Genomic DNA, 55,015 nt, shown 5'->3' on the forward strand with positions numbered 1-55,015 from the left:
CTGTTTGTTCTTCGTACAGACCGCGCTGCGCGCGCAAGCCGAGCGTGGGCTCGGCTCTACAAAGAACCCCCACAAACGTGTGGCCATCGCGCTAGCATCGGCCCATGGATTCCCTGACCCAGATCGTGCTCGGTGGCGCCGTCGCCGCTGCCATCGCTCCGCCCGGCCATCGCCGTGCGGCCCTGCTTGCCGGTGCCGCGCTCGGCACCCTGCCGGACCTCGACGCGCTGTGGCTCGGCTTCACCGCCGCCGACCCGGTGGCGAACATGATCGAGCATCGCAGCTTCAGCCACTCGTTGCTGGTGCTGCCCTGGGTGGCTGCACTGATCTGGTGGTTGTTCAAGCGCTTCGGCAATGGCCGCGTCGCGCAGTCACCGGTGCGCTGGTTCTGGGCGATCCAGCTGGCGCTGGTCACCCATCCCGTGCTGGATGCGTTCACCGTCTACGGCACCCAGTTGTGGTGGCCGCTGCGCCCACATCCGACCATGGGTTCCAGTGTCTTCATCATCGATCTTGGCTACACGGTGTGGCTGCTGCTGGCCTGCGTGCTGGCCTGGTTTGGCCGCGCCCGCCCCTGGGCTGGCAAGGTGCTGGGTGTGGCGTTGCTGGTCAGCAGCGCCTACCTGGGCTGGGGCCTGATAGCAAAGGCCCAGGTCGACCGTGCTGCCCAGCAGAGCCTGGCGGCGATGGGCCTGGGCGATGCGCCGCGCTTCTCGGTGCCAATGCCGTTCAACACCCTGCTGTGGCGCGTGGTGGCGATGACGCCGAACGGCTACGTGGTGGGCGACCGCTCGCTGGTGGCTGACCATGGGCCGATGCAGTTCGAAGGCCATCCCTCCAACGTGCAGGCATTGCGCGAGGCGCAGGCGATTCCGGCGGTGCAGCAGTTGACGTGGTTCAACCGTGGCTTCATGCGTGCACAGGTGTTGGACGGGCGGCTGGTCCTGAGCGACCTGCGCATGGGGCTGGAGCCCGACTACACCTTCAACTTCGCCGTGGCCCAGCAGGTCGACGGGCAGTGGCGGCCGATCACGCCCGAGCAGGTGCGGACGGATTACAGCAGTCCCGCCGCGCGCGCTGATGCCGGTCGCCGGTTGGTGGCGATGTGGCAGCGGATCTGGCACGAGCCGGCAGCCGCCGCGCCCGGAGCTGCACACCCGTAGATCCACGCCATGCGTGGATGGCGCAAACAACAGCCACGCATGGCGTGGCTCTACTGCGGCTGGCGGTTGAGCTTGATCGAACGGTTCAGCACCTGGCGCGGCACGTTGGCGATGTCAAAGCCAACGAACGCCAGCAGGAACTGCAGCCCGGAGATCAGCGCGACCATCGCGATCATGATGGTACCCACCGGCGTGGCGACATCGGCCTGGGCCGACCGCACCCAGTGGTACAGCCCGAACAGCCCCCCGAAGGCGAGCAGGCTGCTGCCGGCGATCAGCTCCAGTGACGCGATGCTGAGGTCGCGCAGGAAATAGTTGTAGGCAATGCGCTTGAGCGTGTTGCGCAGGTGCTTGAAGGTGAACTCACCCAGGATGCGACCGATGCGCAGGTTGCTGGTTTCGTCGCCGTAGTGGGCATCCATTGCCACATCCTGCACGACCGCGCGCACGGTGTTCAGTCGGAACAGCATGTCGGTCTCGAAGAAATAACGGTCGCTGACCGCCTCGAGTTTCAGGTGGCTGGCGACCTTGGCATGGATGGCGGTGTAGCCGTTGGTCGGATCGAACACCTGCCAGTACCCGGACGAAGCCTTGGTCATGAAGGACAGCAGCAGGTTGCCCAGGCGCCGCACCGGGGGCATGCGGCGGATGTGGGTCAGGTTCCAGAATCGGTTGCCCTTGGTGTAGTCGGCATGGCCGTCGGCGATGGGTGCGACGAAGTCCATCAGCAGCGCCGGGTCCATCTGCCCATCGCCATCGACCTTGACCAGGATATCCATGCCATCGGCGATGGCCGCGCGGTACCCGGTCTTGATCGCGCCGCCGACGCCGAGGTTGTGCTGATGGAACAGCACGGTGATGCGCGGGTCGTTGGCTTCGGCCTGGATCAGGCGGCCGCTGCCGTCGGGGCACGCATCGTCCACGCAGTAGATTGCCGTTACCGCATCATCGATCGCCGCCAGCACGGACAGCACCTGGCGGGTCACTTTGTAGCAGGGGATGATCACGGCGATCCGTGCCGGCGCGGATGCGGAGGGCGTAGTGGTGGTCATCGGATTCATCGGGCTGGGTGGGCCAGCAGCGGTTTTGCCGGCAGTTCCACCAGATCCCCCTGCAGCACCCGTGGTGCGTCGCCCTCAGGCGCTACGGTGATGTGGTGGTAGCGGTTGAAGGTGAAGTTGAACGCCTCGTCGGACATCGATGGGAAGTACCGGCGGAAGTAATCCATCTGTGGCAGGTACAGCACATGGTTCACGGCGGGAATGCCAACACCCGGCAGGAGGCCCCCGAACCCGCCGGGAGCCACCAGCACGCCTTCGGTCGTGGTGGCTGAGCCGCGGGCCTGCAGGGAGTGCAGGACAGCAGTGCGGTCCATCGCGAAGATCGGGCCGGCCGGCTGCACCGGATTGAACAGGCCGTTGCCCAGCAGGTTGGCCAGTGCGGCCGCGGCGAGCACCAGGCTGGTTGCATGCATCGACAGCTGCGGGCGGCGGGCAGCAACGGCCAGCGCCGCCAGGCACAGATAGGGAATGGCATCGGCAGCGCTGTGCAGGCGGCTGAACTGGCCTTCACCGAACAGGAACTTGGCCAGGCTGCCGACCATCAGCAGCGCCGCCAGAAGCAGCAGGCGCCAGCGCTGCAGGCGCACGCCGCAGTGCACCAGGATCATCGCGCAGGCGATGTTGAGCAACAGGCCGAAGGCCAGCAGCGCGCGCGCGGGGGGCACCATCGACAGGGTGGTCAGCTTGCCAACCACGGCGGGCACAGGCAGGAAGATCCAGCAGGCGATGAACAGCAGGCCGGCGGCCAGGATCAGCAGGGAGCTGCGGTGGCTTTTCGCCCATTCGCGCAGCCGTGTGCCATCGGCCAGCACCAGGGTGAACAGCGGCAGCAGGCTGCCCAGCACCGCGATTTCGCAATCGTTGGACGCCTTGAACAGCGGCAGCGGGGCGAACCGGTAGGTCATCAGGTTCGGAAAGAGGTGCGCGAGCAGGCTGGTCAGGCCGACACCGCCACCGGCGCTCTGGCGCTGGCCGGGGTACACCGTGTTGCGCACGATCGGGATGATGTCGTGGAAGTAGCCGACGAACACCGCCAGTGCAATCGCGCCTGCGATGGCGGCATCGACCAGACGTACAACGGTGATGGCATCGCGCCGGACCGCCAGCACCAGTACCGCCAGGGCCAGCACCGAGGAAATGATGAACGGCGGGTAGGACACTGCGATCAGCCATGCCGCCAGTGCATAGGCGCTGACTGCGATGCGCAGCGCGCGATGGCCGATGCCCAGCCATGCCACCGCAGCCCAGGGCGCCAGCGCGAATGCACCAGCATTGCTGGTCCACCAGACCTGCACGAACGGCGCGAAGAACAGCGTGGCCGAAACCAGTACTGCGGCCGGTGTCGGCATCCGCAGTTGGCGCAGGAGCAGAGCCCATCCGCTCAGGAAGGCCATGGCCATGAACATGAAGAAAAACGAATAGGCGTTCGCTGCAGGCAGCAGGAAGAACGCCCAGTGGTAAGGCTTGAACAGCAGCCCCCAGTCCAGCAGCGGCAGCGCCTGGAAGGTGCGCAGTGACTCGTGGTACGCCGAGTGCGCATTGACCTGCCCGAAGTCGTTGTTGACCGCGATCTGGATGTACGGCGTGAACACCATCCATTCGTCGGTGCGGATGTAGCGGGCGGTGCCGAGCAACGGCTGCTGTGGCGCCAGGCCCAGATACTCGTAGGCCAGCGAGTAGGAAGAAGGCGTCAGCGCGAACGCGACATACAGGATGCACAGCAGCGCCATGATCCCGGCAAGCAGGCGAACCTGGCCAGGTCGAAGCCCGCCCGTCTGGGCCGGGTCCTGGGCAGGGAAAGGCGTTCGGCCGTTGTCGTTCATCATGCTCCCGCAGGTCAGGTCCATCCGCGCGCGACAAGCTCACGCACCGATGCTCTGCTGCCGCACGGGGAGAGGCCCCGGCACGCGCCGTTCCGAGGCCGGGACTGCGGGATTCTAGCCGGTTGCCATCGCAGCCGCTGGCCGCCCTCGGGTGAGACCGGGCCTCAATACACCGTGGCGCGGCCCTGCACGAACGAATAGAAGAACACCGCGTTCGGATCGTTCTGCACCAGGCGGAACTCGCGACGCATGCCTTCCACGGTTTCCTCGTCCACCGAGCCGGCCTGCAGCAGCTGATCAGCGGCCGACAGCAGCAGCTGCTCCCAGAACGCGATCATCGTCTTGCGACGCGCTGGCTCGCGGTTGTCCAGGTGGATGGTCTTGATCTCGGTGTGCACGTCGCGGAAGCCACCGGCCAGCAGCAGGTTGCCCAGCTTGGCGCCGACGAACGGGTCGCCACCATGGTCGTACTGGAAATCGTTGAAGGCCATCCAGTAGCGCCAGATATGCGGCGAATACGGGTCGAGCAGGAACGAGGCGTTCATCACCTCGGTGATGTAGACCGGCGACCCCGGGGCCAGCACGCGGCGCACTTCACTCAGCACGCGTGCCGGTGACGGGACGTGTTCCAGCACCCAGCACAGGAACGCCGAATCGAAGCTGCGCGCCTCGAAGGGCAGTTCGCCGGCGTCAGCCTGTTGCAGGGTATAGCGGTCGCTGCACCAGGGTGTGCGCGACAGGTTCCCGCGCGCGGTTTCCAGCTGGGTCTCGCTCAGGTCCACGCCGGTCACGTGCAGTTCCGGGAAGCGGCGCAGCAGGATCTCGGTCTGCGCACCCACGCCGCTGCCGACTTCCAGCAGGCGCCGCGCGCCGCTGTAGTCGATCTGGCCGAAGATGCTTGATTCCAGCAGCCGCGCCTGGGTCATCAGGCGCTGCTGCTCGGTGCCGGAGAACCCGTGCAGGTAGGTCGGGGAGGAGATCGGCGGGGTCATGACGGCGGGCTCTTGTAGCGTCGAGCTGGCTCGACTGTTCGGAAACGCGGGGCTGACGGCTCAGGCCGCCGAAGACAGCGCCGGTTCCCCGGCGATCAGGCGGTCGAAGTACTCGGTGGTCAGTGCGATCTGACTCTGCGGGTCTTCGGCACGGTTGACCACTGCGCGGAAAGCGGCGTTCTCTGGCCGGTCCTTGGCATACCAGCCCAGGTGCTTGCGCGCGATGCGCACGCCCTGGGGCTCGCCATAGAACGCATGCAGTGCGTGCAGGTGGCCAAGCAGGATGTCGCGTACTTCCGCCAGCGATGGGGGTGGTAGTTCCTCGCCGGTGGCCAGGTAGTGCGCCACTTCGCGGAAGATCCACGGCCGGCCCTGCGCCGAGCGGCCGATCATCACCGCGTCCACGCCGGTTTCCTTCAGGACGTAAGCGGCCTTCTGCGGCGAATCGATATCGCCGTTGGCGATCACCGGAATGCGCAGCGCGGCCTTGATCTCGGCGATGGTGCCGTACTCGGCCTGGCCGGTGTAGTGCTGGTCGCGGGTGCGGCCATGTACCGCCAGCGCCGCGATGCCGCTGTCCTCGGCGATGCGCGCGATAAGCGGGCCATTGCGATGGTCGCAGTCCCAGCCGGTGCGGATCTTCAGCGTGACCGGCACGTCCACCGCGTTGACCACGGCTTCGAGGATGCGTGCCACCAGCTGCTCGTCGCGCATCAGCGCCGAACCCGCCCAGGCGTTGCAGACCTTCTTGGCCGGGCAGCCCATGTTGATGTCGATGATCTGCGCGCCGTGGTCGACGTTGTAGCGCGCGGCCTCGGCCAGCTGCTGCGGTTCGGTGCCGGCGATCTGCACGCTGATCGGTGCCGGCTCGCCGTCATGGTCCATGCGGTGGATCGACTTGCGCGTATTCCAGAAGCGCGGGTCGCTGATGGTCATTTCCGAGGCGGCCAAGCCTGCGCCCAGCCGTTTGCACAGCAGGCGGAAGGGCTTGTCGGTGACGCCGGCCATGGGCGCCAGCACGACGTTGGGGGCAATGGTGTACGGGCCGATCTGCATGCGCCCATTGTAGGGCGCGGGCGGCGGTACGGCCGTGTCGGGGGCGTTCCGGTTCAGGCCGATCCGCACCCAGCTCATGCCGTACCGGCATCAACAGATGCTTGACGGTTGCTTCCGCCGCCCCCAAGGGCGGGCGATCGTAGGCGGCTACCCCAGGCTCTGCCAGGCCTCGCGGGTACCCAGCGCGAAGGCCAGCCCCAGGCTGAGGCAGGCCAGTGAACTGACCACCCAGAAGCGCCGGCCGTTGTAGCCGGGACGGAGCAGGGCCAGCGTGAAGCCCATCGCCGCGCGCAGCAGCAACAGCAGGGCGATGCCCGACAGGACCAGACGGCTGGCCGGCAGCGGCGAATGCCAGCCCGCGGCTGCCAGTGCGTACAGCGTCCAGGCCACCAGTACGGCAGTGATGCCGGCGGTCATCAGCGGTGGCCACCAATGCCCGGCCTGTGCCAGCCGGACCATGCGCTGGCCAGCACCGAAGTACCTGTACCACGCGGCGCCGAAGGCAATGCAGCCGATATGCAGCAAGGCTGCGATGGCACTGCCGGCGGCGGCAACCAGCAACCAGGGGAATCGGTCCATGTCCTGCCCACGCTGAAACGCTGCGCGGATGGTGGGTGAGGGGCAGGATGCGGGCAATGCGACCGGCAGTCGCAGCCGTTCGATGCGACCGCTGCTGAAGGCGCTGCGCTCAGCGCGGCGGATCGATCTGCAACCCGGCACCGAGACGGTCCAGGGCCACGTCCACGCGTGGCAGCCGTTGCCGACCCTGCAGCCACAGCAGGCGCAGCGGCAGGCCGCGGCAGTCCAGCGACGGCAGGATCGAGACCAGGCTGCCGCGCGCGAGCGCGTCATCGACCAGCCAGGTGGCCAGCTGCGCGATGCCGAAGCCGGCCTCGACCGCCGCCATCTGGGCCTCGGCGCTGCCAACCACCAGGCGCGCGCGGGCCTGCAGCGGTGTAGTGCGCTGCCCGCCATCGGCCACCTGCCACGGCCCGATGCTGCCGTCCGCGCGTCCGAACAGCACACTGTCATGTCCGGCCAGCTCGGCGGCCGAGCGGGGCTGGCCATGCCGAAGCAGGTAGGCCGGGGAGGCGCAGAAGCGCAGGCATTCGTAACCGAGCAGGCGGCTGCCCAGAGGGGCGGGCAGCGGCTCGGGACCGCCGATGCGCACGGCGAGGTCGACGCCGTCCTCGGCGAGGTCGCTGAAGCGGTCGCTGAAGGTCACCTGCGGATGCAACTGTGGAAACTCGGCGGCCAGCTGCAGCAGCAACGGCCAGACTTTGAGGCGCCCGAAGGTGGCCGGCGCATCCACCCGCAGGCGGCCCACGGGCGCGTCTGCGTGCGCGACCAGCACCGACTCGGCATCGGCCAGTTCGCCCAGCACCCGCACGCAGGTGCGGTAGAAGCCCTCACCGGCCTCGGTCAGGCGAAGGCGGCGCGTGCTGCGTTCGAACAACCGCGCGCCCAGGCGTGCCTCCAGCCGTGCGATGGTCTTGCCCACCGCCGAACTGGTCAGGTGCAGGCGTTCGGCGGCGGCAGTGAAGCTGCCGGCATCGGCGGTGGCGACGAAGGCCTCGATGCCGCGCAGGCGCTCGGTGGGAAGCATGGGGAATTTCTGTCCGGAATCGATGGAAAACATAGCAGCAATCGGAATCCAGGGAGGAAATAGGCTGACGGCCCCTTTTCTGATGCCCGCTCATGTCCTCCCTCGATTCCGCCGTGGCCGCTGTCCCCGCAAATGCCCGCGCACGCCTTTCGGTCGTCCTGCTGGCGGTGTCCGCCTTCGTCATCGTCACCACCGAGTTCCTGATCGTCGGCCTGCTGCCCGCGCTCGCGCGCGACCTGGGCCTGGGCATCGCCCGTGCCGGGCAGCTGGTTACCTTGTTCGCGTTCACCGTGATGCTGGCCGGGCCACCGTTGACCGCGCTGTTGTCACACGTTGGCCGGCGCCGCCTGTTCGTGGCGATCCTGCTGTTGTTCGCGGGTTCCAACGCGCTGGCCGCGATGTCCACGCAGCCATGGCTGCTGGCGCTGGCGCGGGTGCTGCCGGCGCTGGCGCTGCCGGTGTTCTGGGGCACGGCCAGCGAGACCGCTGCGCAGCTGGCACCTGCGGGGCAGGGGGGGCGTGCGGTGGCACGGGTCTATCTGGGCATCACCGCCGCGATGCTGTTCGGGATTCCGCTGGGCACGTTGGCCGCCGATGCCATCGGTTGGCGTGGCAGCTTCTGGTTGCTGGCAGCGTTGTCACTGCTGATGGCCGCTGCACTGGCGTTGTGGATGCCCGATACCGTTGCCGGACCGCGGCGCGCGCTGGGCGAACAGGCACGAGTGCTGCGCCAGCCGCAGTTGCTGGGCCATGTGCTGCTGTCGGTGCTGGTGTTCACCGCGATGTTCGCTGCCTATACCTACCTGGCCGATGTGCTGGAGCGGCTGATGCAGGTACCGGCGGCACAGGTGGGCTGGTGGCTGATGGGCTTCGGAGCTGTCGGGTTGATCGGCAATGCACTGGGGGGGCGCTGGGTCGATCGTGCGCCGCTGGGCGCGACCCTGGTGTTCTGCGCGGTGCTGGCGCTGGGCATGCTGGCCAGTGTCGGGCTGGCCGGCCACGGCACGTTCGTGCTGATCGCACTGGCCCTGTGGGGTGTGGCGCATACCGCATTGTTCCCGTTGTGCCAGGTGCGGGTGATGCGTGCGGCGCCCCAGGCGCAGGCGCTGGCGGGAACCTTGAATGTGTCCGCGGCCAACGCCGGAATCGGCCTGGGCGCGCTGCTGGGAGGTGGGGCCATCGAACGCTTCGGGCTTGCCTCGCTGGGCGTGGTGGCCGCTGCCGTGGCGCTTCTGGCAATCGTCGCGGGCCTGCTGCTGCGGCGGCTTGCCCGGTCTCGCTCATCCACGCATGGCGTGGATCTGCCTCATTGAAAGGCAAACAAAAAAGCCCGGGTGTCTGCACACCCGGGCTTCTTCATCCACGCATGGCGTGGATCTACTTTGCTTCAGCGTCGGCCGGGGTGAAGCGCGGCATCGCCGCTGCAGCGCCTTCCTTCTCGGTCGAGCGACCGGCGAACTGGTTGGCGAAGCGCACGTGGCGGGCGAACGGGGCATCGGCCACCTGCGCCAGCGACGCGGCCAGCGCACCGTTGAAGGCGTCACCGGCACCGGTGGTGTCGATCGCCTGCACCTGTTCCGCACCCACGCGGTAGTACGGCTGGGTATCGCCGCGCAGGTTCTCGTCGGCATGCGAGACGAACACACCCACCGAACCCAGCGTGACCACTACGGTACCGTTGCCGACCAGCTTGCGGCACAGCGCGTGCAGGCTGGCGCCATCCAGCGCGGCGACGTCGTTGGCATCCACGCGCTCACCGACATGGCGGCCGAGCAGGGCGGCGAACTCGGTCTCGTTCGGGGTGATCACATCGGCCAGCTTGAGCAGGCCGATGGTCGAGGGGGCATCGGCCGGTGCGGTGTTGAGCACGGTGGTGACGCCGGCCTCGCGGGCCGTGGCCAGTGCCGCTTCGATGGTCTGCACCGGCGATTCCAGCTGCACCAGCACCACCTTGGCACGGGTCAGCAGGGCCTGCTGCTGTTGCAGGAAGTCGGTGCTCAGCGCGGCGTTGGCACCCGGGCCGATCACGATGGTGTTGCGGCCACGGGCATCGACGTAGATGCCGGCGGTGCCGGTCGGTTCGCTGCTGGCTTCGGCGATCAGACCGAAGCCGTCCTGTGCGGCCAGCTCACGGGCGGTGGCGCCACCGGCGTCGTCGCCCAGCGCACACACGAAGTGGGTGTCGGCACCGGCGCGGCAGGCTGCCACGGCCTGGTTGAAGCCCTTGCCACCGGGGCCGGTGCTGTAACGGCCGGCAATGGTCGCACCCGGTGCCGGCAGCGACTCGCACCGCCACACGTGATCGACATTGAAGGAACCGACGACAACGACACTGCTGCTCATAGGGAATCTTTTCTCAACCAAGGGTTCAACTGAAGTGCGTCAGCACGCCGGCGATGGTCGCCGTCATGAAGGTGGCAATGGTACCGCCCAGCACCGCGCGCAGGCCGAACTTGGCCAGGTCGTGGCGCCGTTCCGGGGCCAGGCCACCGATGCCGCCAATCTGGATCGCGATCGAGCTGAAGTTGGCGAAGCCGCACAGCGCATAGGTCGCGATCAGGCGACCTTCGCTGGACAGGCTGACGCCAGCCACCTGGCCGTTCACGATCTGCGACAGCTCGGTGTAGGCCACGAACTCGTTGATCACGACCTTCTGGCCGATCAGAGAACCGACGGTGGTGGCATCGGCCCACGGCGTGCCGATCACCCAGGCGATCGGGGCCAGCAGGTAGCCGAAGATGGTCGACAGGTTGGTCGGCTTGCCGATCTGCGCAGCCAGGCCGGTCACTTCACCGATCCAGGTCAGCGGGGCATTCAGCAGGGCGATCAGGGCGATGAAGGCCAGCAGCATGGCGCCGATGTTCAGCGCCAGCTTCAGGCCGTCGCCGGCGCCGGCCGCAGCCGCGTCGATGATGTTGCTGGAGGTCTTCTCGACTTCCATCTTCACCGTGCCGCGGGTGAGCGGGGTGCCGGTTTCCGGAATCAACAGCTTGGCCACGACCAGAGTGGCCGGCGCGGCCATGATGCTCGCCGCCAGCAGATGCTTGGCGTAGAAGGCCTGCTGCGCCGGGTCGCCGCCGCCGAGCATGCCCACGTAGGCCGCCAGCACGCCGCCGGCGATGTGTGCCATGCCGCCGATCATCATGGTCAGCAGCTCGGACTGGGTCATCTTGGCGATGTACGGGCGCACGGTCAGCGGCGCCTCGGTCTGGCCGATGAAGACGCTGGCGCAGACACTGGTGGTTTCCGCACCGGACACACGCATGACCTTGGTGATCGCCCACGCCATCACGCGCACGATCGCCTGCATGATGTTCAGGTGGTACATCACGCCCATCAGCGCCGAGAAGAAGATGATGGTCGGCAGCACCTGGAAGGCGAAGATGAAGCCGTAGTTCTTGGTGTCCATCAACGAGCCGAAGATGAAACCGGAACCCTCGTTGACGAAGCTCAGCACCTTGACGAAGCCGTGGCCCAGCGCGTCGAACACGTCGCGCCCGCCCGGCACCAGGATCACCAGCGCCGCGAAGGCGATCTGCAGGGTGATACCGGTGGCAACCAGCTTCCAGTCAACCGCACGCTTGTTATTGGAAAACAACCAGGTGATGCCGATCAGCACCGCCAACCCGAACAGGCCGAAGCCGATCCTGCCCAAACCTTCGACCATGTGAGTGACTCCCCTGGGGCGTCGCGAAAAACGGGAAGCCTAGTGCAGGGCCGGGGCCGGGGCAAGGAAAAGCAGCGTGCGCGCACCCATCGGTACCGATCAGGCCAGCAACGGCAAGGGCTTGCGGCCGGCGGCGACAGGTAGAATGGGGATCGATCCCGGCCCGGATGCGGGCCCGCAGCAGGAGATTCGCATGCAATACCGTCGCCTGGGCTCCACCGGCCTGCCGGTTTCCGCCCTTTCCTTCGGCGCCTGGGTGACCTTCGGTGACCAGATCCCGCGCGATGAGGCCCGCAACCTGGTGGCCGCCGCCTGGGATCATGGCGTCAACTTCTTCGACAACGCCGAGGGCTACGCCAACGGCCGCGCCGAACAGGTGATGGGCGATGTGATCAGCGACCTGCGTCTGCCGCGCGACGGCTTCTGCGTGTCCAGCAAGGTGTTCTTCGGTAGCGCCAAGGACCCGCGGCCGACACAGCGCGGCTTGTCGCGCAAGCATGTGACCGATGCCTGCCACGCCGCGCTCAAACGCCTGCGGGTGGATTACCTGGACCTTTATTACTGCCACCGCCCGGATCCGGACGCGCCGATCGCCGAGACCGTGCACGCCATGGATACCCTGGTGAGGCAGGGCAAGATCCTCTACTGGGGCACTTCCGAGTGGTCGGCGATACAGATCCAGCAGGCGCTGGATTTCGCCGAACGACACAACCTGCAGGGCCCGTCGATGGAGCAGCCGCAGTACAACCTGCTGCACCGCGAGCGGGTGGAGGTCGAGTACGCACCGCTGTACGCCCGCGCCGGGCTGGGCACCACCATCTTCTCGCCGCTGGCCTCGGGCCTGCTGACCGGCAAGTACGATCAGGGCATTCCCGCCGATGCGCGACTGGGCCGGGAAGGCATGGAATGGCTGCAGGACCTGGTGCTGGGCGCCGACGCCGAGGCCCGCCTCGGCCAGGTGCGCCGCTTCAGCGAAGTCGCGCGGGCGCTGGGCCAGGCCCCGGCCACGCTGGCCATCGCCTGGTGCCTGCGCAACCCGAATGTCTCCAGCGTGATCCTCGGCGCCAGCCGGGTCAGCCAGCTGCTGCAGAACCTGCAGGCGCTGGAGGTGCTGGAGCAGGTCGATGCCGCCGGCTGGGCCGAGGTCGAGGCCGTCTTCGGCTGAACCCCGGGGCCGACCGGGCCTCGGTGGCCTCGGTCGGGCCTGCTCGGGATCGTGATCGATAGAGTCGACTGCTTCGGATAGTCGACTGCTTCGAGCAGCAGCAGTCGCCTCTACACATCTGTGTCGTCAATTTGATTGACGTGATCTATCGAATTTCAGAATTCGATCATTAATCTCATCAATGAAATTGAGAATGGTTGTTGATTGTCAACTGAGAATCATTATCATTTAACTCGTCCCTCGCACGAGTCCAGATGCTCATGAATGCTCAACCTGTACTGCTGCGCCCCGAAACGCTGACCCTCCGCGATCGTCCGGTCCGCGTCGTTCCGCCGGAAGAGGTCATCGACAGCGAAGCCCTGCTCAAGGGCCGTCGTGAAATCCTGATCCAGCACGGCGACCGCTTCTATCGCCTGCGGCACACCAGCAACGACAAGCTGATCCTGACCAAGTAATCGCGGTCTGGTCGCCCGCCTCCCTCCCTCCTGCCGGCAGCGCCGACAGGGTGGGCGACCCGTCCGCTCCCGCTCTCTCCCCCTCGGTCTACCGCGTGCACCTTCCGGGTGTGCCGGTAACCGGGGGTTCCCCTGCCTGACCGAACGATCCCGATGACCCGCCATACCGCCCTTTGCCTTGCTGTCTGGATGGCGCTGCCGCTGTCCGCCCACGCTGCTGCCACTGCTGCCCCCGATGCGCGCGAATTCGATCGGGTGCAGGTCACCGCCACCCGCACCGAGCGGGCCGTGAGCGACGTGGCGGCCACCGTGGACGTCATCGACCGTGAGCAGATGGACCGGCACCTGGTGCAGGACATCAAGGATCTGGTGCGCTACGAGCCGGGCCTGTCGGTCACCCGCAGCGCGACCCGCTTCGGCCTGGATGGTTTCCGCATCCGTGGCCTGGACGGCAACCGCGTGCGCATCCAGACCGACGGCATCGTCATGCCGACCCGGTTCGACATCGGTTCGTTCGCCAGTTCCAACCGCAACTTCACCGACCTCGATACGCTCAAGCGCGTCGAGATCGTGCGTGGACCGGCCAGCTCGCTGTACGGCTCCGACGCACTCGGTGGCGTGGTCGCGTTCGTGACCAAGGACCCGGCCGACTACCTCAAGGACGGCAAGAACAGCTACTTCGGCCTGAAGTTCGGCTACGACGGTGAGTGGAAGGGCCTGCTCGGCGGTGCCACGGCCGCCTTCGGTGGCGACCACTGGAGCGGCCTGGTCAACGTCAACCACCACCAGGGCCAGGAAACGGACAACAAGGGCACGGTTCGCAGCGACAACGACACCCGCACCGCGTCCAATCCGCAGGATCGCGACGGCCGCAGCCTGCTCAGCAAGCTGGTCTATGCACCCAGCGAAGACCAGCGCTTCCGCTTGACCGTGGAAGGCAACGAAGACACCACCGATACCAATGTGCTGTCGGCGATCGCCAGCGTCGCGCCGCGTCCGGGCGCACTTGCTGCCGCCACCGGCATGAAGTCCCACGACACCCAGAAGCGCAACCGCGTGTCCTTCGCCCACGAGATGGATGCGCTGGACCAGCCGTTCGCCGACAGCCTGCATTGGCAGGTGTACGCGCAGAACAGCGAAACCCGGCAACAGACCGACGAGACCCGCACCGACGGCACCAGCCGCCACCGCGTGTTCTCCTTCGACCAGCATGCCTATGGCCTGCAGGCGCAGTTCAACAAGGCGTTCACCACCGGCAGCGTCGAGCACGCATTGACCTACGGTTTCGAAGGCACCCGTACCGAGATCCGCCAGAAGCGCGACGGCTACCAGGTCAGCAAGGCCGGCGTGGTCAGCAACACGGTGGTGCCGGACACCTTCCCGGTGCGTGACTTCCCGATCAGCAAGACCACCGAGCTGGGCCTGTACGCACAGGATGAGATGCGCTTTGCCGATGGCAGGCTGTCGCTGGTGCCGGGCGTGCGCGTGGACCGCTATGAGCTGAAGCCGGAAGTGGACGGTATCTTCGCCGAAGACAACCCGACCACGGCCGTGGCGCAGCTGAAGAAGACCAGCGTGTCGCCGAAGCTGGGCATGGTCTGGCGCTTCACCGACGAATGGTCGCTGTTCGCAGGCTATGCACGTGGCTTCCGTTCGCCGCCGTACAACGACGTCAACATCGGCCTGACCAACGTCGCCTTCCGCTATACCGCCATCGCAAATCCGGACCTGAAGCCGGAAACCAGCGACGGCTACGAACTGGGCCTGCGCTTCATCGCGCCGGCGGTGTATGTCAGCGTCAGCGGCTACTACAACGACTACAAGGATTTCATCCAGTCCAACGTCGATACCGGCCGCAACGCACAGGGTTTGACCGTGTTCCAGTCGCAGAACATCGCCGACGCGCGCATCTATGGCGCGGAAATGAAGGCCGGCATCGAGTTCGGCGAACTCAGCCCGGCGCTGAAGGGCTGGGCGCTGCGCAGTGCGTTGGCATGGTCGCGTGGTGACAACCGGACCGATGACGAGCCGCTGGCCTCGGTCGATCCGTTGCGTGGCACGCTGGGCCTGATGTACGACACCGATACCTGGGGCGTCGAACTGGCCGGTACCTTCGTGCAGCGCAAGAAGCGCCTGCCGCCGCCTGCTGCGCAGACCAATCCGAACGCACCGGCGCCGTTCGTCTACCAGCCGGCCGGCTACGGCGTGCTGGACCTGATGGCGCACTGGAACTTCGCACCGGGTGCCACCTTCAATGTCGGCGTGTTCAACCTGGCCGACAAGCGCTACATCGAATGGTCGTCGATCACCCCGAGCCTGATCACCAATCGCGCACTGAGCGATCGTTTCAGCAGCCCGGGCCGTACCTTCTCCGCCAGCCTTGCCGTTTCCTGGTGACCTCATGAGCCGAGCATTGTCCGCACGCAGGAATGACTCCATCGCCGCGCCACACAGCGCGGCCTGGCCGACCCCGGCACAGCTGGCCACGCTCGGCACCGTGTTGTGCCTGTACCACGCCGACGGCAACGAGTTGGGCGGCTGGCGCCAGGCCGTACGCGTGCACGCCTGCCAGGGCGTGGACAGTGAAGGCCTGCGCGAGAGCCTGTGCTTCCTCGATGGCCGCGGTCGCTGCGTGTGGCGTTTGTACCTGCTGCCCGACAGCGATTTCCTGGCCTGGGACCGTCTGGTCGCGGCGCTGCCGCCGGGACCGGAACACGACAGCGAGGCGAGCGTTGGCGAACGCCTGTGGCGGCGCCTGGCCGGCCATCTCGGCGGCCAGCGCTGGCGCCTGTGCGCGCTGCGCCTGCACGCCGCCGACGACGGCCGCACCCTGGCTGCCAGCCTGTCGACCCTGTCCTCGCTGGGCGCGGCCACCGCGCGCCGCATCGCACGCCTGGAAGGTGCCGAAGGCGAGCTGGCGATCGACGACTGCTGCTGTGCCGACGCTGCGCGGCGCCCGGCGCCGCGGATCCCCGGCGACCTGCCGCTGATCCGTTTGTGACCCTCTCCTGATGGAACGCCCGTTGGCCACGGATGGCCCCTCAATGAATCTGCAACCCCGAAGGAAGACCCCGATGAAGCTCCAGACAGCCAGCGCCATGCTGCTGCTCGCCGCCAGCGGCGTGGCCAGCGCGCAGCCCTCCGATATCGCCCGCGACCACGACAGCATCCTCGCCATGCAGGGTGAGTACACCGTGGACTTCGCCTTCGACGAGACCGTGCTGCTGAAGCCGGGCTACGAGCGCGCGCCGGCGATGCGCAGCGGCGGCAGCGAAGTGGTCATCGTGGTCGAGGACACCCCGAAGCGCATCGTGCTGCAGCACCTGCTGCTGGATGAAAAGAGCGGCCACATCACCAAGCACTGGCGCCAGGACTGGGTGTACGAAGCACCGAACCGTTTCGAGTTCAGTGCCGACCAGACCTGGAACGTACGCAGCATTCCGGCGGCGGTGAACCAGGGCGCCTGGACCCAGTGCGTGTACGAAGTGAGCGACGCACCGCGCTACTGCGGCACCGGCGCCTGGACCTACACCAACAACGTGCCGAGCTGGACCAGCGATCTGAGCTGGCGCCCGCTGCCGCGCCGTGAGTACACCAAGCGCAGCGACTACAACGCGCTGGCCGTGATCAACCGCCATACGCTGACCCCGAACGGCTGGACCCACGAACAGTTCAACACCAAGGTGCAGCGCAACGACGATGGCAGCCAGGTGGAGATCGCACGCGAGTTCGGCTTCAACGACTACGTGAAGACCACCGAGGTCGACTTCACCCCGGCGCGCAACTACTGGAAGGCTACTGCCGGTTACTGGGCCAAGGTGCGCCAGCGCTGGGACGGTTTCCTCGGCCAGGCCCCGGGCGTGCACCTGAAGACCAAGATCGACGGCATGGCGATGATCATTCCGCTGTTCACCCAGGCCGAAGAGATCCAGTCCGGCAAGAAAGTGAAGGACAAGCAGATCGACGAAGTGTTCGCCAAGTACGTGGAAAAGGCCCAGTAGATCCACGCCATGCGTGGATGCACTGCACTCAGGACGTCGGTCCACCCAGCGTGGTCAGGTCCAGCCCTGCATCCTGGAAAGCCTGCAGGGTGACCTGCAGGCTCGCCTCGTCGTCGCGGGTGCGGACGCCCATGACAGCTTCGTGGCAACGCACTTGATCCGTACTGCAGGCACTCCGGTCCGGCAGCAGCAGCGCGGTCTGCGAGACCAGGATCGCCATGTGCGCCACTTCCTTTCTTGGCTTCGGTTGGCCCTGGTAGAACCGGTTGAACTCCGCGCGCAGGTCGGCCATCACCTCGGCATCGGTGCGCGTGCGTGACACGCTGGCCGGAACCAGATAGGTCGGGTGGCCATCGTGGAAGGCGCGCACCTCATCGGCCAGCACCGTTTCCAGTATGAAGGCCTGTACCGGGTCCGGGACAAGGCCCGGTGCAGTGCGGGCAGATACGGCCGGCATCGCCACCAGCAGTGGCACGCCGGCCAGAAGGACGCGCAGGCAGAAGCCGTAGTTCATTCCTATTCCTTGAACATCAGAAACGCCGCCACCACGATCAACCCGAACGCGGCGTAGTGGTTCCACTTCAGCGGCTGGCCCAGGTAGAACGCGGAAAACACCGCAAACACCAACAGCGTGATCACTTCCTGCATGCCCTTCAGCTGCGGCGCCGAATACACCGCGCTGCCCAGCCGGTTGCCCGGCACCTGCAGGCAGTATTCGAAGAAGGCGATGCCCCAGCTGACCAGGATCACCATCATCAACGGCGCGCTCTTGTACTTCAGGTGGCCGTACCAGGCGAAGGTCATGAAGATGTTGCTGCCGAGCAGCAACAACACCGGGTACAGGTAAGCAGCGAACGACGTGCCGGGCATCCGGGCGATCTCATCGGGTGGGGCGCGCAGCATACAGCCGGCCCCACCCGCAGCGTGTCACGAGCGCGTCAGGCTTCGCGCAGGGCGAGTGCCGGCGGCGTATGCAGGATCGCCCGCGTACCCCACCAGCCCGCCAGCAGGCTCAACCCGATGCCGACCACGCCGCCGATCAGCAGGCCCGGCCACGGTGGCAGCAACGGCAGCTCGAACACCTTCTGCGAGACCGCCACGCCGATGGCGGCCGCCGCGCCCACCGCCAGCATCGCCGCCAGCATGCCCAGCGCGCCGAATTCCACCAGCACCGCGCCGCGCAGCTGGCGCCGGGTTGCGCCCAGCGTGCGCAGCACTGCGCTGTCGTAGCGACGCTCGCCCGCCGTGGCCTGCAGCGCGGCCAGCAGCACCAGCACGCCGGCCAGCAGGCTGAACACCATCACCAGCTGCACCGCCTGTGCCACCCGTTCCATCACATCGCGCACCTGCGAGATCACCGCGTCCACGTCCAGCAGCGACAGGTTGGGCTGCGCGCGCACCAGCTCGCCCAGCCCGGCCGCCTTGCCGGCCGGCAGATGGAACGCCGACAGCAGGTTGTGCGGGGTATCGCCCACCGCATTCGGATTCAGCAGCACGAAGAAGTTCGGCCGGAAGGTGTTCCAGTCGGCCTTGCGCACACTGGTGACGGTGAACTCGCGCTCCTGCTCGCCGACTGCAATGGTGATGCGGTCGCCCGGATACACGCCGTAGCGCTTGGCCCAGCCGATTTCAACCGACGCCTCCGCCGCCGTGCTGTCGGGCGTCCAGAAGGTGCCGTTCATCAGCGTGTTGGCCGGCGGGAAGCTGCTGCGCCAGCTGAAGTTCAACGGCCGGTTCTCGTCGTCGTCATCGCGCTGGCCGCCCTGCGCCGGTTGCCCGTCCTGACCGGGCTCGCGGTCCACGCGTAGCGGCGGCTTGCCGTTGATGGCGATCAGGCGCCCGGTGGCCATCGGTTCGATGCTGGCGTCGTTGGCACCCAGCCCGCGCAGCGTTGCCAGCACACTGTCGCGCTGTTCGGGCTGGATGTTGATCAGGAAGTAGTTCGGCGTGTCCGCCGGCAGCCGCTCGCGCCACTGCTGCAGCAGGCCTGGGCCGGTCACCGCCAGCAGCAGCAACGCGCACAGCGACAGCGACAGCCCGACCAGCTGCATCACCGCCAGCAGCCGGCGCCGGGTCAGTGCGGCCAGGCCCAGTCGCCAGTTGCCATGCAGGCGATGCTGCAGGCCGCGCATCAACTGCAGCAGCACGAAGCCGACCACCCCGGCCGCCACCGCCAGCGCGGCCAGGCCGCCCAGCACCCACAGGGCCAGCTTGAGGTCACCGGTGACCTGCACCGCCAGCAACAGGCTTGCCCCCAGCGCGGCCACATAGGCCAGCAGCGAGGCTGGCGGCAGGGCAGCGAAGGAACGGTTGAGTACGCGCATCGGCGGCACCCCGCGCAGACGCAGCAGCGGTGGCAGGCCGAAGCCGAACAGCAGCAACAGGCCGATGCCGGCACCGGTCAGCGCCGGCATCGCTTCCGGCAGCGGCAGGCGCTGCGGCACCAGGCTGCCCAGCACCTGTACCAGCCCTTCCTGCGCAGCCATGCCCAGGCCGATGCCAAGCGCACAGGCCGGTACCGCCAGCATCAGCAGCTGCAGTGCCAGGCCGAGCAGGATGTCGCGCTGGCGCGCACCCAGGCAGCGCAGGATCGCCACCTGGTCGATGCGGCGAAGGGCGAAGCGGTTGGCCGCCAATGCGGTGGCCACGCCTGCCAGCAGCACCGCCAGCAGCGCGCTCAGGCCGAGGAAGCGGCCGGCAAGGTCGAAGGCCTGGCGCACGCCGCGCTGGGTGTCATCCACGTTCAGCAGGCGCAGGCCCTTCACCTGTGGCAGCAGCCACTCGCGCAGGGACGCGACCTGTCCTGCCGGTCCTGCAAACATCAGCCGGTAGTTGATGCGGCTGCCGGGGCCAAGCAGGCCTGTGCCTTCCACATCGGCGCGGTTGACCAGCAGGGTGGGGGAGAGCGTCAGCAGGTCGCCACCGGTATCCGGTTCGGCCTCGATGATGCCGGCGATGCGCAGCGTGCCAGCGCCGAACTCGAGATCATCGCCGGCCTTCAGTCCCAGCCCCTGCAGCAGGCGCGGGTCGGCATAGGCCTGGCCCTTGGGCGGCATGCCGGCGTTGGCGATCAGCGCGCCACCGGGCGTGCTGCGCACCCTCAGCGTGCCACGCAGCGGATAGCCCGCCTGCACCGCCTTGATGCTGGCCATCTGGCTGGCATCACCGTTGAACAGCACACTGCCGAAGCTGGCGATGCGGGTGAAGGCCAGTCCACGGCGCTGCGCCTCGTCGGCGAACGCCTGCGGCGGGTCATCGCGCCCGGCGATGCCGAGGTCGCCACCGAGCATTTCCGCTGCGCTGCCGGTCAGTGCCAGGTTGACCCGGTTCACCAGCGTGCCGACCGCGGTCATCACCGCCACGCCCAGCACCAGTGCGGCGAACACGGTCAGCAGGTCGCCGGCCAGGGCCTCGCGACGCAGCGCGCGCCATGCATGGCGCAGCAGGTTCATGCCTGGGCCCCATGTTCAACCGGCAGCAGCCGGCCGTCGTCGATGCGATGGATGTACTGGCAGCGCTGGGCCAGGCGCAGGTCGTGGGTGACCAGCACCAGGGTGGTGCCGCTGCCTGCGTTCAACTCGAACAGCAGGTCGCTGATGTGCTGGCCGGTGGCATGGTCCAGCGAGCCGGTCGGTTCGTCGGCGAACAGGATGCGCGGGCGGGTAACGAAGGCACGTGCCAGCGCCACGCGCTGCTGCTCGCCGCCGGACAGCTGGCGCGGGTAGTGGCGGGCGCGATGAGCCAGGCCCACCTGGGCCAGCACCTCGTCCACCCGCGCGCGGTCCTCGCGCCCGGCCAGCTCCAGTGGCAGCGCGACATTCTCGGCGGCGGTCAGCGCCGGCAGCAGGTGGAAGCTCTGGAACACGAAGCCGACCTCGTGCGCGCGCAGCTGGGCACGTGCTTCCTCGTCAAGGTGGCCCAGGTCCTGGCCCACCAGCGCGATGTGGCCGCGGCTGGGCAGGTCCAGGCCGGCCAGCAGGCCGAGCAGGGTGGTCTTGCCGGAACCGGAGGCGCCGACGATGGCCACGCTGGTGCCTTCATGGACGGTCAGGGTGATGTTGTCCAGTATGTGGACTTCACCCTCCGGGCCCTGCACGGATTTGCCGACCTGGTCGACGGCGATGGCAACGGGCGCGCTGCGGGGGGACAGGCTGTCGATGAGGAGACTCCAATGCGCAAGACGGGATGGAGCCGGCGAGCCGGCGCGATGATGGTGCTGCTGCTAGGGTTCCTGCTGCTGCCCGGGCTGGCCTGTGCCAAAGGTCCGGCCGGCACCGTGCTGGTGCTCGGCGACAGCCTCAGTGCTGCCCACAATATCCCCGCCGACGCCGGCTGGGTCAGCCTGCTGCAGCAGCGGGTCAGGCAGCAGTCGAAAACCCCGGCGCGCATCGTCAACGCCAGCATGAGCGGCGAGACCACCGCGGGCGCGCTGACCCGCCTGCCGGGCCTGCTGGCGAAGGAAAAACCGACCGTGGTGGTGATTGCCCTGGGCGGCAACGACGCACTGCGCGGGCTGACCCCGGCACAGGTGCAGGGCAACCTGGAAAAAATGGTGCAGGCCAGCCAGAAGGCGGGGGCCAAGGTGCTGTTGCTCGGCATCGACGTACCGCCCAACTATGGCCCGGCCTACCGCCAGCGCCTGGCGGCGGCTTACAAGGCGCTGGCCACGCAGTACAAGGTGCCGCTGCTGCCGTTCCTGTTGGAGGGTGTGGCCCTGCAGCCGGGCATGATGCAGGCCGACGGCCTGCACCCCACCGCGCAGGCGCAGCCGAAGGTGCTGGACAACGTCTGGCCGCTGCTCAGGCCGCTGCTCTGAACCGTTTGATTCCCTCTTGACGGAACTTCACATCACGTCCACCGTCGATGCGGCATGTTTCACAAAGCTGAAGTTAGAGGGAATCACATGCGTCAGACGAAGGAGACCTCCGGCTTGGTGCTGGTGGTCGAAGACAACCGCAACATCTCCGAGATGATCGGGGAATACCTGGAAGGTCGCGGCTTCGAAGTCGACTATGCACAGGACGGCCTGGATGGCTACCGCCTTGCGGCGGAAAACAGCTATGACGTCGTGGTGCTCGACCTGATGTTGCCGCGCCTGGATGGCATCGAAGTGTGCCGTCGCCTGCGCAACGATGCGCGCAAGTCCACCCCGGTGCTGATGCTCACGGCACGCGACACGCTGGACGACAAGCTCACCGGCCTGGGTTTCGGTGCCGATGACTACCTGACCAAGCCGTTCGCGATCCAGGAGCTGGAAGCCCGCCTGCGCGCGCTGATCCGTCGCGAACGTCGCCAGGTTGGTTCGGAAGTGCTGAAGGTGGCCGACCTGGTGCTCGATCCGGTCAGCATGCGCGCGACCCGTGCCGGCACCGAGCTGCAGCTTTCGCCGATCGGCCTGCGGCTGCTGACCATCCTGATGCGCGAATCGCCGCGCGTGGTCACCCGCCAGGAGATCGAACGCGAGATCTGGGGCAACGGCCTGCCGGATTCGGACACCCTGCGCAGCCACCTGTACAACCTGCGCAAGATCATCGACAAGCCGTTCGACCGTCCGCTGCTGCACACCGTGCAGAGTGCCGGCTACCGCATTGCCGACATCGCCCAGCCGATGGCCTGAGCAGGATACTCGCCGGTGCAGTGGCAGGCCCGGCCGGGTTGTGGCCACGTACGAGGGCGGGGCATGACCGGCCGGCGTTGTCGCCGGTCATCGCCCATGCACCCGCACGGCGTGGCGCGCTGCCTATAATCGCAGCGCTCTGACCGGGACCCCGCAATGCCGCACGGCCTGCCGCGCAAGATCCGTATCGCCTTCATCCTGCAGGCAGTGCTGGCCAGCCTGGGCATCCTGCTGGGTGCGTGGCTGGTCTCGCTGGTGATCAAGCACAGCCTGGTCGGTGCCGCCCTGCGCGAGGAGGCGGCGTACTACTGGACGCTGCACGAAGCGTCGCCGGTGCAGCCACCGCCCAATACCCAGAACATCCGCGGCTACCTGCTGGAAAGCGGGCAGTCGGCACTGTCGTTGCCGGCCAACCTGCGCAATCTGGAGCCCGGCTTCCACGAACTGCCCAAGGATGACCAGCTGGTGCTGGTCGACGTGCGCCCGGCCGGTCGCCTGTACCTGGTGTTCCTGCGCTCGCGCGCGGAGATGCTGGCGTTCTGGTTCGGCATCGTGCCGGTGCTGCTGACCCTGCTGGCGGTGTATGGCGCCAGCTGGGTGACCTACCGCGCGTCCAAGCGCCTGGTGTCGCCGGTGAACTGGCTGGCACGGCGCGTGTCGCGCTGGGACCCGGGGCATCCGGAAGCGGCCGACCTGGAGCCCAACAAGCTGCCCGCCGACATGCAGGGCGAGACCCGGCAGCTGGCGGCCGCACTGCATTCGCTGGCCAACCGGGTCAGCGCGCACGTGGCGCGCGAGCGCAATTTCACCCGCGACGCCAGCCATGAACTGCGCACGCCGTTGACCGTCATCCGCGTCGCCAGCGACATGGCGCTTGGCGATGACAGCCTGGAGCCGCGCCTGCGCCGCAGCCTGCAGCGCATCCAGCGTGCCGGCCGTGACATGGAGGCGGTGATCGATGCGTTCCTGATCCTGGCCCGCGAGGCCGACGTCGAGCCCCAGGTCGAGCTGTTCGACGTCAACGACATCGTCCGCTATGAAGTGGACAACGCCAACGAACTGCTGGGGTCTCGCCCGGTGTCGGTGCACCTGCACAGCGATGGCCCGGTGCAGCTGCATGCGCCGCCGCGGGTGCTGCAGGTGGTGGTCAGCAACCTGGTGCGCAACGCCTGCAGCTACACCGATGAGGGGCGCATCGACGTGCATGTGCACAACGACCGGGTGGTGGTGCGCGATACCGGTATCGGCATGTCGGCCGACGCGCTGTCGCGGGCCTTCGAGCCGTTCTACCGCGCCGAGCCGAGCCGCCCGCAGGGCACCGGCCTGGGCCTGTCGATCGTACGCCGGCTGTGCGACCGCTTCGGCTGGAAGGTCAGCCTGGCCAGCGAGCCGGGCCAGGGCACCGAGGCCACGGTGATCTTCCGGTAGAGGGATTTTGCCGGGCTGCGCCCGGCACCCGCCGAGGCAACATCAAAAGCGGGCATTCCGTGGAATGGCGGGGCGGTGTGGGTTTGCAGGACACGCCGTAAACCCGTCCATGGGGGCTCGATGGCGCCATCCATGGCGCCAACGGTCCTGCAAACGCACACCGCCCCGCCTTCGACAGTTTCCCGCGATCCGCAGTAGATCCACGCCATGCGTGGATGGGGTTGCTCAGTTGCAGTTGACCTTCGGCGCCAGCGCCCTGGTCCAGATCGCATACCCGGCCGGGGTCATGTGCAGCATGTCCTCGCGGAACAGCTTCGCATCCGGCTGGCCATCCGCGCCCAGCATCGGCGTGTAGATGTCGGTGAAACCGGTGTTGGGCAGCTTGGCCAGGGCGGCCTTGATCAGCGAGTTGGCCTCGTTGATCGCCGGCAGCAGGTGCGCGCGCGACGGGCTCGGCTTGATCGACAGGTACTCGACCCTGGTCGTCGGCAGGTCGCGGTGCACGCGCTGCACGAAGGCGACCACGTCATCGCGCACCTGGGTCGCGCTGCGGCCGCTGTTGAGGTCGTTGTCACCGGCGTAGAAGAACACCTTGCACGGCGCATACGGCACCACGATCTGGCCGGCATACCAGGTGCTGTCACGCACTTCCGAACCGCCGAAACCGCGGTTGAATACCGGCTGGCCGGGGAAGTCGGTGGCCAGGCTCTCCCAGAAGCGGATGGAGGAGCTGCCGATGAACTCGATGCCGCCCCGTGGCGGCGGGTTGGCCTGGTCGGCGCTGGCGAAGTGGGCCATGTCGTCGGCCCAGGCCACGTTGGAGACCTGCTCGGGCACGCGCGGCGGCTTGGCCGGGCTCAGCGCCTGGGCCAGGGGGGCGGCGGTCAGCAGGCCCAGCATCAGCAGGCAGGTACGGCGATGGGACATCAGGCGCTCCAGCGGGGAAGGGGAAAGCCATCATAGAAGCTGGGGCGGCCCGGGGCTTGCCCCTGGCAGTCCATTCACCGGGCCGGTGCCGGGATGCGGCTGGCGGCCTTGTGGCAAAATGGCAGCCATCTGCCTATCCCTGTGCACCCATGATTCCCTGCCGTGCGTCTGAGCGGTCGCTGCGCCGCGCCCCTGTTGCTGGATGTTCCCCCCGTGGCTGATCAGTTCGGCCATCTGCCCCGCGGCCCGCGCCGCATCTTCCAGGCCGCCCGCTGGTCCTGGCAGGGCCTGCGCGCCGCCTGGCTGCACGAATCGTCGTTCCGGCTGGAGGTCTACCTGCTGATCCTGCTGGCCCCGATCGCGATCTGGCTGGGGCAGACCCCGGTCGAGCGCGCGCTGCTGATCGGCTCGATGCTGCTGGTGCTGGCGATGGAACTGGCCAACTCGGCCATCGAAGCGGTGATCGAACGTTACGGCAGCGAGATCCACGAGCTGGCCGGCCGCGCCAAGGACATGGGCTCGGCGGCGGTCTTCGTGCTGATGATGAACGTGCTTCTGTGCTGGGCGCTGGTCGTGGTCCCGCATGCAATGGCCGGCATTTACGGCTGATCCCCATTCCCCCTTGTTGAAGACTTCCCATGTCCCTTGAGTTTCTTGCCGATCCGAATGTCTGGTTGACCCTGTTCACGCTGAGTGCGCTGGAAATCGTGCTCGGCATCGACAACCTGGTGTTCATCTCCATCGCCGTCAGCAAGCTGCCAGAGCACCGCCGCCCGTTCGCGCGTCGGCTCGGCATCGCAGTGGCCTGTATCACCCGTATCGGCCTGCTGGTATCGCTGGCGTACCTGGCGCACATGCAGGCGAACCTGTTCACCGTAGCCGGCATGGGCATTTCCATCCGCGACCTGGTGCTGATCGTTGGTGGCCTGTTCCTGATCATCAAGGGTTGGATGGAGATCAAGGAAATGATCACCGGTGGCGAGGATGAAGATCCGAGCACGACCAAGACCTCGGCCGTGTTCGGCTACGTGATCGCGCAGATCGCGGTCATCGACATCGTGTTCTCGCTGGACTCGGTGATCACCGCGGTCGGCATCGCTGACCACGTGCCGGTGATGGTCGCCGCGATCCTGCTGTCGGTGGCAGTGATGCTGCTGGCCGCCAACCCGCTGGGCCGCTTCATCGACGCCAACCCGACCGTGAAGATGCTGGCGCTGGCCTTCATCCTGCTGATCGGTGCGGTGCTGATCCTGGATGGCCTGGACGTGCACATTCCCAAGCCTTACATCTACGCCGCCATGGGCTTCTCGGTGCTGGTGGAGTGGCTGAACCTGCTGATGCGCCGCCGCGCACGCGAACACCACGTGCCGGGTGCCGGCGACTGGTAAGCGCGCCGCTGGCGTGTGAGTCCCTCAGAACCCCCGGCCTGGCCGGGGGTTCTGCGTTGTGGGAGCCCGGCTCTGCTACGGGCTGCGGTTTTTGCACCTGTAGCGGGGTTCTGGCCTCCACTTGTGAATCAGGATCAACAGTGTTTTCCCGGGGCGAGGCTTAATCCGCTACAGCAAAGCGCGCAGGCTACGCACTCCCGATTCCCGCCCCCAGGAAACCCTCCCATGAATTCCAGAGCCGCCTTGCTGGCGCTTGCCGTCGGCGCCTTCGCCATCGGAACCACCGAGTTTGCGCCGATGGGACTGTTGCCGGTCATCGCCGACGGCGTGGGCGTGGGCATTCCCACCGCCGGCATGCTGATCACCGCCTACGCCGTGGGCGTGATGCTGGGTGCCCCGGTGATGACCCTGCTGATGGGACGGTTCGGCAAGCGCACCGCGCTGATGCTGCTGATGTCGATCTTCGTGGTGGGCAACCTGCTCTCGGCACTGGCCCCAAACTACGGCCTGCTGTTGCTGTCGCGCCTGGTCACCAGCCTCAATCACGGTGCCTTCTTCGGCATCGGTGCGGTGGTCGCCGCCAGCCTGGTACCAAAGGAAAAGCAGGCCGCCGCCGTGGCGACCATGTTCATGGGCCTGACCATCGCCAACATCGGTGGCGTGCCGCTGGCCACCTGGGTCGGCCAGCAGCTGGGCTGGCGCTTGTCTTTCGCTGGCACGGCAGTGCTGGGCGTGGTGGCGATCACCGCGCTGGGCCTGGCCCTGCCGGCATCGGCACCGGGCCCGCGTCCGGACGTGCGCGGCGAGATGAAGGCCATCCTGCAGCCCCAGGTACTGCTGGCGATGGGCACCACGGTGCTCGGCGCGGGTGCGATGTTCACCCTCTACACCTACGTGGCGCCGGTGCTGACCGAACTGACCGGTGCCTCCAACGCCTTCATCGCGATGTCGCTGGCGCTGATTGGTATCGGCTTCACGTTCGGCAATGGCATCGGTGGGCGCATGGCCGACTGGTCGCTGGACGGTGCCACGCGCATCCTGCTGGCAGTCCTGGCCCTGCTGATGTTCGTGCTGCCGCTGGCCTTCATGAGCCACGCCACCGCGGCGCTCGGTGTGCTGCTGTTCGGCGCGGCGACGTTCGCCATCGTGCCGCCGCTGCAGATCCGGGTGATGGAAGCGGCCAGCGAAGCGCCGGGGCTGGCGTCGTCGATCAACGTGGGTGCGTTCAACCTGGGCAATGCCGTAGGCGCGGCGCTGGGTGGTGCGGTGATCAGCTCGGGGCTGGGCTACGCCGCGATTCCGGTGGCCGGTGGCCTGCTGGCGGCGGCGGGGTTGCTGCTGGCATGGTTGGGGCGTCCTCGCACTGCGGTGGCCGAGGCTTGCTGAGTGATGTGGGGTTCCGGCAGGGCTTGCAGCCCTGCACCCGCTGCAATCAACGTCAACGGCAAAAGCCTGCATTCCGTGAGTTGGCGGGGTGGGTCCGGTTGAGGGGGACGCTGCAAGTACGTCCATGTAAGCTCGGTCGCCGCATCCATGCGGCTCACGCCCCCTCAACCGGACCCACCCCGCCTTCGACAGATTGCCGCGATCGGTCGGAACGGCGCTCTGCTCTGGTAGGTGTCGACCTTGGTCGACACGAATGCCTGAAGAACCGGCTTTTGCTTTTGATTTTTCTTTTGATCTTCCCGCGGTGCGCAGGAAATTGTCTGTGGCCGGGCGGGTGGGCGTGGCGGGGGTATCCGCGCCATGGATGGCGCGGCTAAGCCTCCAGGGACGGATTCACGGCGTCCCCCGCCATGCCCACCCGCCCGGACTACTCAGGCGATCCATGAGCATGGCCACCGCGGAGGGGGCGGCGCCCGATGGCCGGTCTTTCACCCGAACCATGGCATGCTCGGTGCCCAGTCCACCCGGAACCTCCGCCATGCGCCTGTTCACCCGTGTCCTTCCCCTGATGCTGCTGGCCTCCCTGCTCTCCGGCTGCGGCTACAACGCCATCCAGCAGAAGGATGAAGCGGTCAAGGCCAGCTGGTCGGAGGTCATCAACCAGTACAAGCGCCGCGCCGACCTGGTGCCCAACCTGGTGCAGACCGTGAAGGGCTTCGCCAGCCAGGAAGAGCGCGTGCTGACCGAAGTCACCAACGCCCGTTCGCGTGTCGGCCAGATCAACGTCAATGCCGATGACGAAGCCTCGCTCAAGCAGTTCCAGCAGGCCCAGGGCGAACTTGGCAGCGCGCTGTCGCGGCTGCTGGTGGTCACCGAGAACTACCCGGAGCTGAAGTCCAACCAGAACTTCCGCGACCTGCAGGCGCAGCTGGAAGGTACCGAGAACCGGGTCACCGTCGCCCGCGGCCGTTACATCCAGCAGGTGCAGGACTACAACACCTACATCCGCTCGTTCCCGCAGGTGATCACCGCCAAGCTCTTCGGCTACAAGACCAAGCCGAACTTCACGGTGGAGAACGAGGCGCAGATCTCCAACGCGCCGGCGGTCGATTTCGGCAACGCGCCGCAGCAGCAGCCGGCACCGCAGCCGGGCCACTGACCGATGCGCCTGGCCACTGCGCTGCTGGCCCTGCTGCTGTGGCTGCCGCTGGCGTCGCAGGCGCAGCAGCTGGCGCCGATTCCGGCGCTGGATTCGCCCGTGGTGGATACCACCGGCACGCTGGACGCCGCGCAGAAGCAGGCGCTGGTGCAGCAGGCGATCGAGCTGCAGCAACGCAAGGGCAGCCAGCTGCAGGTGCTGGTGGTGCCCACGACCCAGCCGGAAGACATCGCGCAGTACACCACGCGCGTCTTCGACCAGTGGCAGATCGGCCGCAAGGGTGTGGATGATGGCGTGCTGCTGGTGGTGGCCAAGGAAGACAGGCGCGTGCGCATCGAGCCGGGCTACGGCCTGGAAGGCGCAATTCCCGATGCCATCGCCAACCGCGTCATCCAGGAATACCTGGTGCCGCGCTTCCGCAGCGGCGACTACGCCGGTGGCATCACCGACGCCACGGCGGTGCTGGTCAAGCTGATCGACGGCGAAACGCTGCCGGCACCGGTCAGTGGCCATCGCGGGCGTGAGCCCAGCGGTGGCGGCGATACCTGGTTCCTGGCGCTGTTCATCGGCGTGTTCGCCGGCAGCATCCTGCGCGGCGTGTTCTCGCGGGTGCCGCGACCGCTGCGTGGCCTGCTCGGCGGTGCTGGTGCAGCACTGGCGGCGTTCCTGTTCACGTCCACGCTGCTGGCCAGTGGCCTGGCAGGCGTCGTGGGCCTGATCGTTGCCATGCTCTCCGGTCACCCGGGCCGCTTTGCCGGAGGCGGCGGCTGGGGCGGTGGCAGCTGGGGCGGCGGAGGCGGCTTCGGTGGCGGTGGTGGATTCGGCGGCGGCGGTTGGGGCGGTGGTGGTGGCCGCTCCGGCGGTGGCGGTGCTTCGGGGGGCTGGTGATGATCCAACGACTGTGTCGTCATGTGTTTTCACCGTCGGTACGGCGCGCGTTCCCGCCGGCCACGCTGCAGGCGATCACCGAGGCCATCGCGGCCGGTGAGCAGCGCCACGGTGGGCAGGTGATGTTCGCGGTGGAAGCGGACCTGCCGCTGGCGGCGCTGTGGCACAAGGTCACACCGCGCCAGGCTGCCGAACATGCCTTTGCCCGCCTGCGCGCCTGGGATACCACCCACAACAATGGTGTACTGATCTACCTCTTGTTGGCTGACCACGCCATCGAGATCGTTGCCGACCGTGGCCTGCAGGGTCGGGTCAGCCCGGCGCAGTGGCAGCGGGTCTGCACCCACCTGCGCGAGGGCCTGCGCGGGCCCAATCCGGTGGAAGCGCTGCAGGATGCCATCGACGAGGTCTCGAGCCTGATCGAAGGGCACTTTCCGGCCTCGACGCGGTCGAACGATGACGCGTTGCCGAACTCGCCCCAGCTCCTTGGTTGAGCCGGGGCGGCACTGGCCCGAGAATAGGCGTTCAACCGCAAGGCACCTTCCATGATCTATTTCCACGACATCGACCCCATCGCCCTCTCGCTGGGGCCGATCAAGGTGCATTGGTACGGCATCATGTACCTGCTGGGCTTCACCGCGGCCTGGCTGCTGGGCCGCAAGCGCATCGCCGCCGGCCGCCTGCCGGGCGTGGATGCCAATGGTTTCTCCGACCTGCTGTTCTACGCAATGCTCGGCGTGGTGCTGGGCGGGCGCATCGGCTACATGCTGTTCTACGCGCTGGGCGATTTCCTGCACAACCCGCTGCTGCTGTTCAAGGTGTGGGATGGCGGCATGAGTTTCCACGGCGGCCTGCTGGGCGTGATTGCCGCCTGCTGGTGGTGGTCGCGCAAGCACAAGCTGCATTTCTTCGACACCATGGATTTCATGGCGCCGCTGGTGCCGCTGGGCCTGGGCTTCGGACGCATCGGCAACTTCATCGGCGCCGAGCTGTGGGGCAAGTACACCGACGGCAGCTGGGGCGTGGTGTTCCCGTCCGGCCTGCCGGCACCGCTGAACCAGCTCGACCACGCCACCTTGCAGGCGCAGTTCGCCACCGGCGCGCTGAACCAGTTCGCGCGCCATCCGTCGCAGCTGTATGAAGCCTTTCTGGAAGGCCTGGTGATGTTCGTGGTGCTGTGGACGGTGTCGGCCAAGCCGCGCCATCGCTATCTGGTGGGTGGCCTGTTCGCGCTGCTGTACGGCCTGTTCCGTTTCGCGGTGGAGTTCGTGCGCATGCCCGACAATGGCGTCTACGTGGCCTTCGACTGGCTGACCCGTGGCCAGATCCTCAGCCTGCCGTTGATCGCCTTCGGCCTGGTGCTGCTGGTGATGTCGCGCCGCGCGCCGGTACTGCAGCCGCAGCTGCCGGTGGCTGCCGAGGGCAAGGCATGAAGGCTTACCTGGACCTGCTCTCGCACGTGCTGGAACACGGCGCCGAGAAAAGCGACCGCACCGGTACCGGCACCCGCAGCGTGTTCGGCTGGCAGATGCGTTTCAACCTGGCCGACGGCTTCCCGCTGGTCACCACCAAGAAACTGCACCTGCGTTCGATCATCCACGAACTGCTGTGGTTCCTGAAGGGCGACACCAACATCGGCTACCTGAAGGACAACCAGGTACGCATCTGGGACGAGTGGGCCGACGAGAACGGCGATCTCGGCCCGGTGTACGGCAAGCAGTGGCGCAGCTGGGCCACCGCCGATGGTCGCGAGATCGACCAGATGCAGTGGCTGGTGGACGAGATCAAGCGCAACCCCGATTCGCGCCGGCTGGTAGTCAGCGCCTGGAACGTGGGCGAGCTCTCGCAGATGGCGCTGATGCCGTGCCACAACCTGTTCCAGTTCTACGTGGTGGACGGCAAGCTCAGCTGCCAGCTGTACCAGCGCAGCGGCGACATTTTCCTCGGCGTGCCGTTCAACATTGCCAGCTATGCGCTGCTGACCCATATGGTGGCGCAGGCCACCGGCCTGGGTGTGGGCGATTTCGTCCACACGCTGGGCGACGCGCACCTGTATTCGAATCACTTCGAGCAGGCGCGCGAGCAGCTGTCGCGTGAACCGCGCGCGCTGCCGAAGCTGTGGTTGAACCCGGAGGTGACCGACCTGTTCGGCTTCCAGTTCGACGATATCCGCATCGATGGATATGACCCGCACCCGGCGATCAAGGCGCCGGTGGCGGTATGAGTGCGATGAAGCTCTCGATGATCGTGGCGTTGGACCGCAACCGTGGCATCGGCCAGGGCAATGCCATGCCCTGGCACCTGCCGGACGACTTCAAGCACTTCAAGGCGCTCACCCTGGGCAAGCCGATCTTGATGGGGCGCAAGACCGCCGAGTCGATCGGCCGCGTGCTGCCGGGGCGGACCAACCTGGTGCTGACCCGCAGCGGCCAGGTGCCATTCGAGGGCATGCGCGCGGTGGCGTCGCTGGACGAAGCCAAGGCGATTGCCGAAGTCGAGGGTGCCAGCGAGCTGTGCATCATCGGCGGCGGCGAGATCTTCCGTCAGCTGCTCGACCAGGCCAGTGATCTGTACCTGACCTGGGTGGATACCGAAGTCCCGGCCGATACCCACTTCCCCGAGGTGGATGCGCAGGACTGGCAGGAAGTGAGCAGCGAGCCGCACCCGGCCGATGAGCGCCACGCGTATGCGTTCCGCTTCGTGCACTACGTGCGCCGCTGAGGGCGGTTTCCTGTAGAGCCGAGCCATGCTCGGCTGCTGTTGGTGGACACATGGCGTAGCCGAGCATGGCTCGGCTCTACAGAACCGGCCGTTGCAACGTTCAGGGCATCCGGTAATGGCCGATGATCGCGTGCTGGAACAGCAGGTTCTCTTCGCGCGTGCCGCGCGCGATGTTGTGCAGTACCAACGGCGTGCCATTGGCCAGCCGCCGGTCGGAGACGATGCCCACATGCAGCAGGCCGTTGCCGTTGAGCTTCCATGCAACGATGTCGCCGGCTGCGTAGTCGTCGGCGGCGGCGGTGATCGGCTGCTGCCACCCCTGCCGTTCAAACCAGCGCATCAGGTTCGGCACGCGGCGATGATCGATGTTGCGATCCGGCCGTGACAGGCCCCAGATCGCCGGATAGGCACTGAAGTTGCCGCGCATGTCTTCATGCACGCGCGCCTGCAGGTCCAGGCCCTGGCTGCGCAGGGCGCGCACCACTACGTCGGTGCACACGCCGCGATCAACCGGGACGTCTCCGCCGGGATAGGCCAGCACCTGATAGGCAGGGTCGTAGCGGGTGGTGACACCGATCTGCGCGCGCGCTGCAGCCACCAGTGGCGGCGATGGCGCCTGCGGTTGCGTTGGCGTGTGGTCGGCGTTTCCGCCACCGCTGGGGGCAGGGGCCGAAGTGGGCTGGCAGCCGCTGGCCAGGGCCAGCGTCAGCAGCACCATCCATGGTGCCCAGCCGCGCCGCGTCATGCCTGCGGCGGGGGACTGTTGTTGCCGGGGCCCGCAGAGCCACCACCACTACCGCCACCACGGCGGCGGCGACGGCGCGGGCCGCGGTTGCCCGGGTTGGCGGCCGGAGCGTTGCCGCCGCCCTGTTCCTTGCCCTGCGCCGGTGCAGCCGGGCGCTCGTGCGCCGGCCGCGCTGGCGGGCGGGCGTTGGGCACAGGGGCAGGTACATCGCGGCCCGGCACCTGCACCACGCGCAGTTCATCGGTATCGAGCTGGATCGCGGTGAGCTTGCCGCCCCACACCGCGCCAGTGTCGATGGCGTGCACGCCCTGGGTGATGGTCAGGCCCAGCGCCGACCAGTGGCCGCAGACGACCTTGAGGTCACGCTCGACCCGGCCCGGCACCTCGAACCAGGGATACAGCCCCTGTTCCTGCGTGCCCGGCGTGCCCTTGTCCTCGATGCCGATGCGCCCACGCGGGGTGCAGTAGCGCATGCGGGTGAGCACGTTGATGATCGCGCGCGAGCGGTCGTAGCCGGACAGGTTCGGTGCCCAGCTCGGCTTGTCGCCGTACATGTTGCGGAACAACTTGCGGTAGCCGGCGCCGTGCAGCTGTGCCTCGACTTCGGCCGCGTGCTTCTCGGCCATCTGCGTGGTCCACTTCGGCGCCAGGCCGGCGTGCACCATCATCCAGCCCAGCTCGCGGTCCACGTGCACCAGCTTCTGCAGGCGCAGCCAGTCCAGCAGTTCGTCGCGGTCCTCGGCCTGCACGATGCGCAGCAGGTCCGGGTTGACCTTGCGCTGTTCCTCTTCGGTGCGCGCACCGACGGCCAGCAGCGAAAGGTCGTGGTTGCCCAGCACCACCACGCTGTGCTCGCGCAGCGAGTGGACCAACCGCAGTGTTTCCAGTGACTGGCCACCGCGGTTGACCAGGTCGCCGCAGAACCACAGGGTGTCCTGCGCCGGGTCGAAGCGGATCTTCTCCAGCAGTCGCTGGGTGACGTCATAGCAGCCCTGCAGGTCGCCGATCGCCCACACACTCATCGTTCGGCCTCCGTGTCAGTGCAGGGTACGCGGGATGGCCAGCACGAAAGGTGCGACCGGCGCGGCAAATTCGGTGCCGTCGTCGGCGACCATGTCGTAGTGGCCCTGCATGGTCCCGTGATCGGTCCCCAGCATGACACCGGACGTGTAATGGAAGTCTTCACCGGGGCGCAGGCGCGGCTGCTCGCCGATCACCCCGTCGCCATCGACATGCTCGACGCGGCCGTTGGCATCGGTGATGCGCCAGTGGCGTGCGACCAGGCGCGCGGCAACACGTCCCTGGTTGTGGATGCGGATCGTGTAGGCGAACGCATAGCGCCCGTCTTCCGGCGCGGATTGATCGTCGAGGAAGCGCGGTGCGACTTCGACGGAGATGGCATAAACGTCAGCGTCTTCCATACCGGCAGTGTAATCAGGAGGCATTGGCCAAGGCGATGAATTCGGCCACGTCCAGCTGCTCGGCACGGGCATCGGGACGCACGCCGGCGGCAACGAACTGCTCGGCGGAGACCACGTTGTTCAAGGCGTTGCGCAGGGTCTTGCGGCGCTGGCCGAAGGCAGCCTTGACCACGTCGGCGAAGCGCTTGTGATCGAGGATGTTGATCGTTGCCGGGTCGCGCGGCACCAGCCGCACCACGGCCGAATCGACCTTCGGCGGCGGCCGGAATGCGCCCGGCGGCACCACGAACAGCGAGGTCACCTGGCAGTAGGCCTGCAGCATCACGCTGAGCCGGCCGTACACCTTGCTGCCGGGGCCGGCCGCCATGCGGTCGACCACTTCCTTCTGCAGCATGAAATGCATGTCGCGGATCACCGCGGCGTGCTCCAGTGCATGGAACAGGATCGGCGAGGAGATGTTGTAGGGCAGGTTGCCGACCAGGCGGATCGGCTGGCCATCGGCCAGCTCGGTGAAGTCCACCCGCAGCACGTCGCGGTGGACGATGGTCAGTTCGCCCAGCGGTTCGGCGGCGGCGGTCAGCGGCGCGATCAGGTCGCGGTCGAACTCGATCACCGTCAGCTTCGGATGCACGCGCAGCAGCGGCAGGGTGATAGCGCCCTGGCCGGGACCGATCTCGACCAGGCGGTCACCGTCTTTCGGGTTGACCGCCATCACGATCTTGTCGATGTAGTGGCGATCGGCCAGGAAATGCTGGCCAAGCTGCTTCTTGGCCGGGGCGGTGAACACCGGGCCGGAGGGGGAATGCGGGGAATTCATGCGCTCAGTGTACGTTGCCGCGCAAGCTGCGCACACAACGTCGTTGCCGCCTGCAGGCTCGAAGGATCGGCAATGCCGCGGCCGGCCAGGTCCAGCGCGGTGCCATGGTCCACTGCTACGCGTGGGTAGGGCAGGCCCAGGGTCAGGTTCACCGCCTGCTCGAAGCCCGAGTACTTCAGCACCGGCAGGCCCTGGTCGTGGTACATCGCCAGCACACTGTCGAAGCCGGCCAGCTTGGCCGGCAGGAACGCGGTATCGGCCGGCAGCGGCCCGATCAGGTCCATGCCCTCTGTGCGCAGGCGCTGCATCAGGGGAATGATCAGGTCCAGCTCTTCGCGGCCCAGATGGCCGTCTTCGCCGGCGTGCGGGTTCAGGCCGAGCACGGCGATGCGGGGTGCAGGCAGGCCGAACTCGCGCCGCAGCGCGGCATGCAGGGTGCGCAGGGTGTGTTCCAGGCGGGGCGCGGTGATCGCGTCGGCCACTTCGCGCAACGGCAGGTGGGTGGTGGCCAGGGCCACGCGCACGATGGGGTTGGCCAGCATCATCACCACCTTCACGCCGGCCTGGTCGGCCAGCAGTTCGGTGGTGCCGCTGTAGGCGATGCCGCCTTCGTTGATGACCGCCTTGTGCACCGGGCCGGTGACCACGCCGTGTAGTTCGCCGGACAGGCAGGCCTGGCCGGCACCCAGCAGGGCGCCGATGACCGCCCCGGCATTGGCCGGGTTGGCCTGGCCGAAGTGGCTCTGGGCGGCATTGGCCACAACGCGCACACGCAGATCGCCGGGGACGCGTGCTTCGGCGTCCTCGGGCAGCAGTTGCAGGGGCAGGTTCAGCGCGGCCGCAGCCGCGCGCAGGGTATCCGGGTCGGCGAAGGCCAGCAGCCGGCAATCTTCACGCGGCTGCTGGACGAGGCGGACACACAGCTCCGGGCCGATCCCGGCGGGCTCGCCCGGTACCAGAGCGAGCTCGGGGCGCATCGATCAGGACTGCGGCGGCGTGGCGGTGTTTTCCGCACGGTCACCGCTGCGGAAGCTGACGTAGGCTTCGCCACGCAGTTCCTGCAGGAAGCGGTTGTACTCGTCTTCCAGCTTGCGGCGGCCAATGGTCTCGCGGACCTGGGCACGCTGGTTGTCGTTGGTCACGTCGGTCTGGCGAGTGGCCACGCGCTGCAGGATGTGCCAACCGGCATCAGTGCGGAACGGCTGGCTGACGCCGCCGTCCTGGATACCGGCCACCTGCTGGCCAAAGGCCGGACCGAATGCATCGGCCGGGAACCAGCCCAGATCGCCGCCCTGGCCCTTGCTGTTGTTGTCCTCGGAGGACTCCTTGGCCACGGTCTCGAAGTCCGCGCCGCCAGCGATGCGGGCACGCAGGGTATCGATCTTGGCTTTGGCGGCCGCGTCGGTCTGATGATCGTCCACGCGCACCAGGATGTGGCGACCGTGGTACTCGGTGACGGTGCTGGCGCCGGCAGCGGCACTGGCATCGCGCACTTCCACCAGCTTCAGCAGCTGGAAGCCGCTGGGGCCGCGGATGGGGCCGACCACTTCGCCGGGCTTCATCTTTTCCATCATCTGCGCGAACGCCTGCGGGATCTCATCCAGGCTGCGCCAGCCCAGGTCGCCGCCTTCCAGCGCGTTGGGGCTGTCCGAATAGCGCACGGCGGCCGCGTTGAAGTCCAGTTCGCCCTTGTCCAGCAGCGCCTTCACACCGTCGGCCTTCTTCTGGCCGGTGGCGATCTGGTCGGCGTTGGCGCCGTCCGGCAGCGCGACCAGGATGTGTGCCAGGTGATACTGGTTGCCGGCAGTGGCCTGCTGCTTCAGCGCGGCATCGACCTCGCCCTCGCTGACGCTGATGCGGCTCTGCGCGAAGCTCTGGCGCAGGCGCTGCACGGTGATCTCATCACGCACCGAGGCGCGGAAATCGTTGAAATCGATGCCGTCGTGCGCCAGGCGCTGGCGCAGGGCATCCAGGTTCGAACCGTTCTGCTGGGCGATGGAGTTCATCGCCTGGTTCAGCTCCTGGTCGCCGACACGGATGCCGCTGCCCTGGGCGCGGGCCACCTGCAGCTTGACCAGCACCAGGCGCTCGAGCACCTGGCGGCTGAGCACGTCTTCCGGCGGCAGCTGGTTTTCCCGGCCGGCGTACTGCGCCTTGATGTTGGCGATCGCACGCTGGAGTTCGCTCTGCAGGATCACGTCCTCATCGACGACGGCGGCGATGCGGTCGAGCGGCTGCGCCTCCTGGGCAAGCACCTGCAGGGGGGCGGACACGCTGGACACCGCCAGCAGCGAGGCGAGTAGAACGGGGAAGCGCTTGGTCATGGGATCAGATTCGGATCGTAGTCATCGCGGGTCGCTCCGGTGTTGCTGGGCGGCACGAGATAGAGGTCGTCGCGGTTGTAGCCGAGGATAGCACGGCGCAGAGTGCGGTCCGTGTCCTGGCCGATGGAGCTCAGGCCCTTCAGGACGAACTCCACCTGGATGGAGTTGTTCATCTCGCCTTCGCGATTGCGGACATAGCGGCGGCCGACCACACGCACGGCCAGGCAGCAGCTGTCCCACTGGACGCCGCCGATGATTTCCAGCGGCTCCTTGTCCTGCAGCGAGTAGTAATAGCGGCCGACCAGGCTCCAGCGCGCATTCAGCGGGTACAGGAACGACAGGTCGGCCTGCTCCAGCAGGGTGCGGTCATGCTTGTTGGCACCCGGCAGGGCACCGGCATTGATGCGGTAGCGGTAGCTCAGATTGACCACGCCGTCGTTGGGCATCAGGTAGCGGGCACGGACGCTGGCCAGATCCTCGCGCTTGTACTTCGGGTCCCACTGGTAGGTGGCGCCCAGGGTCCAGCGGTCGTTGATCATGTAGTTGCCGTCGGCGATCCAGGCCGACTTGCCCTTTTCCACCGGCTCACCGCCGGGGGTGACGGTCACCCGCGACTCATCGAAGTACTGGATCTGGCCGATCGAGGCCGAGAAGCGCTCCTTGCCGGTGCTCTGGTCGATGAAGCGGGTGCTCAGCGCCAGGGTCAGCTGGTTGGCATCGTTCTGGCGGTCGGCGCCGGTATAGCGCGAATCGCGGAACAGCTGGCCCCAGCTGAAGGTGAAGTCACGCGTATCGAAGATCGGCAGCTCGTCCTGGTTGCGGTACGGCGCGCGCAGGTAGAACAGGCGCGGCTCCAGGGTCTGCAGGAACGACTTGCCGCCGATGCGGGTCTCGCGGTCGAAGAACAGACCGGCGTCAATGCTGCCGATCGGCAGGCTGCGGCTGGGCGAGGTATTGCCGCGCAGCTGCTCGGGCGTGGCCGTGGCCGGGTCGATGCCCTGCGAGCGCAGGATCTGGGCCTGGATGCCGTTGACCCCGTCGACCAGGCCGCGATCCAGCTGGTAGGCGGTGTAGCGGTAGGCCAGGGTCGGGGTCACATACCAGGCTGCGCCGCTGATCGGGAACGACACATACGGCTTCACGTCCAGTCGCGAACCACCGCTGACACCAACGCCGGAGGTGAGCTGTTGGCCCGTCCGCGTGTACTGCAGATCCTCGCCGGTGCCGACGGCGTTCTTGAAGTTGATGTCGTCGTGGGTGAAGCGCACGGCTTCGGCGTAGATGCCGGTTTCCAGCCATGAGCGGACCGGCTTGTCCCAGTTGAAGTACAGGCGCGGCTGGCGGTTGTAGGGCAGGGCGCGCTCGTCGAGGGTGTAGTCGGTCAGCTGCCAGCGGTCGGCCATGATGCCGGCCGTCCAGTTCGTGCCGGTGCCATACAGGCCCACCGTGCTCTGCAGGTTGGAGGCGGTCACCCCCACCAGGCGGTTGGCGAAATCCTCGACATAGCGCTCGTCGCTGACCCAGGCCAGGTTGGCACGGGCCTGCCAGTGGCTGTCCACGTTGTGGTAGCCGCTGAACATCACCCGGCCGCGGTCACGGTCGCGCAGGCGGTCGTTGGGCATGAACGAGGTCAACACCTCGCCGCGGCCGCCGTTGTAGAGGTAGCGGAACTCGTTGTCGAGCAGCAGGCCGCGCCGGCTCATGTAGCGCGGGGTCAGCGTGTCGTCGTAGTTCGGCGCCAGGTTGAAGTAGATCGGCTGGGCGTAGTCGAAGCCGTTGCGCCCGGACATGCCCAGCTGCGGGAACAGCAGGCCGGTCTTGCGGCGGTCATCGATCGGGAACTTGAAGTACGGCGCCCACAGCACCGGCACCTTGCCGATGCGCAGCACGGCGTTGCGCGCGGTGCCGAAGCCCTCGTCGTTGTCCACTTCGATCTGCGGTGCCGACAGCTTCCACACCGGCTGCGAGGGGTCGCAGGTGGTGTAGGTGGAGCGGTGCATCTGGCCGACCGCACCCTGCAGGTCGACCGATTCGGCATCGCCGTTGCCGCGGCGCGACACCAGCTGGTACTGGATGTCGGTGATCTTGTGGGTGTCGCTTTCCTGGTTGCCCTCGGCACGCTTGGCGACCATCCGGATCGACCCGTCCTGGTAGCGCACATTGCCGTCGGCGATGTAGTTGCCGGTCTCGGTATCGAAGCTCAGCTTGTCGGTACCGACGAACTGGTCGCCGCGGCGCAGCGCCACGTTGCCTTCGTACTGCGGCACGGTGGTGGTGCCCAGCAGCTGGTCACCCTCGATGTCGGTCGGCTGCTGCTCGCGCGCGGCGGCGGCGCTGGCCTTGTCCTGGCCGGGGACCGGGGTCGGGGCGTCGGTGAACGCGGGGATGACGTCGGTGGCCGGGCACAGGCCCCAGTTGAGCGGCTTTTCATCGGCCATCACCGGCAGGCTGATGGCGATGCTCAGAGGCAGGGGAAGCAGGCGGAGGGCTCGGCGCACGCGGTTCGGATTCGGGCGAAAACGGACGGTAGCTTGCCCCATCCCTTGCATAGGGGCAATGAAGGGCGCCGGAGGTTGCCGGTTCGGGTTCATCCGGCAGCGTTGCCGCCAGCCGCTGAGATCAGGGCCTGGACATGGGCCACACTGCACTCGGCCAGTGCCTGCAGGTCATAGCCGCCCTCCAGCATCGACACCACCCGGCCGGCCCCGTGGCGCCGTGCCAGCGCGTGCAGTTCACCGGTGATCCAGGCGAAATCCTCGGTCTCCAGCATCAGGTCGGCCTGCGGGTCGCGCAGGTGGGCGTCGAAGCCGGCCGAGATCAGCAACAGCTGCGGGCGGAAGTCGTCGATGGCCGGCAGCATCTCGTCGGCCCAGACGTTGCGGAAGCGGAAGCCCCCGCTGCCGGGGGGCAGCAGGATGTTCATCAGGTTGCCTGCGCCGCGGTCACGGCGCAGGCCGGAATTGGGGAACAGGCCGGCCTGGTGCGTGCTGTAGTACGAGACCCGGGCATCGTGCTGGAAGATGTCCTGGGTGCCGTTGCCGTGGTGCACGTCGAAATCGACCACCGCGATCCGCTCCAGGCCATGACGGTCGCGGGCATAGGCGGCGGCGATGGCGATGTTGTTGAGCAGGCAGAAGCCCATCGCCGTGCTGCTGGTGGCGTGGTGGCCGGGGGGGCGCACCGCGCAGAAGGCCAGCGGGTCGTCGCCCAGCATCACCGCATCGACTGCGGCCACGCCGGCACCGGCGGCGTGCACGGCAGCGCTGGCCGAGCCGGGCGAGGTCCAGGTGTCCATGTCCAGCTGGCGCAGCGGCACGGTCTGCGGCTGCAGCACGAAGTCCAGCAGGGTGCTGTCATGGACCCGGGTCAGCTCGCCGAACTTGGCCGGCGGCGCCTCGCGCCATTCGAGCTGCCCAGGGAAGGCCGCATGCAGCGCATCGAGTACGTGCTGCAGGCGTTGCGGGCACTCCGGGTGGCCGGGGCCGGGGTCGTGCAGCAGGCAGGACGGATGGGTGTAGACCAGCATCGTGCCGACTCAGCGCTGGCGCTGCTGCGGTTGCCACAGCGCCTCGCCCTGGCCGTCGGCACGGGCCAGCACCCGGGCCAGCACGAACAGCAGGTCCGACAGCCGGTTGAGGTATTGCAGCGCCTCGCTGCGCACGGCTTCGTGGCGGGCCAGGGTGACCGTCTCGCGCTCGGCGCGGCGGACAATGGTGCGCGCCAGATGGCAGCGCGCTGCCGCCTCGCCCCCGGCCGGCAGGATGAACTCCTTCAGCATCGGCAGGCCGGCGTTGAAGTGGTCCAACTGCTGTTCCAGTGCCGAGACATCGGCGGAGTGGATCGCGGCGTGGCCGGGGATGCACAGCTCGGCACCCAGGTCGAACAGCTGGTGCTGCAGGTGCACGACCAGTGCGCGTACGTCCTCCGGCAACGGTGCCGCCAGCAGCAGGCCGAGCGCGGCGTTGGCTTCGTCGACGGTGCCGTAGGACGCCACCCGGGCGTCATCCTTGGCCACGCGCTGGCCGTCACCGAGGCCGGTACTGCCGTCGTCGCCGGTGCGGGTGTAGATGCGCGAGAGGCGATGACCCATGGCGTGGCTCAGTGCCGGATGTCGCGGCGGGCCTGCTGGAGCTTCAGCACCTGCTCCACGGCCAGCTGCAGCGCGGCGGCCAGCGCCACGTAGATGGCGGTGGTACGCAGGTAGGGGCCGAACCATTGCGCGTAGTTCTGCGCCCAGCCGGCCAGGGTCGGCTCGGCCACGTTGCGGCTGCTCCAGTAGAAACCGCCCTGCGCCAGCAGGTGGCAGACCGCCACCGACGCGACCAGCAGCAGCGCGCCCTTGGCCAGCACCGGCCAGCGCGCGGTCTGGTAGTTGCGGCCCAGCAGCATGCCGCCGGCCCACAGCGAGAAGTACGCCGGCAGCAGCAGCCAGTAACCCGGCGACACGCAGTAGTGCTGCCAGAAATCCAGGCCGCTGCTGCGGATCACGATCCAGTCGACCAGCACCGCGAACACCATCAGCAGCGGGAACGCCCAGCGCGTCCAGCGCGCCAGGTAGAAGCCACCGATGAAGAACACCGCCCACGACGCATCGGGGATTGCCGCGAAGTGGTTGACCCGGGTCGCTGCCAGCACCAGAACGAGCACGGACAGGACGAAGGCGCGGTTGGCAGTGTCGGACATGGAGGCGGGCCCGGAGCGGATTCAGGTTTCATTCTAGCCCGCCGCGCGGGTTGGCGCAGGTGCCGCCCGTTCGGCGTACAGTCGGGGCGAGCGCGTATCATGAACACATGAGTGAACGACATGACGTGCTGATTGTCGGTGGTGGCCTGGTGGGCGCCAGCCTGGCCATTGCCCTGGACCGCCTCGGCCGCGACGTGGGCCTGCTCGAGGCCAGCCCCGCCGGCGAGCTGCCGGCGGTGTTCGACCAGCGCAACCTCAGTTTCGCCGCAGCCACCGTCAATGCGCTGACCGCGCTGGGGGTGATGCAGAAACTGACGATGGCGCCGGGCCCCATCCGGCGCATCCACGTCAGCCGCGCCGGCGATTTCGGCCGTGTGCAGCTGGAAGCGGCCGATTATGACCGGCCGTGGTTCGGCCAGGTGGTGGTCGCCCGCGACTTCGGCCAAGCGCTGGAAGCGCGCCTGCAGGAGCTGCCGCGGCTGCACCGTTACCGGCCGATGCGGTTCCTGGGCCTGGGCGAGGTGGTCGATGGCTACCGCCAGGTACGGGTCGCCGACGAGGCCGGCGAACGCGTGCTGCTGGCACGGCTGGTGGTGGGTGCCGACGGTACGACCAGTGGCGTGCGCGGTGCACTGGGCATCGAGGTCGACCGCCATGATTTCCAGCAGACCCTGTTCGTGGCCCGCGTGCGCAGCCAGCGCGCGCCGGATGGCACCGCGTGGGAGCGGTTCACCGATACCGGCCCGACCGCGCTGCTGCCGCGTGGCGATCGCCACTTCGGCACCGTGCATGGCGTGGCACGGGACCAGGCCGATGCGGTGATGGCGCTGGACGATACGGCGTGGCTGCAACGCCTGCAGAGCGCGATCGGCTGGCGTGCCGGCCGCCTGCTCGAATCTGGCCCGCGTAGCGCCTACCCGCTCATCCAGGTGCTGGCGCGTGCGCTGGCCGGTGAACGCACGGTGCTGCTCGGCAATGCCGCGCAGACCATCCACCCGCTGGGTGCACAGGGCTTCAACCTGGGCCTGCGCGATGCGCTGACCCTGGCCGAACTGCTGGAAGATTCCATCGATGATGCCGGCAGCGATGCGCTGCTGCAGGCCTATGTCGCGCGCCGTGAGGAGGACCGCCGGCAGACCGTGGCGTTTTCCGGAGGCCTGGCGCGCCTGACCAGCAACCCGGCGCCGCTGATGCGGCCGCTGCGCAGTCTCGGCCTGGTGGCCGCACAACGTGCCTCGGTACAGTCGATGCTGGTCGGTGGCGCGATGGGCTTCCGTGGCGAAGTGCCGCGGCTGTGCCGTGGAGAAGCGGCATGAGCCGGCGTGCGCGCCTGGACGTGGCCATCGTCGGCGGTGGCGTGGTCGGTGCCGCCTGCGCGCTGGCGTTGGCCGATGCCGGTTTGTCGGTTGCGCTGGTGGAAGGTCGTGAGCCCGCGCCGTGGCAGGCCGCTCAGCCCGACCTGCGCGTGTTCGCCTTCGCCGCTGACAACGTACAGCTGTTGAACCGCCTCGGCGTATGGCAGGCGATCGCGCAGGCCCGCGCCTGGCCCTACCGGCGCATGCAGGTGTGGGACGCGGCCGGTGGCGAGGATCTGCTGTTCGACGCCGATCGCTTCGGTCGTCGTGAGCTGGGCTACATCGTCGAGAACGGACTGCTGCAGGACCGCCTGTGGGCGGCGCTGCCCGCGGCGGGCGTGCAGCTGCATTGCCCGGCACGGGTGGAAGCGCTGGAGCAGGACGAGGACGGCGTGCGCCTGCGCCTGGACGACGGTCGTCGCCTCGAAGCGTCGTTGGCGGTGGCCGCCGACGGTGCCGAATCGACCCTGCGCCAGCTGGCCGGGATCGAGGTGGAAACGCATGACTACCACCAGCGTGGCGTGGTGGCCTATGTCGACAGTGAACTGCCGAACCAGGCCACGGCCTGGCAGCGCTTCCTGCCGACCGGACCGTTGGCGTTGCTGCCGGTGGCCGAGCGCCGCAGCTCGATTGTCTGGACCCTGCCCGAGGACGAGGCTGCGCGCGTGTTGGCCTTGGACGAAGATGCGTTCAACCGCGAACTGACCCGCGCCTTTGCGGCGCGGCTGGGTGACCTGCGGCTGGCCTCGCCGCGTGCGGCGTTCCCGCTGCGCCGCCAGCTGGCACGCCACTACGTGGCCGGCCGTGTGCTGGCATTGGGGGATGCAGCGCATGTGGTGCATCCGCTTGCCGGGCAGGGCGTGAACCTGGGCCTGCGCGATGTGGCTGCTCTGCAGCAGTGGCTGGCGCCGTCGGCCGAACGCCGCGGCCAGCCGCGCCTGTCGCCGCAGCGCCTGCAGCGCTGGGCGCGCGAACGCCGCAGCGACAACCAGATCGCCGCCTACAGCTTTGACGCGATCAACCGCCTGTTCTCCAACGACGAAATGCACCTGACCCTGGCCCGCGGCCGCGCGCTGGGCTGCGTCGGCAAATGGCCGCCGCTGGTGCAGGCGTTCTGGAAGCGCGCCGCCGGCGTCTGACGCAAAAAGGGGACGGAGGGGATTAAGTCGTATGTGGACATACGACTTAATCCCCTCCGTCCCCTTTTTCAATCAACCAGCCAACCGGCCAGGTCGGCACGATCCAGCTTGCCGCGACGCTTCACGTCCAACGCATTGAACTCATCGGCCAGCGCCGGATTCGCCTGCGCTTCCTCGCGGCTGATGAAACCATCGCCGTTCACATCCAGCGCAGCGAAGTGGATGCGGTACTGGCCGACCACGCTGCTCGGTTCCAGCGAACGTACGGTCACCTGTGCCTCGCCAGCCGGCTGTGCAATCTCGACGCTGCCGCTGACCCGGCCGGCATCCAGCGGTTGCTGGCGGATCGCGCCGCCGGTCGGGCCCAGCGGCTGGCTCTGTGCAGGGGTGTGCGGCAGCTGCTGGGCCATCGCCGTTGTACTCAGCAGCAGGACGGCCAGCAGTGCAATCGAACGACCTTGCATGGGTTCTTCCTCCTTGGTAGCGCCAGGCCATGCCCGGCGGACACCGCAGCGTCAGCGCAGCGGCGAGGCCAGTACCGTGATCTCCTCACGGTCGTGGTACAGCTGCTTGGCGCGTACCACCAGCGGCTTGCCGGCCTGGTCCTGGAACAGGTCCAGGCACAAGCGGGTTTCGTCCCAGCGCTTTTTCATCGGCAGCTTCAGATTGAAGATCGCATGCCTGCACCAGCCTTCGCGGAACCAGGTGGCCATGCGTTCGGCCACGCGGCGCGGTTGCTCGACCATGTCGCAGACCATCCAGTCCAGCAGCTGCTCCGGGTGCCAGTGGAAGCCATCGGCGCGCAGGTGCTCGACCAGGCCGGTGTCCAGCACGTGCTGGCGCAGCGGGCCGTTGTCGATGCTCAGCACGTGCATGTGCTGGCGGGTCAGCACCCAGGTCCAGCCGCCGGGTGCGGCGCCGAGGTCGGCCGCGCGCATGCCGGGCTTGGCCAGCGCTTCGCGTTCTTCCGGCGTCAGCAGGGTCAGCAGCGCTTCGTCCAGCTTCAGTGCCGAACGCGAGGGCGCTTCGGGCAGCAGCTTCAGGCGCGGGATGCCCAATGCCCACGGCGCGCTGTCGGCCGGGTCGGCCACGCAGACGAAGGCGTGGGTGCCGTCGACGAACACCACGTGCAGGCGCGGCAGGCGATTGTTTGGCTTGTCAGTAAGCTTGCCGGCCTTGCGCAGCGCCGGGCGCAGTGCATTGCCGAAGGCACGGGCCAGCCCGGACAGCGGCTTGCCGGCGTCCGAATCGGGGTGCTCCACCCACAGGTCACCGAAGCGCGGCGCATCGGCCAGCACCTCCAGCATCGGGGTGATCCGGTCAGCCGGGTCCAACTGCGGCAGCTCGGCCAGCACGGCCAGCTTCTGCCGCGCGAAGATCAGCTCGCGCCAGCGCAGGCGCGGAGCCAGTGCCGCAGCTTCGTCGCACATGAAAAGCACATAGCCGTCATTGCGCTGGGTACGCGCATAACCGGCGAAACCGGCTTCGCCGGCACGGAACTGCAGCTCGCCGGCCAGCTCGGGCTCGAAGCCCTGCCGGCACAGGCACAGCAGGCCGATGCCGGTCTCAGTAACGGGCGCCATCGCTTTCCCCATAGGCACGCAGCACGCTGCGCGCGGCGTCGCGGTTCAGGCCCTGCACCACTTCGATGCCGCGCTTGTTGAGTTCACCCACCCAGTCGGCCGGCAGCGGGCCTTCATCGAACGGGGTCAGCTCTTCGACGTCGGCCGAGTTGGCACCGATCAGCAGGCGGTCGATGCCGGCCCACACGGTAGCGCCATAGCACTGGCAGCACGGCTGCGAACTGGTGGCCAGGGTGACCGGCGACAGCACCGCGTTCAGGCGCGGGGTCTGCAGGCGCTGCTGGGCCAGCATGTAGGCCATGTTCTCGGCGTGCGCCAGCGAGGTCGCATGCGGCATCACCCGGTTCACGCCGGCGGCGATGACCTTGTCATCCGGTCCGAACACCACCGCGCCGAACGGGCCGCCACTGGCGTGCTCGACGTTCAGCCGCGACAGCTCGATCGCCAGCGCGACCTTGGCCTCATCGCCCGGATATCGACGATCCAGGTCGATCTGGTCGTGGATCCAGGCGGGAAGGGTCAGGTGGACTTGCGCGTACAGCATCGCGGGGGTGCCTCGTAGTGGAATGGAAGAAAGTGCGGTTGCTTGGGAAACCGGCGCGCAGTGTAGCTGCACCGGCCTGTATCGGGTGTGGCGGCGGGTCAGCCCGGCGAGCCGGTGCGGATCACCACGTACTGCTTGCGGAACTCCAGCCCGGCCTGCGGCCAGCTGGCCGCGTAGGCGCGCAGCAGGGGCAGGGCGGCGGCGAAGTCGTGGCCGTTGACCCGGCAATCGGCCTCGCACAGGCCACCGGCATCGCGCGAGGCGAACAGGCGGATGGCGAGGAACTGGCGGGCTTTCAGCAGCTCGTCGAAGGCGTCCATGCTGCGGGTGAACAGGCAGCAGGGGCAGGAGCCATGATCGTCTTCGCTGCAGGTGGAGGCATCCACTTCCTGCGCACGGTAGTGCGCCAACGGCCCCAGCACCACGGTGCGTTCGTGTTCCTCGCCATCGTCACCGGCCGGATAGGTCAGGCCCATCATCGGCAGGCCCTGTGCATCTTCGGCGCCGATCGCAGTCTGCAGGGTCGCCAGGTCCACCCGCACCCAGGTCTGGAAGCCGGACTGCAGCGAGGTCCGTTCGTCGGCACCGTTGGCGTGCTGGTACTCGAACAGTCCATCAGCGAACAGGATGGGGTGCTGTGCCTCGATGACCGTGGACGTCTGCCAGCCGCCATTGTCGCGCGCGTGCGCGGCCATTGCGTGAGGGGTCAGGCGCAGTCCGCTTTCCAGCAGCAGTGCACCGCCGTCGACGCGGCAGGCGATGCCGGCGTCCTGCAGGACCTGCTGCAGCAGTGGGAGGAGCGCGGTGGAGGAGGTGGTCATGTCAGGCCTCTGGATGGATCGGGTGGGACATCCAGCCTGGGCCGGGTGTCAATGGTCGAGTGCGTCGCGCTCGGCGCGATAGCGCTGCGCGTCGGGCTGCTGCTGCGGATCGTTGCCGTGGTCGCGCAGCCAGGTTTCCAGCTCGCGGCGATAGTCCGCGCGGAAATCGGCATTGCCCGGGCTGAAGTGCAGCTTGCGCGCCGCCACCTCCACGCGCTCGCGCGCGCTGGCCCGGGCCTGGGCGATGCCATGCGGTGATTCGTTGGTGAGGATGACGAAGTTGCGCGGGAAGCCCGGCGTGTACTTCACCACGAACGGCTGGTCCTGCGCCGGGATGCGGATGGCGTTTTCCAGCGGCCACAACGAAGCGGTATTGGTGTGGAACACCACCTCCACATCGCGCCCTTCGGCAGTGCGCAGCACCGCTTCGTAGCGCCAGATGTACTGCTCGTTGAGCGTGGAATTGGTTTCCTCGGCCTTGACGATCACTGCTTCACCACGCTCGCCCACCACGTTGAGGAACGCGGCGTTGAGGAAGTGGCCGAGGAAGATGTTGAGCATCGCCAGCGGGAACACCACGATGGCGTAGCCCGGAAAGCGCCGCCACCACGAGACCAGACCGGCCAGCACCATCGCCGAAAAGAACGTCAGCAGCGGATGCTGCGAGATGAACCAGAGCAGGGCGGAGAGGGCGGTGATCATGGTCGCGGTCGTGCGGGCGCCGTCCTGGCGCCCGCGCAGATCCTCAGGCCGACCAGGTGTCGCGCAGGGTCACGCTGCGGTTGAACACCGGCTTGGCTTCGGTGTGGTCGCGGCGGTCGGCGACGAAGTAGCCGGTACGCTCGAACTGGAACGACTGCTCCGGCGCGGCGCTGGCCGCGGCCGGCTCGACATAGCCGGTGACAGTGCGGCGCGATTCCGGGTTGAGGTAGTCGCGGTAGGTCTTGCCTTCCGATTCGTCATCCGGGTTCGGCACCGAGAACAGGCGGTCGTACAGGCGGATCTCGGCCGGCACGCCATGCACGGCGCTGACCCAGTGGATGGTGCCCTTGACCTTGCGGTTGGCGCCTTCCATGCCCGGACGCGATTCCGGATCCAGCCAGCCGCGCAGCTCGGTGATGGTGCCGTTGGCATCCTTGATCACTTCATCGCAGCGGATGATGCCGGCGCCGCGCAGCCGCACTTCGCCACCCGGGACCAGGCGCTTCCAGCCCTTCGGCGGCACTTCGGCGAAGTCCTCGCGGTCGATCCACACTTCGCGTGCGAACGGCACTTCGCGGCTGCCGAAGCTCTCGTCCTTCGGGTGGTTGCTGAAGGTCAACTGCTCTTCGTGGCCTTCCGGCAGGTTGGTCAGCACCAGCTTGACCGGATCGATCACCGCCATGCGGCGCGGCGCTGCACTGTCCAGGTCTTCGCGCAGCGCGCCTTCCAGCACGCTGAAGTCGATCAGCGAGTTCTGTTTGCTGATGCCCACGCGCTCGGCGAACAGGCGCATCGCGGCCGGGGTGTAGCCACGGCGACGCAGGCCCTGCAGGGTCGGCATGCGCGGGTCTTCCCAGCCATCCACCAGCTGCTCGGTGACCAGCGCCATCAGCTTGCGCTTGCTCATCACCGTGTAGTTGATGTTCAGGCGCGAGAACTCGATCTGGCGCGGCTTGGCCGCTTCGCGTGGCAGGCCGGCGTCGACCAGCGGCTGGGTCAGCGCATCGTCATGGGCGAAATCGACGTTGTCCACGCACCAGTCGTACAGCGGGCGGTGGTCTTCGAATTCCAGCGTGCACAGCGAGTGGGTGATGCCCTCGATCGAATCACCCAGGGCGTGGGCGAAGTCGTACATCGGGTAGATCGGCCACGCGTTGCCGGTGTTCTGGTGCTCGACGTGCTTGATGCGGTACAGCGCCGGATCGCGCAGGTTGATGTTGCCGCTGGCCATGTCGATCTTGGCGCGCACGGTGCGCGCGCCATCCGGGAATTCACCGGCGCGCATGCGGCGGAACAGGTCGAGGTTTTCCTCGACGCTGCGGTCGCGCCACGGCGACGGGCGGCCCGGTTCGGTCAGGGTGCCGCGGTAGGCGCGCACTTCCTCGGCCGACAGGTCGCAGACATAGGCCTTGCCCTGTTCGATCAGCTTCTCGGCGGCCAGGTAATAGGTCTGGAAGTAGTCCGAAGCGTGGCGCAGCTCGTTCCAGCTGAAGCCCAGCCAGCGCACGTCGTCCTGGATCGCGGCCACGTACTCCGGATCTTCCTTGGCCGGGTTGGTGTCGTCGAAGCGCAGGTTGCAGACGCCGCTGAACTCACCGGCGATGCCGAAGTTCAGGCAGATCGACTTGGCATGGCCGATGTGCAGATAGCCGTTCGGCTCCGGCGGGAAGCGGGTCTTGATCGCCTGGTGCTTTCCGCTGGCCAGGTCCTCGCGCACGATCTGGCGGATGAAATCGCGCTTTTCGTGGCTGTCGGCGGGGGTCTCGGGGCTGGCGGGGGTGTGCTCGGACATGAGTCGGCGAAAAGAAAGGCAGAAAGACCAACAGTCTAGCGCGTACGGGGCAGGGCTGCCCGGTGGGGTGTGGGGATGCCGGCCAGCGGCCGGCACTACCCACCCATCTTCCGGTAGCGCCGGCCGCTGGCCGGCAGAACGGTCATGCGCCGTCACCACCACCATTCAGCCCCCGGGCGTATGCTGGAACCCTGTCCCACGGAGCCGCCGCATGCACATCGTGTACAAGGCCGACAACCTGTTCGACGCCCACTTGGTCAAGCACGCGCTGGAAGATGCCGGCATCCCGGCCTTCGTGTTCGGCGAGTCGCTGCTGGGCGGCATGGGCGAACTGCCGCTGTTTGGCGTGCTGCGGGTGGGAATCCCCGATGCCGCGCGCACCCAGGCCGAGGACATCGTTGCCGCGCTGGACTTGGGCCAAGCCCCATCCGACCCCATTTCAGATGCAGACGACATAGCCGGCCTGCCGGCGTAGGAGCGCATCATGTTGGGAATTGGCCAGGGCATCCTCGGCATCGGCGCCTTCAAGCAGCGCCTGCCGCGCCCGGAAGAGGCGCTGCCGGGGCGCGAGCAGCCATTGCCGCTGCACAGCAACCAACACTTCGTGAACAGCCATCCGCTGAAGGACCGTTTCGCCGGCCTGCAGCAGATCCGTTTCGCACTGGGCTGCTTCTGGGGCGCCGAGCGCAAGTTCTGGACCGAACCGGGCGTGTACAGCACCTCGGTCGGCTATGCCGGCGGCATCACCCCGAACCCGACCTATGAAGAGGTCTGCTCGGGCCTGACTGGCCACACTGAAGTGGTGCAGGTGGTGTTCGACCCGGCGGTGGTGAGCCTGGAGCGGCTGCTGCAGCTGTTCTGGGAAAGCCACGACCCGACCCAGGGCATGCGCCAGGGCAACGACACCGGCACCCAGTACCGCTCGGCGATCCACGCCACCGACGAGGCACAGTACGCCGCGGCGCTGGCCAGCCGCGAGGCGTACCAGGCGCAGCTGGATGCGGCCGGCTACGGCCCGATCACCACCGAGATCGTGTATTCGGCACCGGAGTACTACTACGCCGAGGACTATCACCAGCAGTACCTGGCGAAGAACCCGAACGGTTACTGCGGCATCGGCGGCACCGGCGTGAGCTGCCCGATCGGTTTGGATGTGGAGGCGCCGCGCTGACGCGCGGTGGTCCGCCTGCGGCGGGCAACGTCAACGGCTGAAAGCCAAAGCCAAAGCCAAAGCCAAAGCCAAAGCCAAAGCCAAAGCGGCTCTGGTTTGCTGTGAGTTTGGCGGGATGGGTGCAGATGGCGGGACACGCCGTAAACCCGTCCTTGGGGGCTCGGCCACGGCATCCATGCCGTGGACGGTCCCGCCATCTGCACCCGTCCCACCTTCGACAGTTTCCCGGTGACGGTGGGCGAGAGCATGGGTTACTGACGAACTGAAGAAAAACAAAAAGGACGCGGCGTTCGCCGCGTCCTTTTTGTTTGATCCTGCAGTGCTTTCTGTAGAACCGAGTCATGCTCGGCTGCGAGCAAGCGAAGCGCGCGACCCGCTGTTGCTCTTCTTTCTTTCTTCCGTGGCGGGCGGCCACCGGAAACTGTCAGAGGGCGGTCGGGTTGGGTTCGCGGGAGTGTCCGCCGCATGGATGCGGCGGCCAAGCCCCCACGGATGGGTTTACGGCGTCTCCCGCGAACCCAACCCGACCGACCCAGCGCGGCTTTTTGCTCTTCGCGACCAACCGACCCGCCACGAGGGGCTCAGCCGTTGGCCGGAATTACAGTTCCGAGCGAATGCGCTCGCGCAGCGCCTGCAGATCCTTGGCAAACGCATCGATACCGGTCGCCAGCTTCTCGGTCGCCATCGGATCGGCGGCCAGATCCGCCGCGAACTTCGCCGCATCAATCGGGGTCACCGCCACGCCGTCGGCGGCACCGGCCACCAGCTTGCGCGGCAGCTCGCCGTGGTCGGCGTCCAGCTTCTCCAGCAGGTCCGGCGAAATCGTCAGGCGGTCGCAGCCGGCCAGCGCTTCGATCTGCGCGGTCGAACGGAACGAGGCGCCCATCACCACCGTCGGCGAACCGCGACGCTTGAATTCGGCGTACACGCCGCGCACGAACTTCACGCCCGGGTCTTCGTCGATGCTGGCCGGGGCCTGGCCGTTGGCCACGTACCAGTCCAGGATGCGGCCGACGAACGGCGAGATCAGGAACGCGCCGGCTTCGCTGCAGGCCAGCGCCTGGGTCGGGTTGAAGATCAGGGTCAGGTTGCAGTCGATGCCTTCGGCCTGCAGGATGCGCGCGGCTTCCACGCCTTCCCAGGTCGCGGCGATCTTGATCAGGATCTTCTCGCGCGGCACGCCGGCATCGGCATACATCTGGATGAACTGGCGGGCCTTGGCCACGGTGGCGGCGGTGTCGTGGGCCTGGTCGGCATCCACTTCGGTGGACACGCGGCCCGGCACCAGCGTGCTCAGCAGCGCGCCGACGCCGATGGTCAGGCGGTCGGCCACGGCATGCACCACGGCTTCGCGGTCGCCCGTCTGCTGCCGGCCCCAGGCCAGTTCGCGTTCGATCAGCTCGGCGTAGACCGGCAGGTCCAGCGCCTTCTTCACCAGGGTCGGATTGGTGGTGCAGTCCACCGGCTGCAGGCGCTTGATGGCCTCGTAGTCACCGGTATCGGCAACGACCACGGACAGTTCGCGCAGCTGGGACAGTTTGGACGGGGTACTCATTACGGCTCCTGGTGCAGGGGGATCGAATCGCGCGCGGTGCGCAGCGGTAATCAGGGGCGGTCGTTGTGGACCGCGGTCACGCGCAGGCGCAGCTTGCGGCCGCCGGGCGCGTTCCAGTCGATGCTCTGGCCGATCGAAAGGCCGAGCAGGGCACTGCCGACGGGGGCCAGCACGGAAACCTTGCCTTCATCGACGTTGGCTTCGCGGGGGAAGACCAGGGTCAGGACGTGCTTCTCGCCCGACACTTCATCTTCGCACTCCACGCGCGAATGCATCATGACGATGCCTTCGGGAATCTGGTCCGGTGCCAGCACGGTGGCACGGTTGAGTTCTTCAGCAAGCGCGAGCGCGGCAGGCGTCTGGCTCAGCGCGGGGGATTCGAGCATGGCGTCCAGGCGGTCCATGTCGAAGGTGGAAACGGTGATCGACGGCGGCAGGCCGCTGGCGGTACTCATGGTGAAGCTCCTTGGTTGAAAGCCATGCAAAAGGCGGCACCTGCTGGCGCCGCCTGTCTGTATTGTGGGGACAAATGCGGCCGGAATCGACTCCTGCCGATTCCAGGCCGGTGCTGCGGGGGTTCAGCCGTTCAGCGCGGGGCCGGGCAGGGCGGCAGTGTCGCCGGCGGCGTTGACCGCCTCCAGGGTGAACAGCGCCTGCGGCAGGCGCTTGAACTGGTCGGCCAGCTCCATCAGGAAGTCGTTCATGGCCGAACTGCGGCGCCAGATCATGGCGATGCGGCGGCTGGGACGGCCTTCACCGGTGAAGTCGAGCAGGCGGATGTTGTTCGAGCGCGGGACCGGCGGCTGCACCGACAGGCTCGGCAGCAGGGTGATGCCGACGTCGGCGGCGACCATCTGCCGCAGGGTTTCCAGGCTGGTGGCGCGGAACTCGGACTTCTCGTTGGCGCCGAACAGGCGGCAGACCTCCAGTGCCTGGTCGCGCAGGCAATGCCCGTCTTCCAGCAGCAGCAGCTTCTGCGTGGCCAGTTCCTGCACGTCCAGGTGTTCGCGACGGGCCAGCGGGTGGCGCCCGGAAACGGCCAGCAGGAACGGTTCCTCGAACAGGAACTCGGCATGCAGCTGGTCGTCGATCACCGGCAGGGCCAGCAGCGCGGCGTCCAGCTTGCCTTCGCGCAGGCGGTCCAGCAGCACATCGCTCTTTTCCTCGACCAGCAGCAGTTCCAGCTCCGGGAAGCGCTCGCGGATGCGCGGGATCACATGCGGCAGCAGGTACGGGCCGAGGGTCGGGAAGATCCCCAGGCGCACCGTACCGGCTTCCGGGTCGCGGCTGCGTCGCGCCGCTTCCTTCAGCTGTTCCACTTCGGACACGATCACACGCGCCCGTGCCGCCGCTTCCTGGCCGGCCGGGGTCAGCATCACCTTGCGCGGTGCGCGTTCCACCAGTGGCAGGCCCAGCTCTTCTTCCAGCTTGCGGATCTGCGTGGACAGCGTGGGCTGGCTGACGAAGCATGAAGCGGCAGCCCGGCCGAAATGCTTGTGGTCGGCCAGGGCTACCAGGTACTTCAGATCACGTAGGTTCATCCTTACACCCCAGGGGTAACGGACCGGCTGACGGCGTGGTTACCCGACAGGCAGACAAAGTTCCCGGTGATCTGGGAACGGTGGATCAGGCCGCTTCAGCAACGGCACCGCTGCTGTTGCTCACCGACGAGCGGATCAGGTGGTCGAACGCGCTCAGTGCGGCGGTTGAGCCGGCGCCCATGGCGATGATGATCTGCTTGTAGGGTACCGTCGTGCAATCGCCAGCGGCGAACACACCCGGCAGGTTGGTCTGGCCGCGGTCGTCGATGACGACCTCGCCACGCGGCGACAGCGCCACGGTGTCCTTCAGCCACTCGGT

At 67.5% G+C, this 55,015-nt stretch carries 56 protein-coding genes (1 of these 56 only partly in view); 23 read left to right on the plus strand and 33 right to left on the minus strand.

What is annotated here, in order from left to right:
* Nucleotides 1–104: 104 nt before the first annotated feature.
* Nucleotides 105–1,163: a metal-dependent hydrolase gene (locus tag ACZK4H_RS03295; protein ID WP_099553655.1), complete on the plus strand. Its 1,059-nt coding sequence runs from the start codon at nt 105–107 to the stop codon at nt 1,161–1,163.
* A gap of 50 nt (nt 1,164–1,213) precedes the next feature.
* Here the strand turns inward: ACZK4H_RS03295 and ACZK4H_RS03300 are convergent, their stop codons facing one another.
* The 6 genes from ACZK4H_RS03300 to ACZK4H_RS03325 form a co-directional block, all read right to left on the minus strand.
* Complete coding sequence (locus tag ACZK4H_RS03300; protein ID WP_099553657.1) at nt 1,214–2,224, minus strand: glycosyltransferase family 2 protein; 1,011 nt, start codon at nt 2,222–2,224, stop codon at nt 1,214–1,216.
* On the minus strand, nt 2,221–3,954 hold the full coding sequence (locus tag ACZK4H_RS03305; protein WP_239503779.1) for a DUF7657 domain-containing protein: 1,734 nt from the start codon (nt 3,952–3,954) through the stop codon (nt 2,221–2,223). The genes ACZK4H_RS03300 and ACZK4H_RS03305 overlap by 4 nt, the downstream gene beginning before the upstream one ends.
* Before the next feature lie 257 nt (nt 3,955–4,211).
* Nucleotides 4,212–5,039 carry a class I SAM-dependent methyltransferase gene (locus ACZK4H_RS03310; protein ID WP_099553661.1) on the minus strand — a complete coding sequence of 276 codons (828 nt, stop codon included), beginning with the start codon at nt 5,037–5,039 and terminating at the stop codon, nt 4,212–4,214.
* Between the two features lie 60 nt (nt 5,040–5,099).
* Nucleotides 5,100–6,095, minus strand: a complete 996-nt coding sequence (gene dusB / locus ACZK4H_RS03315; RefSeq protein WP_099553702.1) for a tRNA dihydrouridine synthase DusB — start codon at nt 6,093–6,095, stop codon at nt 5,100–5,102.
* Between the two features lie 147 nt (nt 6,096–6,242).
* The gene (locus ACZK4H_RS03320; protein WP_099553663.1) at nt 6,243–6,674 is read right to left on the minus strand and encodes a hypothetical protein; all 432 of its coding nucleotides are present in this window, start codon (nt 6,672–6,674) and stop codon (nt 6,243–6,245) included.
* 109 nt (nt 6,675–6,783) lie between these two features.
* Complete coding sequence (locus ACZK4H_RS03325; protein WP_099553705.1) at nt 6,784–7,701, minus strand: LysR family transcriptional regulator; 918 nt, start codon at nt 7,699–7,701, stop codon at nt 6,784–6,786.
* 92 nt (nt 7,702–7,793) lie between these two features.
* Here ACZK4H_RS03325 and ACZK4H_RS03330 point away from each other — a divergent pair, with 92 nt between their 5' ends.
* Nucleotides 7,794–9,014 (plus strand): MFS transporter, encoded by a 1,221-nt coding sequence (locus tag ACZK4H_RS03330; protein WP_099553665.1) that lies wholly within the window; start codon nt 7,794–7,796, stop codon nt 9,012–9,014.
* 64 nt (nt 9,015–9,078) lie between these two features.
* Here the strand turns inward: ACZK4H_RS03330 and ACZK4H_RS03335 are convergent, their stop codons facing one another.
* The gene (locus tag ACZK4H_RS03335) at nt 9,079–10,044 is read right to left on the minus strand and encodes a ribokinase (protein WP_099553667.1); all 966 of its coding nucleotides are present in this window, start codon (nt 10,042–10,044) and stop codon (nt 9,079–9,081) included.
* 25 nt (nt 10,045–10,069) lie between these two features.
* Nucleotides 10,070–11,368, minus strand: coding sequence for a NupC/NupG family nucleoside CNT transporter (locus tag ACZK4H_RS03340; protein ID WP_099553669.1), 1,299 nt, complete (start codon nt 11,366–11,368; stop codon nt 10,070–10,072).
* 193 nt (nt 11,369–11,561) lie between these two features.
* Here ACZK4H_RS03340 and ACZK4H_RS03345 point away from each other — a divergent pair, with 193 nt between their 5' ends.
* The 5 genes from ACZK4H_RS03345 (at nt 11,562) to ACZK4H_RS03365 (ending at nt 16,989) form a co-directional block, all read left to right on the plus strand.
* A complete protein-coding gene (locus ACZK4H_RS03345) occupies nt 11,562–12,533 on the plus strand; it encodes an aldo/keto reductase (RefSeq protein WP_099553706.1) in 972 nt (323 codons plus the stop codon).
* Nucleotides 12,534–12,793: 260 nt separating this feature from the next.
* Complete coding sequence (gene hemP, locus ACZK4H_RS03350; RefSeq protein ID WP_005412278.1) at nt 12,794–12,988, plus strand: hemin uptake protein HemP; 195 nt, start codon at nt 12,794–12,796, stop codon at nt 12,986–12,988.
* Nucleotides 12,989–13,141: 153 nt separating this feature from the next.
* Entirely contained in the window at nt 13,142–15,385 is a 2,244-nt protein-coding gene (locus ACZK4H_RS03355) for a TonB-dependent hemoglobin/transferrin/lactoferrin family receptor (protein ID WP_428843484.1), read from the plus strand.
* Between the two features lie 4 nt (nt 15,386–15,389).
* Nucleotides 15,390–15,989 carry a ChuX/HutX family heme-like substrate-binding protein gene (locus ACZK4H_RS03360; protein ID WP_099553672.1) on the plus strand — a complete coding sequence of 200 codons (600 nt, stop codon included), beginning with the start codon at nt 15,390–15,392 and terminating at the stop codon, nt 15,987–15,989.
* A gap of 73 nt (nt 15,990–16,062) precedes the next feature.
* Nucleotides 16,063–16,989, plus strand: a complete 927-nt coding sequence (locus ACZK4H_RS03365) for a DUF6607 family protein (protein WP_099553674.1) — start codon at nt 16,063–16,065, stop codon at nt 16,987–16,989.
* Between the two features lie 28 nt (nt 16,990–17,017).
* Here ACZK4H_RS03365 and ACZK4H_RS03370 read toward each other — a convergent pair whose 3' ends face one another.
* The 4 genes from ACZK4H_RS03370 to ACZK4H_RS03385 form a co-directional block, all read right to left on the minus strand.
* Entirely contained in the window at nt 17,018–17,503 is a 486-nt protein-coding gene (locus ACZK4H_RS03370) for a hypothetical protein (RefSeq protein ID WP_099553676.1), read from the minus strand.
* Nucleotides 17,504–17,505: 2 nt separating this feature from the next.
* Nucleotides 17,506–17,859, minus strand: a complete 354-nt coding sequence (locus ACZK4H_RS03375) for a DMT family protein (protein WP_049444405.1) — start codon at nt 17,857–17,859, stop codon at nt 17,506–17,508.
* A gap of 68 nt (nt 17,860–17,927) precedes the next feature.
* Nucleotides 17,928–20,441: an ABC transporter permease gene (locus tag ACZK4H_RS03380; RefSeq protein ID WP_099553678.1), complete on the minus strand. Its 2,514-nt coding sequence runs from the start codon at nt 20,439–20,441 to the stop codon at nt 17,928–17,930.
* A complete protein-coding gene (locus tag ACZK4H_RS03385) occupies nt 20,438–21,085 on the minus strand; it encodes an ABC transporter ATP-binding protein (protein WP_099553680.1) in 648 nt (215 codons plus the stop codon). Before ACZK4H_RS03385 ends, ACZK4H_RS03380 begins: the two co-directional genes overlap by 4 nt.
* Before the next feature lie 75 nt (nt 21,086–21,160).
* Between ACZK4H_RS03385 and ACZK4H_RS03390 the strand changes: the two genes are divergently transcribed.
* From ACZK4H_RS03390 to ACZK4H_RS03400, 3 genes are all read left to right on the plus strand, one after another.
* Nucleotides 21,161–21,805 (plus strand): arylesterase, encoded by a 645-nt coding sequence (locus ACZK4H_RS03390; protein WP_049444410.1) that lies wholly within the window; start codon nt 21,161–21,163, stop codon nt 21,803–21,805.
* A gap of 87 nt (nt 21,806–21,892) precedes the next feature.
* Entirely contained in the window at nt 21,893–22,606 is a 714-nt protein-coding gene (locus ACZK4H_RS03395) for a response regulator transcription factor (protein ID WP_002811889.1), read from the plus strand.
* 156 nt (nt 22,607–22,762) lie between these two features.
* A complete protein-coding gene (locus ACZK4H_RS03400; RefSeq protein ID WP_099553682.1) occupies nt 22,763–24,034 on the plus strand; it encodes a sensor histidine kinase in 1,272 nt (423 codons plus the stop codon).
* 225 nt (nt 24,035–24,259) lie between these two features.
* Here the strand turns inward: ACZK4H_RS03400 and ACZK4H_RS03405 are convergent, their stop codons facing one another.
* Nucleotides 24,260–24,961 (minus strand): SGNH/GDSL hydrolase family protein, encoded by a 702-nt coding sequence (locus ACZK4H_RS03405; protein WP_099553684.1) that lies wholly within the window; start codon nt 24,959–24,961, stop codon nt 24,260–24,262.
* Between the two features lie 213 nt (nt 24,962–25,174).
* On the opposite strand from ACZK4H_RS03405, the gene ACZK4H_RS03410 reads away from it, so the two are divergent.
* The 9 genes from ACZK4H_RS03410 (at nt 25,175) to ACZK4H_RS03450 (ending at nt 32,503) form a co-directional block, all read left to right on the plus strand.
* Entirely contained in the window at nt 25,175–25,570 is a 396-nt protein-coding gene (locus tag ACZK4H_RS03410; protein ID WP_099553686.1) for a diacylglycerol kinase, read from the plus strand.
* 29 nt (nt 25,571–25,599) lie between these two features.
* On the plus strand, nt 25,600–26,349 hold the full coding sequence (locus ACZK4H_RS03415; protein ID WP_072167878.1) for a TerC family protein: 750 nt from the start codon (nt 25,600–25,602) through the stop codon (nt 26,347–26,349).
* 225 nt (nt 26,350–26,574) lie between these two features.
* Complete coding sequence (locus ACZK4H_RS03420; protein ID WP_099553688.1) at nt 26,575–27,735, plus strand: MFS transporter; 1,161 nt, start codon at nt 26,575–26,577, stop codon at nt 27,733–27,735.
* A 538-nt stretch (nt 27,736–28,273) separates the two neighbouring features.
* Complete coding sequence (locus ACZK4H_RS03425; protein WP_099555261.1) at nt 28,274–28,894, plus strand: LemA family protein; 621 nt, start codon at nt 28,274–28,276, stop codon at nt 28,892–28,894.
* A 3-nt stretch (nt 28,895–28,897) separates the two neighbouring features.
* Nucleotides 28,898–29,782, plus strand: a complete 885-nt coding sequence (locus ACZK4H_RS03430) for a TPM domain-containing protein (protein ID WP_197577880.1) — start codon at nt 28,898–28,900, stop codon at nt 29,780–29,782.
* On the plus strand, nt 29,782–30,276 hold the full coding sequence (locus ACZK4H_RS03435; protein WP_099552760.1) for a TPM domain-containing protein: 495 nt from the start codon (nt 29,782–29,784) through the stop codon (nt 30,274–30,276). The genes ACZK4H_RS03430 and ACZK4H_RS03435 overlap by 1 nt, the downstream gene beginning before the upstream one ends.
* 51 nt (nt 30,277–30,327) lie before the next feature.
* Nucleotides 30,328–31,215 (plus strand): prolipoprotein diacylglyceryl transferase, encoded by an 888-nt coding sequence (gene lgt, locus ACZK4H_RS03440; RefSeq protein WP_099552759.1) that lies wholly within the window; start codon nt 30,328–30,330, stop codon nt 31,213–31,215.
* On the plus strand, nt 31,212–32,006 hold the full coding sequence (locus tag ACZK4H_RS03445) for a thymidylate synthase (RefSeq protein ID WP_012479193.1): 795 nt from the start codon (nt 31,212–31,214) through the stop codon (nt 32,004–32,006). The genes lgt and ACZK4H_RS03445 overlap by 4 nt, the downstream gene beginning before the upstream one ends.
* Before the next feature lie 5 nt (nt 32,007–32,011).
* A complete protein-coding gene (locus ACZK4H_RS03450; protein ID WP_099552765.1) occupies nt 32,012–32,503 on the plus strand; it encodes a dihydrofolate reductase in 492 nt (163 codons plus the stop codon).
* A gap of 100 nt (nt 32,504–32,603) precedes the next feature.
* Here the strand turns inward: ACZK4H_RS03450 and ACZK4H_RS03455 are convergent, their stop codons facing one another.
* The 10 genes from ACZK4H_RS03455 to ACZK4H_RS03500 form a co-directional block, all read right to left on the minus strand.
* Nucleotides 32,604–33,248, minus strand: coding sequence for a DUF1287 domain-containing protein (locus ACZK4H_RS03455; protein WP_099552758.1), 645 nt, complete (start codon nt 33,246–33,248; stop codon nt 32,604–32,606).
* Entirely contained in the window at nt 33,245–34,270 is a 1,026-nt protein-coding gene (locus ACZK4H_RS03460; protein WP_099552757.1) for a symmetrical bis(5'-nucleosyl)-tetraphosphatase, read from the minus strand. Before ACZK4H_RS03460 ends, ACZK4H_RS03455 begins: the two co-directional genes overlap by 4 nt.
* Before the next feature lie 15 nt (nt 34,271–34,285).
* The gene (gene apaG / locus ACZK4H_RS03465; protein ID WP_005412297.1) at nt 34,286–34,669 is read right to left on the minus strand and encodes a Co2+/Mg2+ efflux protein ApaG; all 384 of its coding nucleotides are present in this window, start codon (nt 34,667–34,669) and stop codon (nt 34,286–34,288) included.
* A 13-nt stretch (nt 34,670–34,682) separates the two neighbouring features.
* Entirely contained in the window at nt 34,683–35,486 is an 804-nt protein-coding gene (rsmA, locus tag ACZK4H_RS03470) for a 16S rRNA (adenine(1518)-N(6)/adenine(1519)-N(6))-dimethyltransferase RsmA (RefSeq protein ID WP_099552756.1), read from the minus strand.
* Nucleotides 35,483–36,463, minus strand: a complete 981-nt coding sequence (gene pdxA / locus ACZK4H_RS03475; RefSeq protein WP_099603827.1) for a 4-hydroxythreonine-4-phosphate dehydrogenase PdxA — start codon at nt 36,461–36,463, stop codon at nt 35,483–35,485. Before pdxA ends, rsmA begins: the two co-directional genes overlap by 4 nt.
* Nucleotides 36,464–36,466: 3 nt before the next feature.
* Nucleotides 36,467–37,810 carry a peptidylprolyl isomerase gene (locus ACZK4H_RS03480; RefSeq protein WP_099552754.1) on the minus strand — a complete coding sequence of 448 codons (1,344 nt, stop codon included), beginning with the start codon at nt 37,808–37,810 and terminating at the stop codon, nt 36,467–36,469.
* Nucleotides 37,807–40,308 carry an LPS-assembly protein LptD gene (gene lptD, locus ACZK4H_RS03485; protein ID WP_099552764.1) on the minus strand — a complete coding sequence of 834 codons (2,502 nt, stop codon included), beginning with the start codon at nt 40,306–40,308 and terminating at the stop codon, nt 37,807–37,809. Before lptD ends, ACZK4H_RS03480 begins: the two co-directional genes overlap by 4 nt.
* A gap of 89 nt (nt 40,309–40,397) precedes the next feature.
* Nucleotides 40,398–41,336, minus strand: coding sequence for a histone deacetylase family protein (locus ACZK4H_RS03490; RefSeq protein WP_099552753.1), 939 nt, complete (start codon nt 41,334–41,336; stop codon nt 40,398–40,400).
* 9 nt (nt 41,337–41,345) lie between these two features.
* Nucleotides 41,346–41,900: a cob(I)yrinic acid a,c-diamide adenosyltransferase gene (locus ACZK4H_RS03495; protein WP_099552752.1), complete on the minus strand. Its 555-nt coding sequence runs from the start codon at nt 41,898–41,900 to the stop codon at nt 41,346–41,348.
* An 8-nt stretch (nt 41,901–41,908) separates the two neighbouring features.
* Nucleotides 41,909–42,493 (minus strand): hypothetical protein, encoded by a 585-nt coding sequence (locus tag ACZK4H_RS03500; protein ID WP_049428818.1) that lies wholly within the window; start codon nt 42,491–42,493, stop codon nt 41,909–41,911.
* Nucleotides 42,494–42,600: 107 nt separating this feature from the next.
* Between ACZK4H_RS03500 and ubiH the strand changes: the two genes are divergently transcribed.
* Together ubiH and ACZK4H_RS03510 are read left to right on the plus strand one after the other, a co-directional pair.
* Complete coding sequence (ubiH, locus tag ACZK4H_RS03505; RefSeq protein ID WP_099552751.1) at nt 42,601–43,809, plus strand: 2-octaprenyl-6-methoxyphenyl hydroxylase; 1,209 nt, start codon at nt 42,601–42,603, stop codon at nt 43,807–43,809.
* Nucleotides 43,806–44,987, plus strand: a complete 1,182-nt coding sequence (locus tag ACZK4H_RS03510; protein ID WP_099552750.1) for a UbiH/UbiF family hydroxylase — start codon at nt 43,806–43,808, stop codon at nt 44,985–44,987. The genes ubiH and ACZK4H_RS03510 overlap by 4 nt, the downstream gene beginning before the upstream one ends.
* A 68-nt stretch (nt 44,988–45,055) precedes the next feature.
* On the opposite strand, the gene ACZK4H_RS03515 is transcribed toward ACZK4H_RS03510, so the two are convergent.
* The 6 genes from ACZK4H_RS03515 to ACZK4H_RS03540 form a co-directional block, all read right to left on the minus strand.
* Nucleotides 45,056–45,451 carry an EF-hand domain-containing protein gene (locus ACZK4H_RS03515; protein WP_099552749.1) on the minus strand — a complete coding sequence of 132 codons (396 nt, stop codon included), beginning with the start codon at nt 45,449–45,451 and terminating at the stop codon, nt 45,056–45,058.
* Between the two features lie 51 nt (nt 45,452–45,502).
* On the minus strand, nt 45,503–46,570 hold the full coding sequence (gene rlmM, locus ACZK4H_RS03520; protein ID WP_099552748.1) for a 23S rRNA (cytidine(2498)-2'-O)-methyltransferase RlmM: 1,068 nt from the start codon (nt 46,568–46,570) through the stop codon (nt 45,503–45,505).
* Nucleotides 46,554–47,114, minus strand: coding sequence for a nucleoside deaminase (locus ACZK4H_RS03525; protein ID WP_004154307.1), 561 nt, complete (start codon nt 47,112–47,114; stop codon nt 46,554–46,556). Before ACZK4H_RS03525 ends, rlmM begins: the two co-directional genes overlap by 17 nt.
* Nucleotides 47,115–47,212: 98 nt before the next feature.
* Nucleotides 47,213–47,935, minus strand: a complete 723-nt coding sequence (locus tag ACZK4H_RS03530; RefSeq protein ID WP_099552747.1) for a DUF6348 family protein — start codon at nt 47,933–47,935, stop codon at nt 47,213–47,215.
* A 48-nt stretch (nt 47,936–47,983) separates the two neighbouring features.
* Nucleotides 47,984–48,637 (minus strand): hypothetical protein, encoded by a 654-nt coding sequence (locus ACZK4H_RS03535; protein WP_099552746.1) that lies wholly within the window; start codon nt 48,635–48,637, stop codon nt 47,984–47,986.
* A gap of 43 nt (nt 48,638–48,680) precedes the next feature.
* Nucleotides 48,681–50,429 (minus strand): glutamine--tRNA ligase/YqeY domain fusion protein, encoded by a 1,749-nt coding sequence (locus ACZK4H_RS03540; RefSeq protein ID WP_099552745.1) that lies wholly within the window; start codon nt 50,427–50,429, stop codon nt 48,681–48,683.
* A gap of 211 nt (nt 50,430–50,640) precedes the next feature.
* On the opposite strand from ACZK4H_RS03540, the gene ACZK4H_RS03545 reads away from it, so the two are divergent.
* Nucleotides 50,641–50,904 (plus strand): putative signal transducing protein, encoded by a 264-nt coding sequence (locus tag ACZK4H_RS03545; protein WP_099552744.1) that lies wholly within the window; start codon nt 50,641–50,643, stop codon nt 50,902–50,904.
* A 30-nt stretch (nt 50,905–50,934) separates the two neighbouring features.
* Entirely contained in the window at nt 50,935–51,600 is a 666-nt protein-coding gene (msrA, locus tag ACZK4H_RS03550) for a peptide-methionine (S)-S-oxide reductase MsrA (RefSeq protein ID WP_197577791.1), read from the plus strand.
* Between the two features lie 598 nt (nt 51,601–52,198).
* Here msrA and ACZK4H_RS03555 read toward each other — a convergent pair.
* The 4 genes from ACZK4H_RS03555 to ahpF all read right to left on the minus strand — a co-directional run.
* Nucleotides 52,199–53,155 (minus strand): transaldolase, encoded by a 957-nt coding sequence (locus ACZK4H_RS03555; protein WP_099552742.1) that lies wholly within the window; start codon nt 53,153–53,155, stop codon nt 52,199–52,201.
* 50 nt (nt 53,156–53,205) lie between these two features.
* A complete protein-coding gene (rnk, locus tag ACZK4H_RS03560; protein ID WP_005408156.1) occupies nt 53,206–53,610 on the minus strand; it encodes a nucleoside diphosphate kinase regulator in 405 nt (134 codons plus the stop codon).
* Nucleotides 53,611–53,733: 123 nt separating this feature from the next.
* On the minus strand, nt 53,734–54,696 hold the full coding sequence (locus ACZK4H_RS03565) for a LysR substrate-binding domain-containing protein (RefSeq protein ID WP_087921594.1): 963 nt from the start codon (nt 54,694–54,696) through the stop codon (nt 53,734–53,736).
* An 85-nt stretch (nt 54,697–54,781) separates the two neighbouring features.
* Nucleotides 54,782–55,015, minus strand: the final stretch of a protein-coding gene (gene ahpF, locus ACZK4H_RS03570; RefSeq protein ID WP_099552741.1) for an alkyl hydroperoxide reductase subunit F. The gene runs 1,359 nt beyond the window's last position; only the last 234 of its 1,593 coding nucleotides appear in the window; its start codon lies beyond the right edge, outside the window — the gene reads right to left on this strand; its stop codon occupies nt 54,782–54,784.

Source organism: Stenotrophomonas sp. 78350_Sma (assembly GCF_056482105.1).

Bases quoted from the DNA above. Each gene is read 5' to 3' on its own strand.
- ACZK4H_RS03295 (WP_099553655.1), top strand. From the start codon at position 105: ATGGATTCCCTGACCCAGATCGTGCTCGGTGGCGCCGTCGCCGCTGCC.
- ACZK4H_RS03300 (WP_099553657.1), bottom strand. From the start codon at position 2,224: ATGAATCCGATGACCACCACTACGCCCTCCGCATCCGCGCCGGCACGG.
- ACZK4H_RS03305 (WP_239503779.1), bottom strand. From the start codon at position 3,954: ATGGCGCTGCTGTGCATCCTGTATGTCGCGTTCGCGCTGACGCCTTCT.
- ACZK4H_RS03310 (WP_099553661.1), bottom strand. From the start codon at position 5,039: ATGACCCCGCCGATCTCCTCCCCGACCTACCTGCACGGGTTCTCCGGC.
- dusB (WP_099553702.1), bottom strand. From the start codon at position 6,095: ATGCAGATCGGCCCGTACACCATTGCCCCCAACGTCGTGCTGGCGCCC.
- ACZK4H_RS03320 (WP_099553663.1), bottom strand. From the start codon at position 6,674: ATGGACCGATTCCCCTGGTTGCTGGTTGCCGCCGCCGGCAGTGCCATC.
- ACZK4H_RS03325 (WP_099553705.1), bottom strand. From the start codon at position 7,701: ATGCTTCCCACCGAGCGCCTGCGCGGCATCGAGGCCTTCGTCGCCACC.
- ACZK4H_RS03330 (WP_099553665.1), top strand. From the start codon at position 7,794: ATGTCCTCCCTCGATTCCGCCGTGGCCGCTGTCCCCGCAAATGCCCGC.
- ACZK4H_RS03335 (WP_099553667.1), bottom strand. From the start codon at position 10,044: ATGAGCAGCAGTGTCGTTGTCGTCGGTTCCTTCAATGTCGATCACGTG.
- ACZK4H_RS03340 (WP_099553669.1), bottom strand. From the start codon at position 11,368: ATGGTCGAAGGTTTGGGCAGGATCGGCTTCGGCCTGTTCGGGTTGGCG.
- ACZK4H_RS03345 (WP_099553706.1), top strand. From the start codon at position 11,562: ATGCAATACCGTCGCCTGGGCTCCACCGGCCTGCCGGTTTCCGCCCTT.
- hemP (WP_005412278.1), top strand. From the start codon at position 12,794: ATGAATGCTCAACCTGTACTGCTGCGCCCCGAAACGCTGACCCTCCGC.
- ACZK4H_RS03355 (WP_428843484.1), top strand. From the start codon at position 13,142: ATGACCCGCCATACCGCCCTTTGCCTTGCTGTCTGGATGGCGCTGCCG.
- ACZK4H_RS03360 (WP_099553672.1), top strand. From the start codon at position 15,390: ATGAGCCGAGCATTGTCCGCACGCAGGAATGACTCCATCGCCGCGCCA.
- ACZK4H_RS03365 (WP_099553674.1), top strand. From the start codon at position 16,063: ATGAAGCTCCAGACAGCCAGCGCCATGCTGCTGCTCGCCGCCAGCGGC.
- ACZK4H_RS03370 (WP_099553676.1), bottom strand. From the start codon at position 17,503: ATGAACTACGGCTTCTGCCTGCGCGTCCTTCTGGCCGGCGTGCCACTG.
- ACZK4H_RS03375 (WP_049444405.1), bottom strand. From the start codon at position 17,859: ATGCCCGGCACGTCGTTCGCTGCTTACCTGTACCCGGTGTTGTTGCTG.
- ACZK4H_RS03380 (WP_099553678.1), bottom strand. From the start codon at position 20,441: ATGAACCTGCTGCGCCATGCATGGCGCGCGCTGCGTCGCGAGGCCCTG.
- ACZK4H_RS03390 (WP_049444410.1), top strand. From the start codon at position 21,161: ATGCGCAAGACGGGATGGAGCCGGCGAGCCGGCGCGATGATGGTGCTG.
- ACZK4H_RS03395 (WP_002811889.1), top strand. From the start codon at position 21,893: ATGCGTCAGACGAAGGAGACCTCCGGCTTGGTGCTGGTGGTCGAAGAC.
- ACZK4H_RS03400 (WP_099553682.1), top strand. From the start codon at position 22,763: ATGCCGCACGGCCTGCCGCGCAAGATCCGTATCGCCTTCATCCTGCAG.
- ACZK4H_RS03405 (WP_099553684.1), bottom strand. From the start codon at position 24,961: ATGTCCCATCGCCGTACCTGCCTGCTGATGCTGGGCCTGCTGACCGCC.
- ACZK4H_RS03415 (WP_072167878.1), top strand. From the start codon at position 25,600: ATGTCCCTTGAGTTTCTTGCCGATCCGAATGTCTGGTTGACCCTGTTC.
- ACZK4H_RS03420 (WP_099553688.1), top strand. From the start codon at position 26,575: ATGAATTCCAGAGCCGCCTTGCTGGCGCTTGCCGTCGGCGCCTTCGCC.
- ACZK4H_RS03425 (WP_099555261.1), top strand. From the start codon at position 28,274: ATGCGCCTGTTCACCCGTGTCCTTCCCCTGATGCTGCTGGCCTCCCTG.
- ACZK4H_RS03430 (WP_197577880.1), top strand. From the start codon at position 28,898: ATGCGCCTGGCCACTGCGCTGCTGGCCCTGCTGCTGTGGCTGCCGCTG.
- ACZK4H_RS03435 (WP_099552760.1), top strand. From the start codon at position 29,782: ATGATCCAACGACTGTGTCGTCATGTGTTTTCACCGTCGGTACGGCGC.
- lgt (WP_099552759.1), top strand. From the start codon at position 30,328: ATGATCTATTTCCACGACATCGACCCCATCGCCCTCTCGCTGGGGCCG.
- ACZK4H_RS03445 (WP_012479193.1), top strand. From the start codon at position 31,212: ATGAAGGCTTACCTGGACCTGCTCTCGCACGTGCTGGAACACGGCGCC.
- ACZK4H_RS03450 (WP_099552765.1), top strand. From the start codon at position 32,012: ATGAAGCTCTCGATGATCGTGGCGTTGGACCGCAACCGTGGCATCGGC.
- ACZK4H_RS03455 (WP_099552758.1), bottom strand. From the start codon at position 33,248: ATGACGCGGCGCGGCTGGGCACCATGGATGGTGCTGCTGACGCTGGCC.
- ACZK4H_RS03460 (WP_099552757.1), bottom strand. From the start codon at position 34,270: ATGAGTGTGTGGGCGATCGGCGACCTGCAGGGCTGCTATGACGTCACC.
- apaG (WP_005412297.1), bottom strand. From the start codon at position 34,669: ATGGAAGACGCTGACGTTTATGCCATCTCCGTCGAAGTCGCACCGCGC.
- rsmA (WP_099552756.1), bottom strand. From the start codon at position 35,486: ATGAATTCCCCGCATTCCCCCTCCGGCCCGGTGTTCACCGCCCCGGCC.
- pdxA (WP_099603827.1), bottom strand. From the start codon at position 36,463: ATGCGCCCCGAGCTCGCTCTGGTACCGGGCGAGCCCGCCGGGATCGGC.
- ACZK4H_RS03480 (WP_099552754.1), bottom strand. From the start codon at position 37,810: ATGACCAAGCGCTTCCCCGTTCTACTCGCCTCGCTGCTGGCGGTGTCC.
- ACZK4H_RS03490 (WP_099552753.1), bottom strand. From the start codon at position 41,336: ATGCTGGTCTACACCCATCCGTCCTGCCTGCTGCACGACCCCGGCCCC.
- ACZK4H_RS03495 (WP_099552752.1), bottom strand. From the start codon at position 41,900: ATGGGTCATCGCCTCTCGCGCATCTACACCCGCACCGGCGACGACGGC.
- ACZK4H_RS03500 (WP_049428818.1), bottom strand. From the start codon at position 42,493: ATGTCCGACACTGCCAACCGCGCCTTCGTCCTGTCCGTGCTCGTTCTG.
- ubiH (WP_099552751.1), top strand. From the start codon at position 42,601: ATGAGTGAACGACATGACGTGCTGATTGTCGGTGGTGGCCTGGTGGGC.
- ACZK4H_RS03510 (WP_099552750.1), top strand. From the start codon at position 43,806: ATGAGCCGGCGTGCGCGCCTGGACGTGGCCATCGTCGGCGGTGGCGTG.
- ACZK4H_RS03515 (WP_099552749.1), bottom strand. From the start codon at position 45,451: ATGCAAGGTCGTTCGATTGCACTGCTGGCCGTCCTGCTGCTGAGTACA.
- rlmM (WP_099552748.1), bottom strand. From the start codon at position 46,570: ATGGCGCCCGTTACTGAGACCGGCATCGGCCTGCTGTGCCTGTGCCGG.
- ACZK4H_RS03525 (WP_004154307.1), bottom strand. From the start codon at position 47,114: ATGCTGTACGCGCAAGTCCACCTGACCCTTCCCGCCTGGATCCACGAC.
- ACZK4H_RS03530 (WP_099552747.1), bottom strand. From the start codon at position 47,935: ATGACCACCTCCTCCACCGCGCTCCTCCCACTGCTGCAGCAGGTCCTG.
- ACZK4H_RS03535 (WP_099552746.1), bottom strand. From the start codon at position 48,637: ATGATCACCGCCCTCTCCGCCCTGCTCTGGTTCATCTCGCAGCATCCG.
- ACZK4H_RS03540 (WP_099552745.1), bottom strand. From the start codon at position 50,429: ATGTCCGAGCACACCCCCGCCAGCCCCGAGACCCCCGCCGACAGCCAC.
- ACZK4H_RS03545 (WP_099552744.1), top strand. From the start codon at position 50,641: ATGCACATCGTGTACAAGGCCGACAACCTGTTCGACGCCCACTTGGTC.
- ACZK4H_RS03555 (WP_099552742.1), bottom strand. From the start codon at position 53,155: ATGAGTACCCCGTCCAAACTGTCCCAGCTGCGCGAACTGTCCGTGGTC.
- rnk (WP_005408156.1), bottom strand. From the start codon at position 53,610: ATGAGTACCGCCAGCGGCCTGCCGCCGTCGATCACCGTTTCCACCTTC.
- ACZK4H_RS03565 (WP_087921594.1), bottom strand. From the start codon at position 54,696: ATGAACCTACGTGATCTGAAGTACCTGGTAGCCCTGGCCGACCACAAG.